The 57,671-nt window shown below is 34.6% G+C and carries 53 protein-coding genes and 5 tRNA genes (1 of these 58 running past the window's edge); 37 read left to right on the top strand and 21 right to left on the bottom strand.

From position 1 onward, the window contains the following. The 25 genes from rpsU to CHB80_RS20190 all read left to right on the top strand — a co-directional run. On the top strand, window positions 1-128 hold the 3' portion of the coding sequence (rpsU, locus tag CHB80_RS20310; RefSeq protein ID WP_089373348.1) for a 30S ribosomal protein S21. Its footprint begins 67 nt before the window's first position; the window shows 128 of its 195 coding nt (coding positions 68-195); the start codon falls outside the window, past its left edge; the stop codon is at window positions 126-128. 169 nt (window positions 129-297) lie between these two features. Continuing rightward, window positions 298-1,188: a tyrosine-type recombinase/integrase gene (locus tag CHB80_RS20305; protein ID WP_089373347.1), complete on the top strand. Its 891-nt coding sequence runs from the start codon at window positions 298-300 to the stop codon at window positions 1,186-1,188. 62 nt (window positions 1,189-1,250) lie between these two features. Beyond that, the gene (gene hpf, locus CHB80_RS20300) at window positions 1,251-1,556 is read left to right on the top strand and encodes a ribosome hibernation-promoting factor, HPF/YfiA family (RefSeq protein ID WP_089373346.1); all 306 of its coding nucleotides are present in this window, start codon (window positions 1,251-1,253) and stop codon (window positions 1,554-1,556) included. A gap of 108 nt (window positions 1,557-1,664) precedes the next feature. Beyond that, window positions 1,665-1,738: transfer RNA gene (locus CHB80_RS20295), tRNA-Thr, on the top strand. Window positions 1,739-1,826: 88 nt separating this feature from the next. Then, window positions 1,827-1,908, top strand: a tRNA-Tyr gene (locus CHB80_RS20290). Between the two features lie 135 nt (window positions 1,909-2,043). Further along, window positions 2,044-2,116 (top strand) — tRNA-Gly (locus tag CHB80_RS20285). 43 nt (window positions 2,117-2,159) lie between these two features. Further along, window positions 2,160-2,231, top strand: a tRNA-Thr gene (locus CHB80_RS20280). Between the two features lie 107 nt (window positions 2,232-2,338). Beyond that, complete coding sequence (gene tuf / locus CHB80_RS20275; protein WP_089373345.1) at window positions 2,339-3,526, top strand: elongation factor Tu; 1,188 nt, start codon at window positions 2,339-2,341, stop codon at window positions 3,524-3,526. Between the two features lie 112 nt (window positions 3,527-3,638). After that, a tRNA-Trp gene (locus tag CHB80_RS20270) sits at window positions 3,639-3,711 on the top strand. Window positions 3,712-3,768: 57 nt separating this feature from the next. Then, the gene (gene secE, locus CHB80_RS20265; protein ID WP_089373344.1) at window positions 3,769-3,969 is read left to right on the top strand and encodes a preprotein translocase subunit SecE; all 201 of its coding nucleotides are present in this window, start codon (window positions 3,769-3,771) and stop codon (window positions 3,967-3,969) included. 9 nt (window positions 3,970-3,978) lie between these two features. Next, the gene (gene nusG, locus CHB80_RS20260) at window positions 3,979-4,533 is read left to right on the top strand and encodes a transcription termination/antitermination protein NusG (protein WP_089373343.1); all 555 of its coding nucleotides are present in this window, start codon (window positions 3,979-3,981) and stop codon (window positions 4,531-4,533) included. 82 nt (window positions 4,534-4,615) lie between these two features. Beyond that, window positions 4,616-5,056, top strand: a complete 441-nt coding sequence (gene rplK / locus CHB80_RS20255; RefSeq protein WP_089373342.1) for a 50S ribosomal protein L11 — start codon at window positions 4,616-4,618, stop codon at window positions 5,054-5,056. 20 nt (window positions 5,057-5,076) lie between these two features. Next, window positions 5,077-5,772, top strand: a complete 696-nt coding sequence (gene rplA / locus CHB80_RS20250) for a 50S ribosomal protein L1 (RefSeq protein WP_089373341.1) — start codon at window positions 5,077-5,079, stop codon at window positions 5,770-5,772. A 10-nt stretch (window positions 5,773-5,782) separates the two neighbouring features. Continuing rightward, a complete protein-coding gene (gene rplJ, locus CHB80_RS20245; RefSeq protein ID WP_089373340.1) occupies window positions 5,783-6,304 on the top strand; it encodes a 50S ribosomal protein L10 in 522 nt (173 codons plus the stop codon). Between the two features lie 59 nt (window positions 6,305-6,363). Continuing rightward, window positions 6,364-6,738 (top strand): 50S ribosomal protein L7/L12, encoded by a 375-nt coding sequence (rplL, locus tag CHB80_RS20240; RefSeq protein WP_089373339.1) that lies wholly within the window; start codon window positions 6,364-6,366, stop codon window positions 6,736-6,738. Window positions 6,739-6,935: 197 nt separating this feature from the next. After that, complete coding sequence (gene rpoB, locus CHB80_RS20235) at window positions 6,936-10,754, top strand: DNA-directed RNA polymerase subunit beta (protein ID WP_179218229.1); 3,819 nt, start codon at window positions 6,936-6,938, stop codon at window positions 10,752-10,754. A gap of 100 nt (window positions 10,755-10,854) precedes the next feature. Further along, window positions 10,855-15,156 (top strand): DNA-directed RNA polymerase subunit beta', encoded by a 4,302-nt coding sequence (gene rpoC, locus CHB80_RS20230; RefSeq protein WP_089373338.1) that lies wholly within the window; start codon window positions 10,855-10,857, stop codon window positions 15,154-15,156. Between the two features lie 194 nt (window positions 15,157-15,350). Next, window positions 15,351-15,671: a DUF3467 domain-containing protein gene (locus CHB80_RS20225; protein WP_089373337.1), complete on the top strand. Its 321-nt coding sequence runs from the start codon at window positions 15,351-15,353 to the stop codon at window positions 15,669-15,671. Between the two features lie 174 nt (window positions 15,672-15,845). Beyond that, window positions 15,846-17,735, top strand: coding sequence for a molecular chaperone HtpG (gene htpG / locus CHB80_RS20220; protein ID WP_089373336.1), 1,890 nt, complete (start codon window positions 15,846-15,848; stop codon window positions 17,733-17,735). Window positions 17,736-18,030: 295 nt separating this feature from the next. Then, on the top strand, window positions 18,031-18,585 hold the full coding sequence (locus tag CHB80_RS20215) for a thioredoxin family protein (protein WP_089373335.1): 555 nt from the start codon (window positions 18,031-18,033) through the stop codon (window positions 18,583-18,585). Window positions 18,586-18,655: 70 nt separating this feature from the next. After that, a complete protein-coding gene (locus CHB80_RS20210) occupies window positions 18,656-19,633 on the top strand; it encodes a DUF1028 domain-containing protein (protein WP_089373334.1) in 978 nt (325 codons plus the stop codon). Between the two features lie 113 nt (window positions 19,634-19,746). Continuing rightward, window positions 19,747-20,523 carry a diadenylate cyclase gene (locus CHB80_RS20205; protein WP_089373333.1) on the top strand — a complete coding sequence of 259 codons (777 nt, stop codon included), beginning with the start codon at window positions 19,747-19,749 and terminating at the stop codon, window positions 20,521-20,523. A gap of 4 nt (window positions 20,524-20,527) precedes the next feature. After that, window positions 20,528-21,550, top strand: coding sequence for a DUF3667 domain-containing protein (locus tag CHB80_RS20200; RefSeq protein WP_089373332.1), 1,023 nt, complete (start codon window positions 20,528-20,530; stop codon window positions 21,548-21,550). A 15-nt stretch (window positions 21,551-21,565) separates the two neighbouring features. Continuing rightward, window positions 21,566-22,555 carry a DUF3667 domain-containing protein gene (locus CHB80_RS20195; RefSeq protein ID WP_143337198.1) on the top strand — a complete coding sequence of 330 codons (990 nt, stop codon included), beginning with the start codon at window positions 21,566-21,568 and terminating at the stop codon, window positions 22,553-22,555. Window positions 22,556-22,587: 32 nt separating this feature from the next. Next, window positions 22,588-23,685, top strand: coding sequence for an adenylate/guanylate cyclase domain-containing protein (locus tag CHB80_RS20190; protein ID WP_089373330.1), 1,098 nt, complete (start codon window positions 22,588-22,590; stop codon window positions 23,683-23,685). A gap of 10 nt (window positions 23,686-23,695) precedes the next feature. On the opposite strand, the gene CHB80_RS20185 is transcribed toward CHB80_RS20190, so the two are convergent. Then, window positions 23,696-25,462: an ABC transporter ATP-binding protein gene (locus CHB80_RS20185; protein WP_089373329.1), complete on the bottom strand. Its 1,767-nt coding sequence runs from the start codon at window positions 25,460-25,462 to the stop codon at window positions 23,696-23,698. Beyond that, window positions 25,459-26,241 (bottom strand): tRNA pseudouridine(38-40) synthase TruA, encoded by a 783-nt coding sequence (truA, locus tag CHB80_RS20180; RefSeq protein WP_089373328.1) that lies wholly within the window; start codon window positions 26,239-26,241, stop codon window positions 25,459-25,461. The genes CHB80_RS20185 and truA overlap by 4 nt, the downstream gene beginning before the upstream one ends. Window positions 26,242-26,371: 130 nt before the next feature. Here truA and CHB80_RS20175 point away from each other — a divergent pair, with 130 nt between their 5' ends. Next, entirely contained in the window at window positions 26,372-26,863 is a 492-nt protein-coding gene (locus CHB80_RS20175; protein WP_089373327.1) for a metallophosphoesterase family protein, read from the top strand. A 275-nt stretch (window positions 26,864-27,138) separates the two neighbouring features. Here the strand turns inward: CHB80_RS20175 and CHB80_RS20170 are convergent, their stop codons facing one another. From CHB80_RS20170 to CHB80_RS20125, 10 genes are all read right to left on the bottom strand, one after another. Then, window positions 27,139-27,747: an LURP-one-related/scramblase family protein gene (locus CHB80_RS20170; protein ID WP_089373326.1), complete on the bottom strand. Its 609-nt coding sequence runs from the start codon at window positions 27,745-27,747 to the stop codon at window positions 27,139-27,141. 490 nt (window positions 27,748-28,237) lie between these two features. Continuing rightward, entirely contained in the window at window positions 28,238-28,888 is a 651-nt protein-coding gene (locus tag CHB80_RS20165; RefSeq protein WP_089373325.1) for an alpha/beta hydrolase, read from the bottom strand. A gap of 69 nt (window positions 28,889-28,957) precedes the next feature. Beyond that, window positions 28,958-29,281: a hypothetical protein gene (locus tag CHB80_RS20160; protein WP_089373324.1), complete on the bottom strand. Its 324-nt coding sequence runs from the start codon at window positions 29,279-29,281 to the stop codon at window positions 28,958-28,960. 82 nt (window positions 29,282-29,363) lie between these two features. Next, window positions 29,364-29,690, bottom strand: coding sequence for a hypothetical protein (locus CHB80_RS20155; RefSeq protein ID WP_089373323.1), 327 nt, complete (start codon window positions 29,688-29,690; stop codon window positions 29,364-29,366). Window position 29,691: 1 nt separating this feature from the next. Continuing rightward, window positions 29,692-30,945, bottom strand: coding sequence for a dihydroorotase (locus CHB80_RS20150; protein WP_089373322.1), 1,254 nt, complete (start codon window positions 30,943-30,945; stop codon window positions 29,692-29,694). Further along, on the bottom strand, window positions 30,942-32,873 hold the full coding sequence (locus tag CHB80_RS20145) for a BatA domain-containing protein (RefSeq protein ID WP_089373321.1): 1,932 nt from the start codon (window positions 32,871-32,873) through the stop codon (window positions 30,942-30,944). Before CHB80_RS20145 ends, CHB80_RS20150 begins: the two co-directional genes overlap by 4 nt. Before the next feature lie 387 nt (window positions 32,874-33,260). Then, on the bottom strand, window positions 33,261-34,025 hold the full coding sequence (locus CHB80_RS20140) for a TIGR02757 family protein (RefSeq protein WP_089373320.1): 765 nt from the start codon (window positions 34,023-34,025) through the stop codon (window positions 33,261-33,263). Beyond that, window positions 34,018-35,724 (bottom strand): LIC_10190 family membrane protein, encoded by a 1,707-nt coding sequence (locus CHB80_RS20135; protein WP_089373319.1) that lies wholly within the window; start codon window positions 35,722-35,724, stop codon window positions 34,018-34,020. The genes CHB80_RS20140 and CHB80_RS20135 overlap by 8 nt, the downstream gene beginning before the upstream one ends. A 1-nt stretch (window position 35,725) precedes the next feature. Beyond that, window positions 35,726-36,391 (bottom strand): ABC transporter ATP-binding protein, encoded by a 666-nt coding sequence (locus tag CHB80_RS20130; RefSeq protein WP_089373318.1) that lies wholly within the window; start codon window positions 36,389-36,391, stop codon window positions 35,726-35,728. A gap of 59 nt (window positions 36,392-36,450) precedes the next feature. After that, a complete protein-coding gene (locus CHB80_RS20125) occupies window positions 36,451-38,889 on the bottom strand; it encodes a DUF5916 domain-containing protein (protein WP_089373317.1) in 2,439 nt (812 codons plus the stop codon). A 249-nt stretch (window positions 38,890-39,138) separates the two neighbouring features. On the opposite strand from CHB80_RS20125, the gene folE reads away from it, so the two are divergent. Further along, window positions 39,139-39,735 carry a GTP cyclohydrolase I FolE gene (gene folE / locus CHB80_RS20120; RefSeq protein WP_089373316.1) on the top strand — a complete coding sequence of 199 codons (597 nt, stop codon included), beginning with the start codon at window positions 39,139-39,141 and terminating at the stop codon, window positions 39,733-39,735. A 74-nt stretch (window positions 39,736-39,809) separates the two neighbouring features. Next, the gene (locus CHB80_RS20115) at window positions 39,810-40,121 is read left to right on the top strand and encodes a hypothetical protein (protein WP_089373315.1); all 312 of its coding nucleotides are present in this window, start codon (window positions 39,810-39,812) and stop codon (window positions 40,119-40,121) included. Here CHB80_RS20115 and CHB80_RS20110 read toward each other — a convergent pair. Next, on the bottom strand, window positions 40,114-40,437 hold the full coding sequence (locus CHB80_RS20110; protein WP_089373314.1) for a YbaB/EbfC family nucleoid-associated protein: 324 nt from the start codon (window positions 40,435-40,437) through the stop codon (window positions 40,114-40,116). The genes CHB80_RS20115 and CHB80_RS20110 overlap by 8 nt on opposite strands. A 67-nt stretch (window positions 40,438-40,504) precedes the next feature. On the opposite strand from CHB80_RS20110, the gene CHB80_RS20105 reads away from it, so the two are divergent. The 3 genes from CHB80_RS20105 (at window position 40,505) to CHB80_RS20095 (ending at window position 45,164) form a co-directional block, all read left to right on the top strand. Beyond that, window positions 40,505-42,640: a S9 family peptidase gene (locus tag CHB80_RS20105; protein ID WP_089373313.1), complete on the top strand. Its 2,136-nt coding sequence runs from the start codon at window positions 40,505-40,507 to the stop codon at window positions 42,638-42,640. Between the two features lie 79 nt (window positions 42,641-42,719). Next, on the top strand, window positions 42,720-43,760 hold the full coding sequence (locus CHB80_RS20100; protein ID WP_089373312.1) for a PLP-dependent cysteine synthase family protein: 1,041 nt from the start codon (window positions 42,720-42,722) through the stop codon (window positions 43,758-43,760). Between the two features lie 144 nt (window positions 43,761-43,904). Next, window positions 43,905-45,164: an aminotransferase class I/II-fold pyridoxal phosphate-dependent enzyme gene (locus tag CHB80_RS20095; RefSeq protein WP_089373311.1), complete on the top strand. Its 1,260-nt coding sequence runs from the start codon at window positions 43,905-43,907 to the stop codon at window positions 45,162-45,164. A 156-nt stretch (window positions 45,165-45,320) separates the two neighbouring features. Here the strand turns inward: CHB80_RS20095 and CHB80_RS20090 are convergent, their stop codons facing one another. After that, window positions 45,321-45,731, bottom strand: a complete 411-nt coding sequence (locus CHB80_RS20090; protein ID WP_089373310.1) for a DUF4293 domain-containing protein — start codon at window positions 45,729-45,731, stop codon at window positions 45,321-45,323. A 199-nt stretch (window positions 45,732-45,930) separates the two neighbouring features. Here CHB80_RS20090 and rho point away from each other — a divergent pair, with 199 nt between their 5' ends. After that, a complete protein-coding gene (rho, locus tag CHB80_RS20085; protein ID WP_089373309.1) occupies window positions 45,931-47,688 on the top strand; it encodes a transcription termination factor Rho in 1,758 nt (585 codons plus the stop codon). 128 nt (window positions 47,689-47,816) lie between these two features. Continuing rightward, complete coding sequence (locus CHB80_RS20080; RefSeq protein WP_089373308.1) at window positions 47,817-48,515, top strand: SIMPL domain-containing protein; 699 nt, start codon at window positions 47,817-47,819, stop codon at window positions 48,513-48,515. Here CHB80_RS20080 and trmD read toward each other — a convergent pair. From trmD to CHB80_RS20050, 6 genes are all read right to left on the bottom strand, one after another. Next, complete coding sequence (gene trmD / locus CHB80_RS20075) at window positions 48,512-49,192, bottom strand: tRNA (guanosine(37)-N1)-methyltransferase TrmD (protein ID WP_089373307.1); 681 nt, start codon at window positions 49,190-49,192, stop codon at window positions 48,512-48,514. The genes CHB80_RS20080 and trmD overlap by 4 nt on opposite strands. Window positions 49,193-49,250: 58 nt before the next feature. Further along, on the bottom strand, window positions 49,251-49,697 hold the full coding sequence (locus CHB80_RS20070) for a GNAT family N-acetyltransferase (RefSeq protein ID WP_089373306.1): 447 nt from the start codon (window positions 49,695-49,697) through the stop codon (window positions 49,251-49,253). A gap of 53 nt (window positions 49,698-49,750) precedes the next feature. Continuing rightward, window positions 49,751-50,368: a hypothetical protein gene (locus CHB80_RS20065; RefSeq protein ID WP_089373305.1), complete on the bottom strand. Its 618-nt coding sequence runs from the start codon at window positions 50,366-50,368 to the stop codon at window positions 49,751-49,753. 204 nt (window positions 50,369-50,572) lie between these two features. After that, window positions 50,573-52,018 carry a glyceraldehyde-3-phosphate dehydrogenase gene (locus CHB80_RS20060; protein ID WP_089373304.1) on the bottom strand — a complete coding sequence of 482 codons (1,446 nt, stop codon included), beginning with the start codon at window positions 52,016-52,018 and terminating at the stop codon, window positions 50,573-50,575. A 151-nt stretch (window positions 52,019-52,169) separates the two neighbouring features. Further along, complete coding sequence (locus tag CHB80_RS24775) at window positions 52,170-52,388, bottom strand: hypothetical protein (RefSeq protein ID WP_089373303.1); 219 nt, start codon at window positions 52,386-52,388, stop codon at window positions 52,170-52,172. 51 nt (window positions 52,389-52,439) lie between these two features. Further along, the gene (locus CHB80_RS20050) at window positions 52,440-53,855 is read right to left on the bottom strand and encodes a trypsin-like peptidase domain-containing protein (protein WP_089373479.1); all 1,416 of its coding nucleotides are present in this window, start codon (window positions 53,853-53,855) and stop codon (window positions 52,440-52,442) included. Window positions 53,856-53,987: 132 nt separating this feature from the next. Here CHB80_RS20050 and dapF point away from each other — a divergent pair, with 132 nt between their 5' ends. The 4 genes from dapF (at window position 53,988) to CHB80_RS20030 (ending at window position 57,388) form a co-directional block, all read left to right on the top strand. Further along, window positions 53,988-54,770 (top strand): diaminopimelate epimerase, encoded by a 783-nt coding sequence (gene dapF, locus CHB80_RS20045; protein WP_089373302.1) that lies wholly within the window; start codon window positions 53,988-53,990, stop codon window positions 54,768-54,770. Beyond that, entirely contained in the window at window positions 54,764-55,309 is a 546-nt protein-coding gene (locus CHB80_RS20040; RefSeq protein ID WP_089373301.1) for a GNAT family N-acetyltransferase, read from the top strand. Before dapF ends, CHB80_RS20040 begins: the two co-directional genes overlap by 7 nt. Then, on the top strand, window positions 55,309-56,352 hold the full coding sequence (gene mltG, locus CHB80_RS20035; protein WP_089373300.1) for an endolytic transglycosylase MltG: 1,044 nt from the start codon (window positions 55,309-55,311) through the stop codon (window positions 56,350-56,352). The genes CHB80_RS20040 and mltG overlap by 1 nt, the downstream gene beginning before the upstream one ends. 364 nt (window positions 56,353-56,716) lie before the next feature. Further along, window positions 56,717-57,388, top strand: a complete 672-nt coding sequence (locus CHB80_RS20030; protein ID WP_089373299.1) for a peptidoglycan-binding protein LysM — start codon at window positions 56,717-56,719, stop codon at window positions 57,386-57,388. 97 nt (window positions 57,389-57,485) lie between these two features. Here the strand turns inward: CHB80_RS20030 and CHB80_RS20025 are convergent. Further along, window positions 57,486-57,671: T9SS type B sorting domain-containing protein (locus CHB80_RS20025; RefSeq protein ID WP_143337069.1), on the bottom strand; the 186-nt coding region annotated here is incomplete at its 5' end.

Here is a 57,671-nt window from a genome sequence, read left to right as displayed (position 1 = left end):
TTGATCGTACAAAGACTATGCGTAACCTTAGAGAGCGTAAGCAGTTCACAAAACCTTCTGTAAGTAGAAGACGTGAAATCCAAAAGGCAGCATATATCCAAGGTCTTAGAGATAAAGAAAATATCTAAAAACAGTATCCGTCACTCATAACTTTTTATGAGATGTCTGGATTTTTAGAAAGGGAGTACCTCTTTCAAAATATATAACCGTTACTTTATAAAGTATATCTTTGTGAAGTAACGGTTATTTTATTTTCGCTTTAAGCGAAATTCCTTTAAAGAACGCTTATTGTAGAATATGTATCTCGATGCTTTTATAGATTATCTTACATTAGAAAAGAAGTATAGTAAACATACGATCTTAGCTTATCAAAAAGATATTGAGGTTTTTATTGCTTTCGCGAAAGCAAATTATGATCAAACAGAACTTCAAACAATACATTATAACCAAATACGAAGTTGGATAGTATCGCTTGTAGATGAAGGGGTTTCTAATAGGAGTGTTAATAGAAAGGTTTCGTCGTTAAAATCGTTCTATAAATTTCTTGTGAAAATAGAAGTACTTAAGGTGTCTCCTTTGGTAAAGCATAAAGCCTTAAAAACTTCAAAAAAACTTCAAATTCCTTTTTCTGAAAAAGAAGTGTCTGGAGTATTTGACCTATTAACTGTTTCTAATGATTTTGAATCAGTACGTGATCTCTTGCTGTTAGAGTTGTTGTATGGAACAGGAATGAGACGAGCAGAGCTCATTAGTCTCACAATAGGTAGTGTAGATGTTTCTCAAAAAACAATCCGAGTAGTGGGTAAACGCAACAAAGAGCGAATCATGCCTTTGTTGCCTAATGTTTGTAAGACAGTTTCTAAGTATTTAGAAAAGCGAAATGAGATTTCTCAAAATATGAATGATGCTCCATTACTTATCACAAAGAAGGGCGTTAAATTGTATGATACACTTGTTTATAGAATAATAAATCGCTATTTTAGTAAGACGTCAAACAAAATCAAGAAGAGTCCTCATATTATTAGACATTCTTTTGCTACCCACTTGCTTAACCAAGGCGCCGATTTAAATACTGTAAAAGATTTGTTGGGCCATGCAAGTTTAGCTTCTACGCAAGTTTATACACATAATAGTATTAAAACATTGCGCAACGTCTATAATAATGCGCATCCTCGAAATAAGAAGTGATTTTGTTTGCCAAAGTATGGTAGTAGTACTACCAAGTTCTAACCCTTAAAATATAGTGGCATATGAAAGTAACTGTTGAAGCACCACAATTTGACCCAGATGTAAAATTGATTGAATTTATCGAGAAGAAGTTAAATAAGTTAGAGCAATTTTATGATAAGATAATACACGCAGATGTATTTTTGAAGCTAGAACCTAATAATAAACCTGAAAATAAAATTGTAGAAGTATTGATAAGTGTCCCCGGTGACGAGTTTATTGTAAAAAAGAACACAAAATCTTTTGAAGAAGGGACGGATGTATGCGTGCAATCGCTTGAAAGAGTGCTTAAAAAAAGAAAAGAAAAATTAAGAGCTAGAATTGCGTAAAAAAAATAAATAAAATGTTTTGTTAGATATTAAAATTGTCTACATTTGCAGTCCGTTAGAAATAACGGACTTTTTTTATGTCTCATTAAAGATATTGAAAGTTAAAAAGCCGATGTAGCTCAGCTGGCTAGAGCAGCTGATTTGTAATCAGCAGGTCGTGGGTTCGAGTCCCTCCATCGGCTCAAAATAAAAGATTAAAAAAGTTCTTTAAAATTATTGTTTATTATCGATTTAAAATGCATACTTTTGCATCCGAAAAATTGATAAGAAGGGGAGATACTCAAGCGGCCAACGAGGACGGACTGTAACTCCGTTGTTTTTAACTTCGCAGGTTCGAATCCTGCTCTCCCCACACTACTATTTTCAAGTAAAAATGTACTGCATTTTTACTTGAAAATTTTTTGTATCACTGCGCTGTTTTGTTTGTGATCTATTTTGAAATATTGAAAATAACCTTTTAGTACTATTATATGTAGTATTAATAAATGCGGGAGTAGCTCAGTTGGTAGAGCGTCAGCCTTCCAAGCTGAATGTCGCCGGTTCGAACCCGGTCTCCCGCTCTAAATGCCTTTGGGTATTGAGCTTTCGCGAAAGCGTAAACTAGCCGACGTAGCTCAGGGGTAGAGCGTTTCCTTGGTAAGGAAGAGGCCACGGGTTCAAATCCCGTCGTTGGCTCAAAAAAAAATAAGAGTGCTGGTCATACTCTCTTTTGTGTTTAATCAAAAGATAAAAACGATCAAAAAGAATAAACACTAATAATAACTAAGATTAAATATTAAATCATGGCAAAGGAAACTTTTGACCGCTCGAAGCCGCACTTAAATATCGGTACAATTGGGCACGTAGATCACGGTAAAACTACACTTACTGCTGCGATCACTACAGTACTTGCAAACGCAGGTTTATCAGAACTGAGATCATTCGATTCTATCGATAATGCTCCTGAAGAAAAAGAAAGAGGTATTACTATTAATACTTCACACGTTGAGTACTCAACTGCAAACCGTCACTATGCGCACGTTGACTGTCCAGGTCACGCCGATTACGTAAAGAACATGGTAACTGGAGCTGCTCAAATGGATGGTGCTATTCTTGTGGTTGCTGCTACAGATGGTCCTATGCCACAAACACGTGAGCATATCCTTCTTGGACGTCAGGTAGGTATTCCTCGTATCGTTGTATTCATGAATAAAGTGGATATGGTTGATGATGATGAATTACTTGAGCTAGTAGAAATGGAAATTAGAGAACTTCTTTCTTTCTATGAGTATGATGGTGATAATGGTCCTGTAATTGCTGGTTCTGCTTTAGGTGCTTTAAACAATGAGCAAAAGTGGGTAGATACAGTTATGGAGCTTATGGCTGCAGTTGATGCTTGGATTGAAGAGCCGTTACGTGATACAGATAAAGATTTCTTAATGCCTATCGAGGATGTATTCTCTATTACTGGTCGTGGTACTGTTGCTACAGGTCGTATTGAAACTGGAGTTGCAAATACAGGAGATCCTGTAGAGATTATCGGTATGGGAGCTGAGAAATTAACTTCTACTATTACTGGTATTGAAATGTTCCGTAAAATATTAGATAGAGGAGAAGCTGGAGATAATGCAGGAATCTTATTAAGAGGTATTGAGAAAACTCAGATCTCTCGTGGTATGGTAATTACTAAGCCAGGATCTGTAACTCCTCATAAAAACTTCAAAGCTGAGGTTTATATCCTTAAAAAAGAAGAAGGTGGACGTCACACTCCATTCCATAATAATTACCGTCCTCAGTTCTACGTACGTACAACTGACGTAACTGGAAACATTGCGCTTCCAGAAGGAATTGAAATGGTAATGCCTGGAGATAACTTAACAATTACTGTTGAGCTTATTCAACCTATCGCATTAAATATAGGTTTACGTTTTGCAATCCGTGAGGGAGGTAGAACTGTAGGTGCAGGTCAGGTGACTGAAATCCTAGATTAAGACTCTTAAGTGAATTATAAAAAGGTAAAGGTGTTCCGATTATTCGGAACGCCTTGACTTTTGTTTAAAAGGTGTCTGTGTTTAAGTCTCCTTTTTGTGATTAATTAATTATACGGGTTTAGCTCAGTTGGTAGAGCACTGGTCTCCAAAACCAGGTGTCGGGAGTTCGAGTCTCTCAACCCGTGCTAGGAAAAAGTAATAGATGATTGTTTGTTGCTTTTAATGATAAGAACTAAAAAATTATGGCTGGATTTATAAATTACATACAGGAATCGTACAACGAGTTAAAGAATCATGTGACATGGACTCCTCTTGCGGAGGCTCAGCGTCTTATGGTAGTAGTTGCTGTTTTTTCGATTATATTCTCTTTAGCAATATGGGGTGTTGATTCTGTATTTAGTAATGTAATCAAGCTGTACTTTGAAAACGTGGTAGGCGCTTAATTTTTAACTATGGCTAAAACAAACAACACCAAACATTGGTATGTAGTAAGGGCCGTTAGTGGTCAAGAAAATAAGATTAAAGCTTATATAGAACAAGAGATAGGTAGGCTTAATCTTGAGGATTATATAGAAGAGGTTTTAGTTCCTACTGAAAAAGTAATCCAAATCCGTAATGGAAAGAAGATAAACAAAGAAAGAGTTTATTTTCCAGGTTATATTATGGTTAAAGCTCATTTAGGAGGAGAAATTCCTCATATTATTAAATCGATAAATGGGGTTATTGGATTTTTAGGAGAGGTTAAAGGAGGTGATCCTGTACCACTTCGAAAAGCAGAAGTAAATCGTATGCTTGGTAAAGTAGATGAGCTATCTGTAAAACAAGATAATGTAGCAATACCATATACGGTAGGTGAAACTATCAAGGTAATTGATGGGCCTTTTAATGGTTTTAATGGAACTGTTGAAAAGGTGAACGAAGAAAAACGTAAACTAGAGGTGATGGTGAAGATATTTGGAAGAAAGACGCCGCTAGAATTAAGCTACATGCAAGTAGAAAAAGTATAAATAATTAAGTGTTACGCTAATATTTTGGATTTTGTTCTATTGCTTCCAACTCTAAGAACAAGTCAAAGTTAAATTTTGAAAAATGGCAAAAGAAGTAAGTAAGGTTGTAAAGTTACAAGTACGAGGAGGCGCTGCAAACCCTTCTCCACCAGTAGGACCTGCTTTAGGTGCGGCCGGAGTAAATATAATGGAGTTCTGTAAGCAGTTTAATGCTAGAACACAAGATAAAGCCGGTAAAGTACTTCCTGTTGTTATTACTGTTTATGGAGATAAGTCTTTCGACTTTGTAATTAAAACTCCACCAGCAGCAGTTCAATTAATGGAAGCAGCTAAAGTAAAAGGTGGTTCAGGTGAACCTAACCGTAAAAAAGTTGCAAAAGTAACTTGGGATCAAGTTAGAGCAATTGCAGAAGATAAAATGCCTGATTTAAATGCATTTACAATTGATAGCGCTATGAAAATGGTTGCTGGTACTGCAAGATCAATGGGTATTACGGTTAAAGGTGGAGATGCTCCAGCTTAACATCCAAAAAGAAAATTAAAATGGCAAAATTAACAAAAAAGCAAAAAGAGAATCAAGGAAAGATTGAAGCTGGAAAAGCATACAGTCTGGATGATGCTTCTGCTTTAATAAAAGAAGTAAGCAACGTAAATTTCGATGCTTCCGTAGATATTGCTGTACGTCTTAATGTAGATCCTCGTAAAGCAAACCAGATGGTTCGTGGTGTAGTTACATTACCTCATGGAACTGGTAAGGATGTAAAAGTGCTTGCACTTGTTACTCCTGATAAAGAGGCAGATGCGAAAGCAGCTGGTGCAGATTATGTTGGTCTTGATGAGTACCTTGATAAAATCAAAGGTGGTTGGACAGACGTAGATGTTATTATTACAATGCCTAGTGTAATGGGTAAATTAGGACCATTAGGACGTGTTCTTGGACCACGTGGTTTAATGCCTAATCCAAAAACAGGTACGGTAACTATGGATATATCTAAAGCAGTTTCAGATGTAAAAGCAGGTAAGATTGACTTTAAAGTTGATAAAACAGGTATTGTACACGCATCTGTAGGTAAAGCATCATTTGATGCTGATAAAATTGCAGGTAATGCAAAAGAATTACTTACTACGTTAGTGAAATTAAAACCTACTACAGCAAAAGGGGTATACATTAAGAGTATCTTCATGTCTAGTACAATGAGTCCTGGGATTGAGGTAGATTCTAAAGGTTACGCTAGTTAAATTAGAAATTATGACAAGAGAAGAAAAATCAATAGTAATAGAAAATTTAACTACACAACTAGCAGATAGCACTAATATATACCTAGCTGATATCTCTGGTCTTGATGCAGGTACGACTTCAAATTTACGTCGTGCATGTTTTAAAGCAGGAGTGAAACTAGCTGTAGTTAAAAATACATTGCTTTCAAAAGCAATGGATGCATCAGATAAAGATTTTGCAGAACTTCCAGAAGTTTTAAAAGGAAATACTGCAATTATGTTATCTGAGACGGGTAATGCACCAGCTAAAGTAATTAAAGAATTTCGTAAGAAATCTGAAAAGCCTTTATTAAAGGGAGCATTTATAGAAGAAGCAATCTATGTTGGAGATGACCAACTGGATGCACTGGTAGATATCAAGTCGAGAGAAGAACTTATTGGAGAAATCGTTGGATTACTTCAATCTCCAGCTAAGAACGTTATTAGCGCTCTTAAATCAGGGGGAGGTACAATCGCTGGTATTATCAAAACCCTTTCAGAAAAGGAAGGTTAAGCAGTACGCACTATTAACAATTATATAATTAAGATTATTTTTTTTTAAAACGATAGAAAATGGCAGATTTAAAAGAATTCGCAGAACAATTAGTTAACCTTACAGTAAAAGAAGTAAACGAGTTAGCTACTATATTAAAAGACGAGTATGGTATCGAGCCTGCTGCTGCAGCTGTAGCTGTTGCTGCTGGTGGTGCTGGTGGAGGTGAAGCCGCTGAGGAAAAGTCAGAATTTGACGTAATCCTTAAAGCAGCTGGTGGATCTAAATTAGCAGTTGTAAAACTAGTTAAAGAATTAACTGGTGCTGGTCTTAAAGATGCAAAAGAGTTAGTTGATAACGCTCCATCTCCAATCAAAGAAGGTGTAGCTAAAGATGAAGCTGAAGCACTTAAAGCTCAATTAGAAGAGGCAGGAGCTGAAGTTGAGCTTAAGTAAGCTCTTACAATAAAGACATAAAGGTTTAGGTCTGTTGTGCTTGTATAAAAGCATAATTTGACCTAAACCATTTGTCGTATATATAGGTTACGATACTGTAACAAAGACGTTTTATGATTTTAATGTCTTAAGTTTTAAAATCAAAAATTGATTTACCCCAACAGTAAATCTAGTTTCTAATCAAATTCCGTTCGTTGATGATGCAAGATGCAAAACAAGCAGAAAGAATTAGTTTCTCATCGGTAAAGAATAGACCTGATTATCCAGATTTCTTGGATATTCAAGTAAAATCCTTTCAAGATTTCTTTCAATTGGAGACAAAACCAGATGAAAGAGGTGATGAAGGTCTTTACAATACTTTCCTTGAGAACTTTCCTATTACAGATACCCGTAATAACTTTGTACTAGAATTTTTAGACTATTTTGTAGACCCGCCAAGATATTCTATACAAGAGTGTATAGAAAGAGGTCTTACATATAGTGTGCCTTTAAAAGCACGTCTAAAATTATATTGTACAGATGAAGAGCATGAAGATTTTGAAACCATTGTACAAGATGTATATTTAGGTACAATTCCTTACATGACTCCTAGCGGTACGTTTGTTATTAATGGGGCAGAACGTGTTGTAGTTTCTCAATTACACCGTTCACCAGGCGTATTTTTTGGACAATCTTTCCATGCTAATGGAACAAAACTTTATTCTGCCAGAGTAATACCTTTTAAAGGTTCTTGGATAGAATTTGCTACAGATATCAATAGTGTAATGTATGCATATATTGATCGTAAGAAAAAATTACCTGTAACAACACTTTTCCGTGCTATTGGTTTTGAAAGAGATAAAGATATCCTTGAAATTTTTGATCTTGCAGAAGAGGTTAAAGTTTCTAAAACCGGACTTAAAAAATATTTAGGACGAAAACTTGCTGCTCGTGTATTGAATACATGGCATGAAGATTTTGTTGATGAAGATACAGGAGAAGTTGTATCTATAGAGCGTAATGAGATTGTTTTAGATCGTGATACGATACTAGAGAAAGAACACATTGAAGAAATTGTAGAGGCAGGAACCAAAACAATTCTTTTACATAAAGAAGACAATCAACAAGCAGATTATGCTATTATTCATAATACGCTTCAAAAAGATCCTACAAACTCTGAAAAAGAAGCTGTAGAACATATATATCGTCAATTACGTAATGCAGAACCGCCAGATGAGGAAACAGCACGTGGTATTATTGACAAATTATTCTTCTCTGATCAACGTTACAACTTAGGTGAAGTAGGTCGTTACAGAATGAATAAAAAATTAGGACTTGATATCGATATGGATAAGCAAGTTCTAACAAAAGAAGATATCATTACAATCATCAAATATCTTATTGAGTTAATTAACTCAAAAGCAGAGATTGATGATATTGATCACCTTTCTAATAGACGTGTTCGTACCGTAGGTGAACAATTATCTGCACAATTTGGTGTAGGTCTTGCTCGTATGGCTCGTACCATTAGAGAGCGTATGAACGTTCGTGATAACGAGGTCTTTACTCCAATAGATTTGATTAATGCAAAGACGTTGTCTTCTGTAATTAATTCTTTCTTTGGTACAAACCAGTTATCTCAATTTATGGATCAAACCAATCCACTAGCTGAGATTACTCATAAACGTCGTTTGTCTGCACTTGGACCAGGAGGTTTATCTCGTGAGCGTGCAGGATTTGAGGTACGTGATGTTCATTACACACATTACGGTCGTTTATGTCCTATTGAAACACCAGAAGGACCAAACATTGGTCTGATCTCTTCACTTTCTGTATATGCAAAAGTGAACAGTATGGGATTCATAGAGACGCCATATCGTAAAGTAGAAAATGGAAAAATAGACTTAACTACAGAACCTAGATACTTAAGTGCTGAAGAAGAAGAAGGAATGTTAATTGCGCAAGCAAATAATCCTATGAATGATGACGGTACTATTGAATTAGATAAGGTAATTGCTCGTCAAGAAGGTGATTTCCCTGTGGTTGAAAAATCTGAAGTACATTATGCCGATGTATCTCCAAATCAAATTGCATCTATATCAGCATCATTAATTCCTTTCTTGGAACATGATGATGCAAACCGTGCATTGATGGGGTCAAACATGATGCGTCAAGCAGTTCCATTATTAAGAGCTGATGCTCCTATTGTTGGAACAGGTCTTGAACGTCAAGTAGCTACAGATTCTCGAGTTTTAATTAATGCAGAAGGTAATGGAACTGTTGAGTATGTAGATGCTAATAGAATTGATATACGTTACGATCGTACAGAAGATGAAAAGCTTGTAAGTTTTGATGATGATATCAAATCGTACAATCTTATTAAATTCCGTAAGACAAACCAAAGTACAAGTATCAACCTTAAACCTATTGTAAGGAAAGGTGATCGTGTATATAGAGGACAAGTATTATCTCAAGGGTATGCTACAGAAAATGGAGAACTAGCTCTTGGACGAAATATGAAAGTAGCCTTTATGCCTTGGAAAGGGTATAACTTTGAGGATGCAATCGTGATTTCTGAAAAGGTAGTTCGTGATGATATTTTTACATCTATCCATATTGATGAGTATTCTTTAGATGTACGTGATACAAAATTAGGTAATGAAGAGTTAACTAATGATATTCCTAATGTTTCTGAAGAGGCTACAAAAGACCTTGATGAAAATGGAATGATTCGTATTGGTGCCGAAGTAAAACCTGGAGATATATTAATAGGTAAGATTACTCCAAAAGGAGAATCTGATCCTACACCAGAAGAAAAATTACTTCGCGCTATCTTTGGAGATAAAGCAGGAGATGTAAAAGATGCTTCATTAAAAGCATCACCATCACTTCACGGAGTTGTAATTAACAAAAAGTTATTTGCAAGAGCTATAAAAGATAAACGTAAGAGAGCTAAAGACAAAGAGGATATCGCTGTACTTGAATCTCAATACGATGTGAAATTTGATGAATTACAGGCTACATTAATTGATAAATTATTCAAGCTTGTAAATGGTAAAACTGCACAGGGAGTAATGAATGACCTAGGGGAAGAAGTACTTCCAAAAGGAAAGAAATATACTCTTAAGATGTTAAATTCTGTAGAAGATTACACACACCTTACACAAGGAGTTTGGACTACAGATGATGCAACTAATACACTTGTTGCAGATTTACTTCACAATTATAAGATTAAAGAAAATGATCTTCAAGGAAATCTTCGTCGTGAGAAATTTACGATCTCAGTTGGAGATGAGCTTCCTTCAGGAATTATCAAGCTTGCTAAAGTTTACATTGCTAAAAAGCGTAAACTAAAAGTAGGAGATAAAATGGCAGGACGTCACGGTAACAAAGGTATTGTTGCTCGTATTGTTCGTCAGGAGGATATGCCTTTCTTAGAAGACGGAACACCAGTAGATATTGTATTAAATCCATTAGGGGTACCTTCTCGTATGAATATCGGACAGATATATGAGACGGTTCTTGGATGGGCAGGTCAAAAATTAGGTAAGACTTATGCAACACCTATTTTTGATGGAGCTTCTCTTGATGAAATTAATGCATTAACTGATGAAGCTGGAATTCCTCGTTTTGGTCATACATACTTATATGATGGTGGTACTGGAGATCGTTTTGATCAACCAGCAACTGTAGGTGTGATCTATATGTTAAAACTAGGACATATGGTAGATGATAAGATGCACGCACGTTCTATCGGTCCATACTCGTTAATTACTCAGCAACCTCTTGGAGGTAAAGCACAATTTGGAGGTCAGCGTTTTGGAGAGATGGAAGTATGGGCTCTTGAGGCTTATGGAGCATCAAGTACCTTACGTGAGATCTTAACAGTGAAGTCTGATGATGTAATCGGTAGAGCAAAAACGTATGAAAGTATTGTAAAAGGAGAGCCTATGCCAGAGCCAGGTTTACCAGAATCTTTCAACGTATTGATGCACGAGCTTAAAGGACTTGGACTAGACATTCGTCTAGAAGAGTAGTTTGATATACCCTATAGCGAAAGCGTATGTTACTGAGTACGCTTTCGCGAAAGCGGACCATCAAACAACACAATTTTAATTAATTCGCATACATTGAATTATGGCAAGAAATAATGATAATGCAACTCAAAAGCGCTTTAACAAGATCTCTATAGGTCTTGCTTCTCCAGAGTCTATCTTGGGAGCTTCAAAAGGTGAAGTTTTAAAGCCAGAAACTATCAACTATCGTACGCATAAACCAGAGCGTGACGGGTTGTTCTGTGAGCGTATTTTTGGCCCTGTAAAGGACTATGAATGTGCTTGTGGTAAATATAAAAGAATACGTTACAAAGGAATCGTATGTGACCGTTGTGGGGTAGAGGTAACTGAGAAAAAAGTACGTCGTGATCGTGTAGGACACATTAGTCTTGTTGTTCCTGTAGCACATATCTGGTACTTCAGAAGTTTACCAAATAAAATTGGATATCTATTAGGACTTCCTTCTAAGAAGCTTGATATGATTATCTATTATGAGCGTTACGTGGTGATCCAACCAGGTATTGCAAATAATGAAGAAGGAGAGCCATTACAGAAAATGGACTTTTTAACAGAAGAAGAATACCTTAATATATTAGATACTTTACCTCAAGAAAATTTATATCTTGATGATACAGATCCTAACAAGTTTATTGCTAAGATGGGAGCTGAGTGTCTTATTGAATTATTAAGACGTATTGATCTTGATAGTCTTTCTTATGAATTACGTCATAAGGCAAATAATGAAACTTCTAAGCAACGTAAAACAGAAGCACTTAAACGTCTTCAAGTTGTTCAAGCGTTGCGTGATGCAAATAAAAACCGTGAGAACCTTCCAGAATGGATGATTATGAAAGTAGTTCCGGTGATTCCACCAGAATTACGTCCATTAGTACCATTAGATGGAGGGCGTTTTGCGACATCAGATTTAAATGATTTATATCGTCGTGTAATTATTCGTAATAACCGTCTGAAACGTTTGATGGAAATCAAAGCTCCAGAAGTAATTTTACGTAATGAAAAGCGTATGCTACAGGAATCTGTAGATTCACTTTTTGATAATACACGTAAATCATCTGCAGTAAAAACAGATAGTAATAGACCACTTAAATCACTTTCTGATTCTTTAAAAGGAAAGCAGGGGCGTTTCCGTCAAAACTTACTTGGTAAGCGTGTTGATTATTCTGCACGTTCAGTAATTGTTGTAGGACCAGAGCTTAAATTATTTGAGTGTGGACTTCCTAAAGGAATGGCAGCCGAGCTTTATAAGCCTTTTGTGATTCGTAAATTGATTGAAAGAGGAATTGTAAAGACTGTAAAATCTGCAAAGAAAATTATAGATAAAAAAGAGCCAGTAGTTTGGGATATACTAGAAAATGTTCTTAAAGGACATCCAGTACTTCTAAACCGTGCTCCTACGCTTCACCGTCTAGGTATACAGGCATTCCAGCCTAAACTTATTGAAGGTAAAGCAATACAGTTACACCCATTGGTATGTACAGCATTTAATGCCGATTTTGATGGAGATCAAATGGCGGTGCATTTACCATTAGGGCCAGAAGCGATTCTTGAAGCACAATTATTAATGCTTGCTTCTCATAATATCTTAAATCCTGCAAATGGAGCACCAGTAACGGTACCATCTCAGGATATGGTATTAGGTCTTTACTATATGACAAAGGCCAGAAAATCGACTCCTGAATTTCATGTAAAAGGAGAAGGAATTACCTTCTACTCTGCAGAAGAAGTAACGATAGCTTATAATGAAAAGCGTGTAGACATTAATGCAATGATCAAAGTGCGTGCTTTAGATTATAATGATGAAGGACAACTTGTATACAAAGTAATCGATACTACAGTAGGTCGTGTATTATTTAATGAAGCTGTACCAGAAGTAGCTGGATATATTAATGAAGTATTGACTAAAAAGTCATTACGTGATATTATTGGTAATATCTTAAAAGTTACAAGTGTACCGCAAACTGCTGAGTTTTTAGATCGTATCAAAACAATGGGATATGGTTATGCATTCCGTGGTGGATTATCATTCTCTCTTGGGGATATCATTATTCCTGAAGAAAAACACGGTATGATTGACGAAGCAAATTCTCAAGTAGATGTAATTACGGGATCTTATAATATGGGTCTTATTACGAATACTGAACGTTACAATCAGGTGATTGATGTTTGGACTTCTACAAATGCTACGCTTACAGAGTTATCTATGAAGCGTATTCGTGAGGATCAGCAAGGATTTAACTCAGTATATATGATGCTTGATTCTGGAGCTCGTGGATCTAAAGAACAGATTCGTCAGCTTACAGGTATGCGTGGTCTGATGGCAAAACCTAAGAAGTCTAATGATGGAGGTGGTGCTATTATTGAAAATCCAATTCTTTCTAACTTTAAAGAGGGACTTTCAATTCTTGAATACTTTATTTCTACTCACGGTGCTCGTAAAGGACTTGCAGATACCGCACTTAAAACGGCAGATGCAGGATACTTAACTCGTCGTCTGGTAGATGTATCACAAGATGTTATTATTAACAGTGAAGATTGTGGTACTTTAAGAGGTGTTGAAGTAACAGCACTTAAGAAGAATGAAGAAATTATAGAAAAACTTGCAGATCGTATTGTTGGTAGAACATCATTAAATGATGTTGTTAATCCATTAACAAATGATATTCTTGTACATTCAGGGGTAGAGATCACACAAGATATGGCAGATGCTATAGGTGCTGCACCTATAGAAAGTGTTGAAGTAAGATCAGCACTTACTTGTGAAGCTAAGAAAGGTATCTGTGTTAAATGTTATGGTCGTAACCTAGCTACTGGTAAGACAGTGCAAATGGGAGAGGCTGTAGGAGTTGTTGCTGCACAGTCTATTGGAGAGCCTGGTACACAGCTTACGCTTCGTACATTCCACGTAGGTGGGGTTGCAGGAGGTGTCTCTGAAGATAGTAACATTGCTGTTAAATTCCCTGGAAAACTAGAAATAGAAGATTTAAAGACTGTAAACGGTCAGGATAATGAAGGGAATGATGCATTGATTGTAATTTCTCGTACTTCTGAAGCTAGAATTACTGATCCTAAAACAGGAATTACATTAAGTACAAACGCTATTCCTTATGGTTCTCAACTCTTTATAGAGCCTGGAACTACTGTTAAAAAAGGAGATATTGTATGTAAATGGGATCCATTTAATGGAGTCGTAATTTCTGAATTCTCTGGAAAAATCAAATTCGAAAGTATTGAACAAGGTATTACATATCGAGTTGAAACTGATGAACAAACAGGATTCCAAGAAAAAGTAATTTCAGAATCTAGAGATAAGAAGAAAATCCCTACATTGATTATAGAAGATAGTGATGGTAATGCATTACGTTCATATAACCTTCCTGTAGGAGCTCACTTAATGATAGATGATGGCGATAAAGTACAAGAAGGGAAAATTCTTGTTAAGATACCACGTAAATCTGCGAAAGCAGGTGATATTACAGGGGGTCTTCCACGTGTAACAGAGCTATTTGAAGCACGTAACCCTTCTAACCCAGCAGTGGTTTCTGCTATTGATGGTGTTGTTTCTTTTGGTAAAGTTAAGCGTGGTAATCGTGAGATTATCGTAGAGTCTAAACTAGGAGAAATAAAGAAATACTTAGTGAAGTTATCTAATCAGATTCTTGTTCAAGAAAATGATTATGTACGCGCAGGTATGCCACTTTCTGATGGTTCTGTAACACCAAATGATATCTTAAACATAAAAGGGCCATCGGCAGTACAACAATACTTAGTAAATGAAGTACAAGAAGTATATCGTTTACAAGGAGTGAAGATCAATGATAAGCACTTTGAAGTAGTTGTTCGTCAGATGATGCGTAAAGTACGTATTGAAGATCCGGGAGATACTATTTTCCTTGAAAATCAATTAGTACATAAAGATGATTTTATTGAAGAAAATGATGCTATTTTCGGAATGAAAGTAGTTGAAGATGCTGGAGATTCAGAAAACCTTAAAGAAGGTCAGATTGTATCACCACGTGAACTTAGAGATGAAAACTCATTACTACGAAGAGAAGATAAAAACCTTGTTGCAGCTAGAGAAGTAACTCCAGCAACAGCATCGCCAATACTTCAAGGTATTACGAGAGCATCGCTTCAAACGAAATCATTTATTTCTGCAGCTTCTTTCCAAGAGACAACTAAAGTACTAAACGAAGCTGCTGTAAGCGGTAAAGTAGATACCTTAGAAGGTCTTAAAGAGAATGTAATTGTTGGACATAAAATCCCAGCAGGAACAGGAATGCGACGTTACGATAATATTATTGTAGGTAGCAAAGAAGATCTACAGAATATGATGGCTGAAAAGCAAGAAGTAAATTATAACTAGTCCGCTTTTAAAAAAGCAGACTATTTCATAATAACAATCCCATCTTGCATTTTGTAAGATGGGATTTTTTAATGAAAACCTTCCTGTAAGTTAGGAGTTTCATACATATAGTAATTACGATATGTACATCGTAAATTAAATAACAATCGCTCTAGGCTGGATAAGATTTCCACCCTTGCGGAAATACATATAAGATGGCTGACGATAAGAACACCCAAAAGAAAAAAGGACAAATTAATATAGAACTAGATGAGGCAATTGCTCAAGGCACATATTCTAACCTAGCAATTATTAATCATTCGGTATCAGAATTTGTAGTTGATTTTGTAAATATTATGCCTGGAACACCAAAAAGCAAAGTGAAATCTAGAATTATTCTTACGCCTCAACATGCAAAACGATTAACGAAGGCATTGGCAGAAAACATCAAACGTTTTGAAAATGCACATGGTGAAATCAAAGACTATGAAAAACAACCTATTCCTTTAAACTTTGGTCCAACCGGACAAGCGTAATTCTATTTGATAAGAATTAACTTTCTGACAATTAATGCAAAAGCCAAGAGTATGTTATTTTACTCTTGGCTTTTGTGTTTGCTATAATGTCATCTTGTCATATTCTGTTAATTGGTATTTTTTTTGTCTAGTTGATCACCAAAGTAGAACAACTAATTATCAAAAAATAAAGATATGTCAACAGGAAAAATTAATGTGTCGGTAGAAAATATCTTCCCGCTTATTAAAAAGTTCTTATATAGCGATCATGAAATATTTCTTAGAGAATTAATTTCAAATGCAACAGATGCTACACTTAAACTTAAGCATCTTACTAGTATAGGAGAATCTAAAGTAGAATATGGAAATCCTCTTATAGAAGTAAAAGTAGATAAAGAAGGTAAAAAACTACATATCATAGATCAAGGTCTTGGTATGACAGCAGATGAAGTAGAGAAGTATATCAATCAAGTAGCATTTTCTGGTGCAGAAGAATTTTTAAATAAATATGAAGACTCTGCAAAAGATGCTGGAATTATAGGGCATTTTGGATTAGGGTTTTATTCTGCTTTTATGGTAGCAGAAAAAGTAGAGATCATTACAAAATCTCATAAAGACGAACCAGCAGCTCATTGGAGTTGTGATGGTTCTCCAGAATTTACACTTGTAGAAGCTGATAAAGCAGAGAGAGGAACAGAAATTATCCTTCATATAGCAGAAGATAGTACAGAATTTTTAGAAGAAGGACGTATTACTGAGTTGTTAACGAAGTACAACAAGTTTATGCCAGTACCAATTAAATTTGGTATGAAAACAGAAACACTTCCAAAACCAGAAGACGCAAAAGAAGAAGATCCAGCTCCAACACAGGAAGTTGATAATATTATCAATAATCCTAATCCAGCTTGGACAAAGCAGCCTACAGATTTAGAAGATGCAGATTATAAAAGCTTTTATCGCGAGCTGTATCCAATGCAGTTTGAAGAGCCACTATTTAATATACACCTTAACGTAGATTATCCATTCAATCTTACAGGAATCTTATATTTCCCTAAGCTTGGACAAGATATGAATGCTCAAAAAGATCGTATTCAATTATATCAAAACCAAGTATTTGTTACCGATAATGTAGAGGGAATTGTACCAGATTTCTTAACCATGCTTCGCGGTGTGATTGATTCTCCAGATATTCCTTTAAATGTTTCCCGTAGTTACTTACAAGCAGATGGAGCCGTAAAGAAAATCTCTGGATACATCACACGTAAAGTAGCAGATAAGCTTAAATCATTATTTAATAATGATCGTGAAGATTTTGAAAAGAAATGGAATGATATCAAAGTAGTGATAGAGTATGGAATGCTATCGGAAGAAAAATTCTTTGAAAAAGCAGATAAATTTGCGCTATATCCTACTGTAGATGATACCTACCTTACTTGGGAGGAGTTAGAAACTAAAATTAAGGATACACAAACAGATAAAGACAATAAACTTGTTGTCTTATATGCTAGTAATAAAGATGAGCAACATGCTTATATTCAAAGTGCAAAAGACAAAGGTTATGAAGTGTTATTACTAGACTCTCCTATTGTAAGTCACTTAATTCAAAAGCTAGAAACTAGTAAAGAAAATGTTTCTTTTGTACGTGTAGATGGAGACCATGTAGATAACCTTATAAAGAAAGAAGAAGAACAAATCAGTAAGCTTTCTGATGAAGAAAAAGAATCTCTTAAAACAGTAATTACAGATGCTATTGGAGATACTTCATATACTGTGCAAATGGAAGCGATGGATAGTGAAGCAGCACCATTTATTATTACACAACCTGAGTTTATGCGTCGTATGAAGGAGATGCAACAAACTGGAGGTGGAGGCGGTATGTTTGGTATGGGTAACATGCCAGATATGTATAACCTAGTTGTCAATGCAAACCATGAATTGGTTTCTGAAATTATGAATACAAAAACTGCTAAAAAGAAAGATCGCTTAATTAAACAATCTTTTGATTTGGCTAAGCTATCTCAAAACCTTTTAAAAGGAGAAGAACTTACCGATTTTATCAAACGTTCGTATAGCATGATTAAATAAAATGTAAAAGCAAGATTTTCGTCATTCTGAATGTATTTCAGAATCTCACTGAGTCAGGTGTATTGGGATGAGAAACTGAAACAAGTCCAGTTTGACGTATTAAAACGTAAATACATATAAGAAGAACCACTTTCTGTATATTAGGGAGTGGTTTTTTTTATGCTTTCGCGAAAGCGTATAAAAGAATTAATACCTACTACGACTTATAATAAAACAAGCTAACACGTAACATTCTCATGTTTTTTGCGTCCAATTAGTACGTATCTTTAAAACGTATACTTAATATAAAAAGACTATGGCACTTACACCTTCAAATATGATTGAGCTAGGTACAAAAGCTCCCGATTTTAAACTCATTGATAGCATTACAAATCAACAATGTAGTTATGCAGATATAAAGGGAGAACGTGGTACTGTTGTGATGTTTATTTGTAATCACTGTCCCTTTGTTGTGCATGTGATAGATGAGATTGTAAGAATCGCTAATGATTACCGTGTACTAGGCTTTGGTTTTGTAGCGATAAGTAGTAATGATATAGTTGCTTATCCGCAAGATGACCCTGCATTGATGTGGGAAAATGCGCGTAAAAATAATTTCACATTTCCGTACCTGTTTGATGAAACTCAAGAAGTAGCAAAAGCGTATGATGCTGCATGTACTCCAGATTTCTATCTTTTTGGAGCCGATAATAGACTGGTATATCGAGGACAGTTAGATGCCTCTAGACCTGGAAATGGAATTCCAGTAAACGGGCGTGATTTACGAGAGGCTTTAGATAATGTGTTTAATAGTCGCCCGCAAACCATGATCCAAAAGCCAAGTATGGGTTGTGGTATCAAGTGGAAATAAATTAAAAAATATCCCTTTTAACAGTAGGGAAATTCTCTGATAGATTGTTTAATAGTTATAAACTACAACTATGAGAAAAATTACATTTATCCTACTATTTTTTCTATTTATTACTGTTTCATACGGGCAACATACATTTTCTATCGTTGCTGTAGATCCTGTTACAGGAGAAATAGGAAGTGCTGGAGCTACCTGTATAGCTGCAGAAGATGGCGCACAAGCTATAAGCGACATTGTATTAGGTGTTGGAGCAATCCATACACAATCCTTTTATAGCCCAACAAATCAAAATAATGCTCGAACTCGTATGATTGCTGGAGATACTCCAGAAGAAATTATGCAATGGCTTCAAGATAATGATGTATCTAATGACCCTTCTGCACGTCAATATACTGCAGTTACTTTAAATGATGGAGATCCATTGAGTGCGGCATTTACAGGTCCTAATTGTTTTGAAGAATTTATTCATGTGACGGGTCCTAATTATTCAATAGCAGGAAATATACTGATATCAGAAGATGTTGTTACTGATATGGAAACTGCTTTTTTAAATACCGATGGAACTCTTGCAGAAAAACTAATGGCCGCTTTACAAGGGGCTAAACGTCCAGGCGCAGATGTTAGATGCTTAGATGAAGGAATTAGTTCTGCTTCTGCATTTATTCGTGTAGCAGACCCTTCTGATACCGATAGTTCTTATGGAAACCTATCACTAGATCTGAATGTTTGGATTACAAGTGAAATTTTTGAACCAATTGATGAATTACAAATTTTATTTGATCAAGCACTTTCAACTGAAGATGCTTCTTTAGTTACTGGAGTAAGTGTGTATCCTAATCCGTCACAAGGAGAATTATTTATAAAGTCTGTAGCAAACCTAAAAGAAGCTATACTTTATAATGTAACTGGGCAAGAAGTGTCGCGTTTTCCAATTATAGATAATCTTACATCACTAGATGTTTCAAGGTTTGGAAATGGAGTTTACTTCTTATCATTACAGAATAGTTCAGGAACATTGACTACTCAGAAAATTATTATTAATAAATAGAAACATATAAATCTTTGTTATAAAGCCGTTTTCATAATTTGAGAACGGTTTTTTTATGCGTTCAGTTTTAGGATGTCATTTTTTCCTTTACTTTTACTACAAAGCATTTTTTTTTGGAAATATTTGAAAATTTTAGAATACTCGATATCATAGATATTGTTTTAGTTGCTACATTACTTTACTATGTATATAAATTAGTAAAGGGTACTGTAGCCATAAATATATTTATAGGTATTGTTGTGATTTATCTTATCTGGCAACTTACTGAGCTGTTAAAGATGGAAATGCTTAGTACTATCCTTGGACAGTTTATAGGTGTAGGGATGTTTGCCTTAATTGTTGTATTCCAGCAAGAAATACGTAAGTTCTTATTAATGATTGGGAGTACCAATTTAGCTAGAGGAAAAGGCGTCTTTAAAAATTTCCAATTTTCTAAGAATGATACAATTTTAGATTTAGATGTTAATGCTGTGTTAGATGCTTGTATCAATATGGGACAGATACGTACAGGTGCTCTTATTGTTATACGAAGAACAACTAGTTTAGAATTTGTAAAAGCATCTGGAGATGCTATGGAAATAGAAGTTAATAGACCAATTTTAGAAAGTGTTTTTTATAAAAACTCTACACTACACGATGGAGCTATGATTATAGAAGATAATAAGATTACAGCTACAAGGGTAATTTTACCAGTTACACAAGAACGTAATATTCCTCTACGATTTGGACTTCGTCATAGAGCCGCTTTGGGTATTACAGAAAAGACAGATGCACTAGCACTTGTGGTAAGTGAGGAGTCAGGAGAAATTAGTTATGTGAAGAATGGAGAGTTTGTACGTTACAAAACAATAGATGAATTACGCGAGTTAATTACATTAGACTTAAGCTAAGTGTATGGAAGAAGATCTACTCCCAGAAGAAAAAAAAACACCCGTACCATCTAAAAAGAAAAAAAAGAAACAACGAGAGCAGCTTCGTGTTATTTCTAATAGATGTAAAAACTGTGATACCTTATTAAACTTAGACCAAGCCTTTTGCTCAAATTGTGGAGCAAAGCGAATGTATAATAGATTAAACTGGCGTAATCTTACTGAGGATTTTGTAGATCGATTTTTAAATATTGAAAATAATTTTCTTAGAACCTTTTTAGCCCTCTTTAAAAGACCAGAAGATGTTATAGGGGGATATATAGATGGGATGCGTAAACGATATCTATCTGCCTTTAGCTATTTTGCAATTTCTCTTACCATTACAGGGTTGTATACCTTCGTTTTACGAAAATGGTTTCTAAATGAAGCTATGTTTGAAGCTGCTGCAAAGGAAAGTAATGGAGAAGTTGTAGTTAACACCATAGGTCCTACTATGGAAATTGTAAATTGGGTATTTGAATATCAATCTATTCTTACATTTATTAATATTCCTCTATATGCATTGATTTCAATATTGGTATTTTGGAATTATAAAAAATATAATTTTATAGAGCATGTGGTGATTTACTTATATGTATACTCGCACACACAAATTATTACTTCTGTCATATCAATCCTTTTTATGTGGTCGAGCTTTATACAAGTAATGATTAGTTCTTTAGTAACATTTTTATATATCATTTATACCGCTTATGTCTTGAAGCGTCTTTTTAATTTAACGATTGAAAAAATACTTTTAAAGACATTATTGTTTTTTGCTATTGGTTTGGTCATTAGTATAGCCTTTTTTGGTGTAGGTGGTTGGTTATTATATGAATTAGGTGTTTTTGATACATTTATAGAAAAAATAGATCAAATGAGGGAAGCTCAAAAAGCAGCAAAAGCAGCAAAAGAAACAAGTAAAGCTATTACAGATAGTCTTCAAATAGATAGTATTAAACAATTATCAAAAAGTATAAAGGATACGGTGTTACTTTTGGGAAGCTAGTAACATTATAGTAACTTGCCATCACTAACTGATCAAACTTATATCCCTATGGGTAAGGTATCCAAACGCAAAAAAGAACTTCTTGAAGTAAGTAATGTTTGTATCAATTGTGACTCTCCTCTCGCATTAGATCAACGTTTCTGTTCAAATTGTGGTGGAAAACGCATGTATAATAGAATTACATGGCGTAACCTCTTTGAAGACTTTGTAGATCGATTTTTAAATATCGAAAACGCATTTTTAAGAACGTTCTTAGCGCTTTTTAAAAGACCTGAGGAAGTTATAGGTGGTTATATGAAAGGAATGCGTAAAAAATACCTTCCTGCATTTAGCTATTTTGCTGTAGCACTTACAGTAGCTGGAGTATATGCATTTATTATCAAGCATTGGTTTTTGGATGACATGATACAAGCACAAACTAGTTTTTATGATGGTAGTGCTACGGCAGAGTTTCAGAAATCATTTGCTACTAAATGGCTGAGTATGGTCATGGAAAATCAATCTATTGTATATTTTGCTATTATTCCTGTATTAGCAGTGTTATCTAAAATCGTATTTTGGAATTATAAACAATATAATCTTGTAGAGCATTTTGTTATCTATCTGTATGGTTATTCACATATAGCCTTAATCACAACTGTACTTGGTTTGTTTGTTATATGGAATCAAACGTTATCCCAAATCTACGGAATGGTCACACCATTTGTCACGATTGCCTATATGGCGTATGTATTAAAACGATTATTTAAGTTAGATTCTGGTAGCTTGGTATTAAAAACGGGTCTTTTCTTTTTAATAGGAGGTGTCATTTTGGTTTTGTTTTTTATTATCACAGCTATAATAGGGGTTGTTATGGCCAAGACAGGTGCTTTAAATGATACAGAGTTTTTTAAATTAATTAAAAAACAAGCTGAAGCACAAAAAGCAGCCAAGGCTCTTAGGGATTCCATAAATGGCGATACCCTTAAAGAGACAGTCAAACTTATTAAAGATAGTATTCAGTAAGAATACGCTTTCGCGAAAGCAATAAAAAAAGTATGCATAAATTTTCAAAAGAAGAACTTTGGTATTACACAAAAAGGGCCTTTTGGGTTTTGTTTGCATGGGTACTTATTTCGAATTCCTTGTTTTTGTATGAGTATTTGACATTAGTAGAAAATAATGCACTAACCTCAGAGTATGATTTTACGATTTCTTTCCGGACCAATCTTCTGGTTTCAGTGATAGCAGGACTCATAGGAGGGACGCTTACACTAAACTTTATGGAGAGAAGCCTCAGGAAGTATGCTTTTGGAAAGGCACTTGTTGTAATCGCAATTACCTACCTGTTTGTAGCGCTCCTCGTTAGCCTTATTGGCAGTGCTTATTTTTATAGTGATTCTTTTGGAAAACCGTTTCATAGTCAAGAAGTGATAGATGCCCTTAAACTATTTTTTGAAAGTTGGCTTTTTATAAAAAATATTATTATCTGGTTATTTATAGTATTGGGAACCGTTATCATATTTATGGTTAATGATAAATATGGTCCGGGTGTTTTTCCAGATTATTTGAAAGGGAAATACTTTAGCCCTAAAAGAGAACGCCGTATTTTTATGTTTGCAGATATACGTAATGCTACGGGAATTGCAGAAGCATTAGGGGAAGAAAAATATTTCCATTTTTTAAAAGATTTCTTTGAAGATATAGCCTCTCCAATCCAACAATCTCAAGGAGAAGTATATCAATATGTAGGCGATGAGGTGGTGGTGACATGGAAGATGAAAAATGGATTGAAACGTGGAAATGCGTTACGTTGCTTTTATAAGATGAGAGATGCTATTAAAAAACGAGAAACGTATTATACAAAGACTTATGGGTATCTTCCTATTTTTAAAGTAGGCCTTCATTATGGAGCTGTGATGGTAGGTGAATTAGGAAAGATTAAACGTGATATTGCGTTTTCTGGAGATGTACTTAATACGACCGCTCGTATTCAGGCAAAATGCAATGAAAACCAAGTAAATATTTTAGTTTCTAATGATTTTGCAAATATAGTATATCAACTTCCAGAGGGTCTCGAAAAGGAAACTATCGGTAGTGTGCAATTACGAGGTAAAGCAGAAGAGATTACATTAGTAACGTATCGTGAGATATAATTGTGGTGGTTTATACAGTTTCGGCTTCTGTAAATTGAGCTTCATAAAGTGCTAAGTAATGCCCACCTTCATTTTTTAGAAGCTCTTTATGGGTTCCTTTTTCTACTATTTTCCCTTTTTCCATCACCATGATTAGGTCAGCTTTCTTAATAGTAGCAAGACGATGCGCAATCACAATAGAGGTACGTCCTTTGGTAATTTTACCAATAGCTTTTTGAATAAGTTGCTCGCTATAAGAATCTACAGAAGAGGTTGCCTCATCTAATATGAGTATAGAAGGATTACTTACATATGCTCGTAAAAATGCGATAAGCTGTCGTTGTCCACTAGAGAGCATAGCTCCTCGTTCTTTTACATTATAATGATATCCGTCAGGAAGACTAGAAATAAACTTATGTACACCTATTTCTTTTGCAGATGCAATAACAGTTTCTTCAGAAATACTTGGATCATTAAGCGTAATATTATTAAGTATAGAGTCAGCAAATAAGAAAACATCTTGAAGTACTACTGCAATTTCTTTACGTAATTGATGTAGTTTGACATCAGCAATAGAGGTGCCGTCTATGGAGATTACACCGCTATCTATCTCATAAAAACGACTTAATAAATTAATGATAGTTGATTTTCCAGCACCTGTAGACCCCACAATGGCAATAGTCTGTCCGGGTTGCGCTGTAAAAGAAACTCCTTTTAATATTTCTTCATCAGGGATGTAACTAAAATGTACATTTTCAAATGTAATTTCTCCTTTTATCTTGGTCAGTTCTTTGGTGCCAATATCTTTTATTTGCGACTCCGTATCTAAAATACCAAAGACACGATTTGCAGCAACCATTCCCATCTGGAGTGTATTAAACTTATCTGCTATTTGACGTAAAGGCGTAAACAGCATTTGAATATAGCTTATAAAAGCAGTAATGACTCCTAGTGTAATAGCTTCAGATTCTGCTACGTGAAGACCACCATACCATACAATAAGACCGATAGTAATAGAAGTACACATTTCTGCAATTGGAAAAAATATAGAGTTATACCATACCGTTTTATTCCAAGCATCCATGTGTTTTTTATTAATATCTCCAAATTTTTTGTGTTCAATAGCTTCACGGTTAAAAATTTGGACAATTTTCATGCCTGTCACACGCTCTTGAACGAAAGTATTTAGATTGGCAACTTGGGTACGCACTTCTTCAAAGGCGACTTTCATAGCACGCTGAAAAACTCTAGTTGCATAAAGTATAATAGGAAAAACAGCTAGTACAATAAGTGTAAGTTGCCAGCTTTTCCAAAACATAAATCCTAATACGACTCCCATGGTAAGGAGATCTGCAATAATCATAAATAGGCCTTGGCTAAAAATACTAGCAATTGTTTCTATATCACCTACAGCTCTCGTAACAAGTCTTCCTACAGCAGATGTGTCATAGTATTGCATTTTAAATTTGAGCATATGCTCAAATAGTTTTACACGTATATCTCGTATCACTTGCTGCCCTATCCAGTTGGAATAATAGATAAATAATAGCCTAAATGTTACTTGTCCTAAAAGTACAAGTCCCATAAGCGTTATATAATATAGAAGGCTTTCTGGGTCTTTATCTTCTATACCTATATCTATTGCCTTTTCCATATAATTTGGACGTAAGGCTGCAAATACAGAAAGTAAAATGGCACCAATTCCGGCAATGATCAATTGCCATTTATAAGGTTTTGCAAATTGCAATAGCCTCTTAAATAGTTTTGTATCAAATGCTTTTCCTTTGGTTGTTGTCATTCGTCTATAAATATATGTTTTGGATATCCAATATCAGTTAGATATAATCCATGGGCTGGGGCAGAAGCACCAGCAAGACTTCTATTTTTTCCTTTAATCACTTCGTGCATCCATGAGACAGGTTTTTTACCTTGCCCTATTTCTATTAATGTGCCTACAACAGCACGTACCATATTACGTAAAAAACGATCTGCTGTAATTTTAAAATGATATTCATTTGCTACAAGAGACCACGAAGCTTCTTTTATATCACAAAGATAGGTGTTGACATCTGTATTTGACCTGCTAAAACATTCAAAATCTGAATATGTTAATAAGATATGTGAAGCTTCTTGCATACGTTCAAGATTCAGAGGAATTTTATAGTAAAAAGCACGTTCCTGTGTAAACGGATTTTTCATTGGGCTTATTCTATAAATATAAGATCTATGTGTCGCATCAAAACGAGCGTGCGCTTCAGGTGTTACAGAAGTAATCTGAGTAATAGCGATACTTGGCGGTAAAAAACTATTCAGTTTATAAGTGAGTTTTGTGAGATCTGCTTTAGAAAAAGCAACATCAATGCCTTCTTCATTTTTATGTTCAAGGTCAACATGAGCATACATCATTTGCGCATGAACCCCCGTATCAGTTCTGCCAGCTCCCATAATTGTAGTAGGTGTACGTACTAATGTAGAGAGTGCTTCTTCAATAGTTTGTTGCACTGTGATAGCATTCGGTTGTCGTTGCCAGCCGTGATATGGAGTTCCGTTATAAGATAGTTGTATAAAATACCGCAAAGTGTATTATTTTTGAGCAAATATACGCTTTCGCGAAAGCGTATAAAAAAACAATTTATAGGGTAGCTGCTTATCATATAATGAATCCCATTATTTTATAAGTGACATGCCGAAAAAAATAACATAGCTTTTGAAAAAAATACTGCTTCTTAGTGACACGCATAGTTATATAGATGATCATATACTGAAACATGCTCAAGAGGCAGATGAGGTATGGCATGCAGGTGATATCGGGGATTTGCGAGTGACAGATGCGCTTAAAAATTTAAAGCCTTTGCGTGCTGTTTTTGGGAATATAGATGATACCGAAGCACGTCAAGAGTTTCCACTGAATAATCGTTTTGTATGTGAAGGTGTTGATGTTTGGATAACACATATAGGCGGATACCCTGGTCGTTATTCACCAGCAATTAGAGAAGAAATACGAGCAAATCCGCCACAATTATTTATTTGCGGACATAGTCATATTTTAAAAGTGATGCCAGACAAAAAATTAAACCTCCTCCACATGAACCCAGGTGCGATAGGAAAACACGGGTTTCATAAAGTGCGTACGATGTTACGTTTTACGGTGGATGCTGGTAAGATTGACAACTTAGAAGTGATTCAGGTAGATCGTTGATTTGTTATCAAAGAGAGTTACTGAAAATACGAAATCAAGCACCTGGAAGTGGGTGGTTGTTTTCAAAAATTTGTAAACTGCGAAGCACAAATTTTAGAAAACTTTGCGTTTCTCTTTTTACAGGATTTCATAAAGTGCGTACGATGTTACGTTTTACAGTGGATGCTGGTAAGATCGACAACTTAGAGGTGATTCAGGTAGATAGATAAGCCCATTACTATTTTTGAAATATTAAAAATAGTAATGGTCTATTTTATTTTATAAAGCGATAAAATTTATCCTCTTCTACGTTCTAATAAGATCATCATCATTAAACTAAGCATCACTCTATCATCATCATCTGCATCCATATCGCCTAATTTTGATAACTCAAATTTTCTCCCAAAGAAAGAAGCGAGTTTCTTTAATCTAATAATTTGATTACCATTCATATCTACAACGATATACGAAGGGTTAAATAGGTATCCGGTAAAGAAGTTAAGTATCGGAATTTCACCCAATAGTGAGTCACCTACTTTTACCCAAGCATTTTCTTCACTAATGGTATATTGTTGTTTTTCATTTTGATCAATGATTTGATATTGCGCTTTCCAGATAGATCTCCATCCTTTACGTACTACTTTTCCAAAACTTTTGGTTTTGTTTTCTGCGCTTTCATCATAAAAAGAATATGCTGTAGAAAAATCCAACCATTTGTCAGCTTTTATTCTATAATTCACCTTTGTTTTAGAGTCATTATTAAAAATCTGAATATCCTCTTTAAGCTTAAACATTTTCTGTCTTACATAGGCTATGGTTTGTCCACTAGCATCTGTTGCTTTAAAATCATTGGCAAGGGTTGAAATATTGAATTCGAAATTAACTGGAAATTGAATGTTTTGCATGGTTTTCTGGTTAGTATTAGTGAAGCGTAGTCGTTCTACACATTTTATAATGAGCAATGTAATAAACTAAATACGAATATGTATTCTTATTGCTAAAGAATTTGGAGATAGTAAACTGATTTTCAAATTCAATAATGACTCCAAAACCTCATTACTACAAGAAGTCCTAATCTCTTCTTGTGCATATGCATCTTTTATAAATTATTCATCGTTTAGGTGTATACATAAGAACCATTTATGGCGTAATACTTTATCGTTATTTACTGAATAGCGGCTAGTTTACGCTACATTTAGTCTAGAAAAATAACAATACATATGTAAAACGCTATGTTATGAAAAATGAAAAACAGGTAGGTAACCTAAAGTGTAGTTAAGTAGGATTATTATACGTATCTGTTAGAAATAGAGTGTGATTCTCCTATGAGATGATCGCTCTATTTCAATTTTTGGTGGGTTGTATACGCTTTCGCGAAAGCGTATAGATGAAGATTTATAATTTTAATAACCACTCTTTGAATTCATAAAAGTTAGTTGGGTGAACACCGTGACCTACGGGAAATTCGCTTAAAGTGCTTTCAATTCCTAAGCTGCTCAGGTATCCAGGTGTTTTACGAGCGGCATCAATAGGAATCACTTGGTCTACCGTACCATGAGAGTTATAGATGTTAAGATGCGCATAAGATGCTGAAGACTGAAGATTAATAATCTCTTCATTAATATAGCCGCTTAGTCCAATCACGTTTTTTACTTTTTCAGGATAGCTTAATGCTACAGCATAACTTAGTATAGTACCTTGACTAAAACCTAATAATGTTACATTAAAAGGATCCAAATCATATTCCTTTACAGCTTCTGTGATAAACGTTGCAATTAAATCTCTAGATTCTTTTGCAGCTTCATTATCTGATGTCTTTACACCATCATAATCTATAGTGATGGCATACCATGCATTGCCATAGGGTTGCATAGGAATAGGCGCTCTTGCTGAAATTATAAAATAATGCTCTGGTAATTCTGAAGCAAAACTGAACAAGTCATTTTCATCACTCCCATATCCGTGTAATAGTAATAATAATGGTGTTTTTCCTTCTGTTGTTTTTGTAGGCTTCTGAATAATATGTTCTAAAGACAGTGTGCTCATGGTATGATTATAGATACTAAAAAATACGTCAAAATAAATGACAATTCACGGTCGTAAAAATAGAAAGAATTAGATGCTTTTAAACGAATCTTGAAAAAACTTTCCAACGACTGGAATTTCTAGTCTTTCTCCTTTTAAAGCACCTATAAAACCGATAGTCCACAAAATAACAAGAACTAATTGTAATCCTTTTATCAGCATACTAGGAATTCCTACCCAGTGTAGAATACCTAATGCGACCATACCAAGACAAAGTCCTATCATATTACGGATATGATACGATACAAATTCACTTTTTTTTGAATGATTCATAATGAGACCTATAATAAGTCCGAAAACTGTAAAGTAGGTGATAATGGAAGTTGTTTTTTCGTCAGATGTTGGAGTAGCCATGATGTATAAGATTAAGTTGTTGTACTTGATCTGACGCAGACTTTTTAAGAATGTTACATCGTTACATTCTGATAATATATAATTACTTTTTGGTAAACACTTTTTGGAATAATTCGCCTACTAATGGGATAGGCTGTGTGTGTCCTTGAAAAGCAGAAATAATACCATAGAGCCATAATACAAAAAATGTAATAAGAAAGGGGCCGCTTACAAGCCATGTATCAAAAAAGCCTAATGGTAGGGTCAATAATATAAACAAAAGCGTTAAGCCTAATGATTGTCTAATATGAAAAGCTGCAAAAGGGTTTTTAGGTTCGCTATTCATAGAGAATGCAATAAGAAGTCCTAGGAACGAAAAGTAACTCCATACCGCTGCTGTTTTTCCTTCAAAGATGGTATTTTGATCCATATTAGTTAAGTACTAATTTTTGATTTGCAATGATTCCATAAACACTTCCTTTTAGTTTAGCACCTAAGAAACATGCATTTTTAGATTTTGATAAGATATTTTCTTCACTAAATACAGTACTCCCTTTTGTAGTAAACAAAGTAAGATTAGCTTCAGTTCCTTCTTCAATACTACTGTTTTCTTGTGTAAAGCGTTCACGCCCGTTAGTTAAGAGTTGTATTGCTTTTTTCTCACTTACTAAGGTGAGTAAGGCTCCAAAGGTAGCCTCTTGTGCAATCGTTCCAAAAGCAGCATTATCAAACTCTACATGTTTGCGCTCTATGTCTAATGGATTGTGATCACTTGTCACCATATCTATTGTTCCGTCTTTTATACCTGCAATTAAGGCATCTACATCTTCCTGTGTACGTAATGGTGGGAGCACTTTAAAGTTAGTATTGAACTCTTCAAGCGCACTGTCTGTATAAAATAAGTTGTGTATCGCAACACTACAACTTATATCTAATCCTTTGTTTTTTGCTTCTTTAATAAGTGCTACAGAAGCTGCTGTAGAGATTGTAGGAATATGTAATCTTCCTCCAGTATATGCTAAAATATGAAGATCTCTTGCTATTTGTAAACTTTCGGCTATTGCTGGAATTCCTTTTAATCCTATACGTGTACTTACAATTCCTTCATTCATTTTTCCAGGACCAGCAATCTTATTTTCTTGAGGAAAAGACAATACAAGTCCGTTAAAACCTTGGGTATATTGTAAAGCAATCTTTAAGAGATTGGGATTGGTAATTGCACGTTGGTAATCTCCAAAAGCGACAGCACCCGATTGTTGCATGTCATACAACTCTGCGAGATCCACACTTTCACTTTTTCGCGTAAGCGCACCTATAGGAAAGATACTTGCTGCATATCCTTCGCTCATTTTTGAAACAAATGTAATGTCGGCACTGGTATCTAGAATAGGGTAGGTGTTTGGGTTTACAGCAATTCCTGTAAAACCACTTTTTGCAGCCACTCTGAGACCATTTTCAATAGTTTCTCGTTCTTCATACCCAGGCTGTCCTATACTCACACTACTATCAAACCAACCTTGAGATACGAATAGATGTTCTTTTTCTATGAGCTGTTCTCCTTTTTCAAGAGATAAATTCTGACCAATTAACCGAATTTTTCCATACTTAATACGAATGTCAACGGTAGAACCGTGATACGAACTTTTACTATCAATAATTGTGGCCGCTTTTATAAGTGCGTTCATTTAAAGAATTTTAAGATAAGCATTTCTAATAGGAGGAATACTAACGCAAAAATAACAAACCATTTCCAAAGCGACTGAATACTATTTGCTTCTTTGAGCGTATCAAATAATGTCACAACAGATGTATTATAACTTACTCCTTCTGTGGCTTGTATGTTTTGATATCGTAAGACACTTTCATCCCTATTGTAATTATAGCTTATTTGCTGTAGGATACTATCTTTATGTAGTACGTTATAAATTCCTGCATTTTCTGGCTGTTCTTGCGTGGTAATGCTTACTTTATTACCAAAAGTACGTTGTAATGGAATTTGTGTTTTATCAGGAGTTTCAATATTGGCAAGTGATAAAATACCATCTTCTTGAACTACTGCTGGAATATCGTAGGTATTAGAAACTCCATTTGTAAAATATAAGGTAGGTAATGATAAACTTTGCTTTGCCATATTATACAACGTAGGTACAATCAATGGTGAATTCTGAAAGTTTGAGTTATTGATATTTAAACCACCTGTAATAACATATACTTTTTCTTTTCCTGTGATAAAAGCACTTCCATCTTCAAAGTTTAGTATAGATTCTCCATTATTTACAACAAATCGATTACTCACTGATGGATATTGGAAGTTTTGAATACGATTATCAAAGACATTACGATACAAAGGGTGATCATAGTTAATAGTTGTTACTAGTCGCCCGTCACTTCCTAGTTCGCCTATTTGTAATCCTCCTAGTCGAGAAAGTAGGGTAGTATAATTAGAAGCTTCTCCAGTTTCATTTAGAATACACAACACACTACCTCCGTTTGAAACAAAAGTAGCAAGTGCATTTACCAAAGCCTGTGATGGTACTTTCACCTCATTGAGGATAATAAAATTATAATCTGGTATTTTACTATAATCTAAGGTTGCGTGGTTTGCAGCTGTATATGCAAATTCTGGTGTTGTATAGATACGTGATAAAAAGTCTTGTTCTCCTTCATTTATAGACAACACCTTAATAGCTTGTACTGTATTATTATTAAAATATAGTGTATTGTCAAAAGGCAATAATGGGTCTTCTATCGTAAGACGACCATTAAAATCTGTTTGCGTATCAATGTCAAATTCAACTTCGGTTTCGGTTGCTTCATTAAAAGAAGCAGTAGCCTTAGCAATGAGTTGCTCGCCATTATAGAGAGAGATCGGCACATTGGTTTCTCTGCGCTCTTGTGTAGAAAGTGTTGCTACAAGGGAGAGCTTATTAGTTTCAGACTGTGTTGGATACACAGAATCTATCGCAATATTATTTTCTATTACTGGACGTAACTGTACATAATGCAAAGACACATCTTCTATGCTAAGGTTTTGTTGTTGTCCTTTATCTTGAAAATCAGAAATAACAATGAGTTGTTTTTCTGTTGCCGGATTGGAAGAAAATTCTTTTTGTGCTTTTAAAGCAATAGCACTAGGGGTTAATTGCTCGGCGGCATACCCTAATTTCAATAAGTTATTTCTCGTATTTTTTATAGAAATATCTTTATAGGTCTCCGTATTGGTAAGTAGTGTAAACGTTTCTTCTTCTGGGACATTGACAATAAGATCTTGTAATGCCTGTCGGAAAAGCTGACCCGAAGGTCCTTTTGCTTGCATACTAAACGAGTTGTCTAGATAAATGACCGTTTCTTTTTCTTTAGTAGCCGTATCGCTTTGAGTAAAAAAAGGTTGTGCAAAAGCCAATACCATCATCGCTATAATCCCCAAACGTGTGAATAATACCAACCATTTTTTGATGGTATTGCTCTTTCTAGTTTGAATGCTTATTTGTTTTAGAAACGCAACATTAGTAAATGCCTCTTTCTGAAACTTACGAAGCTGAAATAAGTGAACGAGAATAGGAATGATCAGTAAAAATAAGGCGTAAAGTAATTCTGGATGTTTAAACTGCATTCCTCTAAAAAGGGTTTTGTCAAAAGTAGGAAAAAAAGAAATGCGTACAGAAGGAAACCTGTAGTTTTAAGTCTATCTTAAGAGTTATGATTTTTTATACGCTTTCGCGAAAGCGTATACTACTCATGAAGTACGATATTAAAGTCATCTCGACAATAGGAGAGATTACACAAGTAGCTTAGTTTTCGATTTTGATTTAGAATGATTACTGTTATGCGATTTCTCGTCACTCATACTTCGTTCTGTCGAAATGACTTTTAGTCTTGATTCCTGATTCCTGTAGCGCAGCGACCCTGAGTCTTTTTGCATTTCAACTATGCTCAGTGACACTCAGGATAAATCCCATCGAAAACCCACTAAAGACTAACAGCTAACGGCTACCAACTATTAAAATCCCTCAAAAGCACCTAACCCAAATAGCGCAAAGTCATACTTAACGGGGTCATTTGGATCTAATTTTCGTAAAGATGCATCAAGCTCTGCAAGGGATTTGGCATCATTTTGCTTTCGCGAAAGCAATTTTAGCTTTCTTCCCACATTCCCTGTATGTACATCTAAAGGGCAGGAAAGAAGGGAAGGAGAAATGTTTTTCCAAATCCCAAAATCAACACCTGCTTTAGCATCCCGAACCATCCATCGTAAAAACATATTGATCCGTTTTGCCGCCGAATTTCGCAACGGATCACTAACATGTTTCTGTGTACGTTGCTGATGCGGTACTTCAAAGAATACACCCTTAAAATGCGAAATAGCAGGCTGTAATCCTCCTGTGGTAATACCCGAAGCAAAAAGAGCTTCGAGTCCGTTGTGATGATGATAAATATTTTGAAGCGCTCTGATAAAGGTTTCTAGATCGGTAGCATTGAACGTGCGATGCACAAAACCTTCAAAACGTTCTGCTTGATCTGGATGATAATTGAGAATAAAATCATGGGGTTCATTGCCCATTATATCCATGAGTTTTGTAGCATTGGTGATGATGCTTTTTCGATTTCCCCATGCGATGGTAGCTGTTAAAAAAGCAGCAATTTCAATATCCTCTTTCTTCTCAAACCGATGTGGAATTTGAATCGGATCATGTGGAATGAAATCAGGACGTTCATATTGTACTGCTTTTTCGTCTAGAAAAATCTTGAGTTCTTTTTTATTCATTTTTTTTATCAAACGTATATGAATAGAAGCCGTCTTTTAAATGCTCGGTGCGTAGTTGAGGTACCGATCTAAAATAGGCTTTAAAATCATTGAGATGTTGTAATTGAATACAGGGAAGCTCACAATCACCTGTTGCCCAAAAGAAGTCAATATTTGTGGGTGTTTGTATGCGCATATTTCCTTCTTGGTGAGTTGTATAGGTTGCTTGTGTGTATTTTGTTTGAGGATGCGGTTGTATGAGATATTCTGGAGAAAACACACTTAATTGCAATTGAAATTCATTTTTAGTGAGTGCATTTAGATTAAATGGTATAAATAAAGGAACCGCAATGGCTATGGTTGCTACTGCAAGGCCTATTTTAATAATGCGTTCATTTTTAATACGTGTAGCTATGATGGTAAGTGATAGTAACATAAAAAAACCTAAAAAGAATCGATATTGAGGAGAAGTAAGCCATAAGAAGAGCAGTTGTAAAATGCTTACACTATATAAGATGTATAGGGGTTTTTTAAAACGAACTTTTCTTATCCATAATGGGAAAATAACTAGCGCTACACACATACCTACATTAAATAATCCGTGAAGTTTTGGTAGTCGAAGCCAATGAATAATTCGTTGTATTAAGGTGCTATTTTCATACTCTTTTGGCGTTAAAAAGAACGCATAATGCTTTGTGGTTTCTACTAGGTATTCTTGAAGCGCTAGCGGTAGTGTCCAATCTACATGGGTAAGTCTAAAACTTGCAATAGGATATAAAGGATATCCAGAGATGATACTATTTTTAATCACAAAAAGAATAAAAGCAATTCCAGATAGTAGGCTTAATTTTGAGAGATCTTGTTGTAGTGTTTTTTTGTTTTTTATATATAAAATAACAGGAAATATAAGTAAGAAAACAGCAGTTACTTTTATAAAAACAGCAAAGACTCCCAATATAAATAGCGTACTGTAACTAGCCCCTTTATGGGGTGTGTAGTGAGATAAAAACTCTCCGAAAATTACAAATGAAAGTAAATAGATAGGTAAGTCTGGAGACGGTGAACTTATAAATTGAAATAGAAAAACATTAAAAATGGGAAATAACCCAATGATCAATAGATGCGTTTCTTTTTGCTTCAAATAATGGGCTAGTTTATCTAAGGCATATATATTACCTATCACTAGATAAAACCCATTAATATCATTAAAAAATGAGGCAATGACATCAAGATTAAGCGCGCTTTGTAAAATATGCCAACCAGAATTCTGAGCTAAGAAAAAATGAAAATTAGCGAGCCCTTTTACAAATCCATACGTATCAAGCCAAGTAATAGTTTGAATGTAATAAGATTCGTTATCAATAATATAAGGAGCACTTGCGCATTGCGCTATAGCAAAAACAGTAATGATTCCCAACAGTAGTTTAAGATAGGAGGGGAGTGCGTTTATTTTCGCTTTAAGCGAACCTAAAAAAAAGAAGTATGTTTTCTGTTTCCAGATGATTAATACTATTGATATGAGTAATAGAAAGACTTCAAAATAAAAGCCTAGGCCATAAAATATAGCCCACAAGCTTCCCATAAGTGAAATAGCAAAACCACCTAAGAAAAATGGGATTACGGGATGTGATTTTTTAAGTTTTACAACTTTTTGAAATGATACACCTACGATACTTGTGATTAAAAATAGATAACACCAGTATGTAAGAACAGCGATCATATTATTGGGTTACAAAAGAGCCATCTACCATGGTTAATTTACGATCTGCCATATCTGCAAGCTCTTCATTATGGGTTACAATGATGAGTGTTTGTCCAAATTCGTCTCGGAGTTTGAAAAATAGCTCATGGAGATTTTCAGCACTTTCTGTGTCGAGGTTTCCAGAAGGTTCATCGGCAAGAATAAGGGATGGTTTATTCATGAGTGCTCTAGCCACAGCAACACGTTGTTGCTCACCTCCCGAGAGTTCGTTAGGTTTATGGTTATATCGATGTGATAAGCCTAAGAAATCTAATAGTTCTTTAGCTCTTTTTTCTGCTTCTTCTTTTGAGGTTTTTGCTATATAGGCAGGAATACATACATTTTCTAAGGCAGTAAATTCAGGTAGCAATTGATGAAATTGAAATATAAAACCAATGTGTTTATTTCTAAACTGACTGAGTTCTTTTGGCGAAAGCGTATGTAATGATTGATTATTTATTCCTAGAAATGTATTTTGAGATGTGTCTGGTCTATCTAAGGTTCCTAATATTTGAAGTAATGTAGTCTTACCAGCACCGCTAGGCCCCACAATAGAAACGACTTCTCCTTTTTTTATGTTTAGTGATACATCTTTTAGTACTTGAAGATCACCGTATGATTTTGAAATATGTTTTGCTGTTACCATCCCATCTATTTACGAAGTGAAAGTACTACAATATATGACATCAAGCAATGAGAAAAAGACTAAGATGTCTTTTTAAAGATGGTTTTAATATTGTTGTAATCTATAAAGTAAGTTACGCGTAGTGATACTGTGTGTTGTACGGGTTGATCAAAAAGATTGCCAAGACTTTCTGTATAGCTTAATTGAGATTGCTCATCGCTATTGAAAATTTGATTTCTGTATAGCAAAGTGGCTTCACTTCCAGGGGCAAATCTCCATCTGAAGCTCAAATCCATATTCCAAATGTTGAAATTGGTATTTGGATCTCTTCGTACTGTTGTGTCGTAATCGTCTATTTCTGTTCTTGTACCATCTTCATTAAGAATATAATATACATTACTACTATGATCTGCAACACTCCAAAAATTACGTAATCGTAAATCAATGGCTTTAAATGGGTCAAAGTTATAACTAGCTGTAATGGTGTTTTCAAATGAAGTTACATCTCTAAGACCTAAAAACACCTCAGTATCTGTATTATCTACCCAACCAAAATTCTTTTTACGGGTACTATAATCTGTAGAAAGAATTAAAAGGAATTTATCTGAAAAACGATACCTTGGAGAAAAGTTGATATTGTAATTTACTTGATCTTGGTTGCCAAACCATACACGTGTATTAGCACGTAAATCAAAAGCAAACTTCTTTCTAAAATCGGTTGAGATAAAACCACCTCCGCCTAAATTGGGTTCAAAAATGACAAACCTTCCTTCAACTCTTGGTTCAAAATAATCATTATTACGTGTATTGTAATCTGTATTTGCTCCAAACGCAAAACGCTTTTGTGTGAAGAAGAATGAATTTAATCTAAAGTTATTTCTGGTTTCAACACTTGGATCATATAATCGTTGATGCCTTGCAGTGAAGTTGATGCGATATCCATTAAATTTTCCTTTAGGTTGAATTAATTCATATGAACCACCAACAACAAAGTTGTTAAAGTTATTTCTGAAATTAAGCCCTAAATCATTAATATCTAGTGTGGTGTTTGCAAAATCATGACCAAAACGATAACGCCATTTTCCTTTAATTTTAAAGAAATCAAACTCTGATTGAAAACCAGTACTTAACCCCTCTGGTGTACGTACATTACTAAAAATAGCACGACCAGATGCTCTAAAATTATTGCCTTTGTCGGCTACATCAAATACAGCACCTGTTACATTTGCATCTCTAAAACGGCTTCCGCTTCTAATCACACTTGTGTTGATAAGAGATACAGATGAGTTTTGATTGAATTGTTGATCTAGTACAAATACATTATAGTTTGTGAGAGGTTCTATTCGTTCTTCTCTAGATATGCCAGTAACAGTATCACGTATAGTAGCAAACGTATTTTCTCCTATAGAATTTAAAAAACCTACCCCAAGTCCTTTTCTAGTACGACCAGATATCTTTACAGAATTGATAAGTTTTACATTATTGGGTTGATCTATGATTTCTTCATTTTCTGCAAGATCTCCCACGCTACCAGTAGGGCTACCACCTATACGTCTTGAGAAGAAAATCCGTCCTTTTTGGAAAAGATCAATTCCTTCAGTAAAGAATGGCCTATTCTCACTAAAGGTTTGCTCAAAAGGTCCTAAGTTTAATCGTACTGCATCAAAAGCCACTTGGCCAAAATCTGGAATTAATTGTGCATCTAGTGTAAAACTATCACTCAATCCATATTTAATATCTAATCCTCCTGCAAAATCTGTTTCACTCTCACCGTCAAATGTTACCGTTTGCGCTTGCGCGAAAGGGAAAAAAGTCAGCCGAACTGGAGGATCAATATTTTCTACGCCATTAACAATACCGTTATATTGTGTATCTCTACCTACGCCTCGTTCAATACGACTCCATGTGTGAGTTTCATTTCTACGTAAAAGTCTGCGGTAAAAGTTAACACTCCATTTTTGGACATCCACTTCTGGAAAGCGTAAAGCGTTATATGGAATTCGATACTCTGCATACCACCCTTTATCATCACGAGATACTCTACATTGAAAAACAACATTAAAACCAAAATCACGATCATTTTGAGTAACACGTTGATCACCTATTGTACCTGCGCTGGTCACATAAAAACGTGTTTCATTAATACCATCATCATAAGTATTAAGTGCTACTACAAAATTATCTGCTTGTGCAAAAACTTCATCTCTTTGTGAAAATTGACTAGGAATTGAATCTGGCGCCGAATCATACATATATGCAGCTATATAAACAGCTTTATCATCATAGGCCATTTTAACCTCAGTTCGGAAAGCATCTTCTATCTCTCCTTCATTACCAGGTTCAAACATATTAAAATCACCATATGTTGTAAGTTCATTCCATACAGCATCGTCTAATATTCCATCTATTTTTGGTGGGGTATTTATTCTAGTAGCCGTTAACTCTTTCTTTTGAGCGAGTATAGACTGAGATACTAAAATTGTAAAAACAAATAAAAAAACAGATACCCCTTTAAACATATGCACTTTTGTTGAAGTTGCAAATCTAAAGGTGTCTATAGGTTCATAATACTAATTAAAAGTTAAAAAGAGAAGGAGCTTAGTTAACAAAAAAAGTATATTTGTAAAATACTGTTTTTGTGAAATTTTTATCTATTTTAGTTAAACAAAAAAACAGTTTTGTTTATCTTTTCTTACTTAATGCATCGTTTTTATGTAGGTAGACTTAAACAAAAAAGAATAAAAAATAATTGCTGAATAAAGAAAGTTATGCCTTACAAGAAATTTGAAGAATATAATATAGAAGTTACAGAGAGCATTAAGAAAAATTTTGAATCTATTATAGATGATTTAGGAGAGGATACGGCTAGAGAAGGAATTGTAAAAACGCCAGAAAGAGCCGCAAAAGCTATGCAATTCCTTACATCAGGATATGAAATGGATGCTGCCGAAATTTTAAAAGGAGCGATGTTTAAAGAAGATTATGATGATATGGTCATTGTAAAGGATATAGAATTATATTCTCTCTGTGAGCATCATATATTACCGTTTTTTGGAAAAGCACATATCGCTTATATACCCAATGGTCATATTGTAGGTTTGAGTAAACTCCCTCGTATTGTAGATGTGTTTTCAAGACGATTACAAGTTCAAGAGCGATTAACTCATGATATTTTAGAATGTATTAATGATACATTGAAGCCTAAAGGTGTTGCGGTGGTTATAGAAGCATCACATATGTGTATGATGATGCGTGGTGTTCAAAAACAAAATTCAACAACAACAACATCGGGTTTTAGAGGGCAGTTTGAAAAAATTGAAACCCGTACCGAATTCCTTAAATTAATAAGCTCTGATTTGTCATAAGTATAGTCAGAACTACTTATAATTGTACTTGGCATGCCAATTGCTTATACAAAATTGTTATATTTAGTACAATTATGAGTAAATACAAATTATTAATTATCGGTCTTATTATAGATGGGTTAGGAATTTTAACATCTAGTTGGATCTTGCCACTTGTTGGAGATTTTGCAGATATTGTTTGGGCACCACTTAGTGCTTGGATCATGACCAAAATGTATAAAGGCAATAGTGGTAAAATAGCAGGTGCTGTTACCTTTATCGAAGAATTACTCCCGGGAATAGATATTATTCCTTCTTTTACACTAATGTGGATATATACTTATGTTATTGCAAAGAAGGAAGTAAATACTACAGAAAAGGATAGTGATATTATAGATATTACTTAAATAAATCCATACCTGGTATATTTGGCATTCCTTCTTTAGCGACAGCTGCCATTTCTGTATCATGCACATTTTGTGCTTTTTCTAGTGCTTTATTGAGTGTTAAAATAAGATAATCTTCTAGTTGTTCTTTATCTTGTAAAAGATTTTCAGAAACTTCTATTTCTTTAATACGACCATTTGCAGTAGCCGTAACTTTAAGGAGACCATCATTAGATTGTTCATCTATAAGTACTGTTTTTAAACGTTCTTTGGTCGTTTCAGCTTTTGCTTTTGCTTCTTGTAATTTGCCCATAAGACCCATCATATCTCCAAACATATTTTTTTATTTTAAAATGATTGCTGCAAATTTATTAAATTGACAGTTCTGAATCTATGAATAAAGTATGAAAAAAATAGTACCCCTATTAATACTTACCCTTATTTTTGTAAGTAGTTGTAATAAAAAAAATACGAGGAATTTGGCAAAAAATAGCACTCCCCCAAAAGCAGAGAAAAAACCAGTAAATCTTGAAAAACATGGCGATATAAGAGTAGACGACTACTTCTGGATGAATGAACGAGATCATCCTGAAGTGATTGATTACTTAGAAAGAGAAAACGATTATTATAATAAACTTACTGAACACACAAGGGAATTTCAAACAGAATTGTTTGAAGAAATGAAAGGTCGTATTAAAGAAGATGATGCTTCTGTTCCTTTTAAAAGAAATGGATATTGGTACTATACTCGTTATGAAACGGGGAAGGGGTATCCGCTATATTGCAGAAAAAAAGATTCATTAGATAACAGCGAAATTATCCTTTTTGATAATAATGAAATGGCCGAAGGTCAGGCTTATTTTAATCAAGCTGGTTATTCAATTTCTGAAGATAATAAGATAGCAGCTTTTGGAGTAGACCTGGTAAGTAGACGTAAATATACCATTCAATTCAAAAACCTTGAGACAGGAGAGTTACTTAAGGAAAAGATAGAAAATACCACAGGTAGAGCTGTTTGGGCAAACGATAATAAAACAGTATACTATACACGAAAAGACGAAGAAACACTCCGTTCCAATCAAATATTTAAGCACATATTAGGTACTTCCCCTGAAGAAGATACACTGGTTTTTCAGGAGAACGATGAGACCTTCAATACGTTTGTTTATAAAACAAAATCAAGAAAATTTATTGTTATAGGTTCAAGTAGTACCCTTACTTCCGAATATCAATTTACGACAGCAGAAAATGGCGATAGTGATTTTACGATGCTGCAAAAGAGAGAACGCGGCTTAGAATATAGTGTGGCGCATTATGGAGAGGATTTTTATGTCCTTACCAATAAAGATAATGCCACTAATTTTAAGCTGATGAAAACCTCAGAAACAGCTACTGGAAAAGAAAATTGGACAGAAGTAATACCGCATAGAGATGATGTATTACTTGAAGATGTAGATATATTTAAAGATTTCTTAGTGGTAAGTGAGCGTACCAACGGACTTAACAAAATACGAATTACACGTTGGGATGGAACAGTAGATTATTACCTCCCTTTTGATAATGAAACTTATACAGCATATACAGGTACAAATGTAGATTTTGATACAGAAATACTTAGATATGGATATAATGCGCTAAATACACCTAGCTCTGTGATTGATTTTAACATGGTCACAAAAGAGAAAGAAGTAAAAAAGGAACAAGAAGTTTTAGGCGGAAAATTTAAGAAAGAAAATTACATCATGGAGCGTATCTGGGCAACTGCTAGAGATGGTGTTAAAGTTCCCGTATCGATCATATACCATAAAGACACAAAGAAAAATGGAAAAGCGCCCCTTCTGCAGTATGCATATGGTAGTTATGGTAGTACTATAGACCCTTCATTTTCAAGTATACGATTAAGCTTGCTTGATAGAGGGTTTATATATGCTATTGCACACGTAAGAGGAGGAGAGTACCTAGGAAGGCAGTGGTATGAAGATGGTAAATTGCTTAAAAAGAAAAACACATTTACAGATTTTATTGATGTATCTAAACATTTGATAGAAAATGAATATACTTCTGAAAAGCACTTATATGCATCAGGAGGATCTGCTGGAGGGCTATTAATGGGAAGTGTGATTAATATGGCACCAGAATTGTATAATGGAGTGATAGCAGCTGTACCCTTTGTAGATGTGGTTACGACAATGCTAGATGATTCTATTCCATTAACGACGGGTGAATATGACGAATGGGGAAATCCTAATGTAAAAGAGTATTATGAGTATATGAAGAGTTATAGCCCTTATGATAACGCTTTCGCGAAAGCGTACCCAAACATATTTGTAACTACAGGATATCATGATAGTCAAGTACAATATTGGGAACCAGCAAAGTGGGTTGCAAAACTAAGAGAACATAATACCAGTAAAAATAAAATTCTATTTTATTGTGATATGGATGCTGGTCACGGGGGTGCTTCAGGAAGATTTGAAGCCTTAAAAGAGATTGCAAAAGATTATGCTTTCTTACTAGATTTAGAAAATATCGATAAATAATTAAAAAAATATAGTACTTTTGTGCCGATTTGAGTATTGATTTTAACCAGAAATAAACTCAACATCTAACCTAATTTTTATGGCTGATCAACTTCACGTATATGATAATGTATTACAACTTATAGGTAATACACCACTTATCAAGCTGAATAGAATTACTAAAGATTTTGATGGAGACTTTTACGCAAAAGTAGAAGCCTTTAATCCAGGTCACTCTTCAAAAGATCGTATTGCACTTCATATTTTAGAAGAAGCAGAACGTAAAGGAGTATTAAAACCAGGAGATACTATTATAGAAACTACATCTGGTAATACAGGATTTAGTATTGCTATGGTAAGTATCATTAAAGGATATGAATGTATTTTGGCGGTAAGCTCAAAATCATCTCCAGATAAAATAGATGCTCTTAAAGCAATGGGTGCCAAGGTATATGTATGCCCAGCAAATGTAAGTGCTGATGATCCACGTTCTTATTATAGTGTAGCAAAAAGATTACACGAAGAAACAAAGGGATCTGTATATATAAACCAGTATTTTAATGAATCTAATATAGATGCTCATTTTAATACAACGGGTCCAGAAATCTGGAACCAAACCAATGGAGAAATCACACATTTGATTGCTTGTAGTGGAACGGGAGGAACTATTTCTGGAACAGCTCGTTTTTTAAAATCAAAAAATCCTAATATTAAAATTATTGGAGTAGACGCTTATGGGTCTGTGATTCAAAAATATCATGCAACACGTGAGTTTGATGCTAGCGAGATTTACCCATACCGAATAGAAGGATTAGGTAAAAACTTAATACCCACTGCTACAGATTTTGATGTAATAGACTCTTTTGTAAAAGTATCTGATGAGACTGCAGCACATTCTGCAAGAGAAATTGCACAAACAGAAGGTTTATTTGTAGGGTATACAAGTGGAGCTGCTATTCAAGGTTTGAAACAACTTGAAGCAGAAGGAATCTTTGATAGCAATAGTAAAGTAGTAGTCATATTTCCAGATCATGGAAGTAGATATATGAGTAAAGTATTCAGTGATAAATGGATGCGTGCTCAAGGCTTCTTTGACAGTGAGCACAATGAAGAAGTACAAACTATAGAATATATAAAGTAATACTAGTAATACTTATTACATAATTAAAACTCCTACTTAATAAACGTAGGAGTTTTTTATATTTAGAGACTAGTTGATTATGATTTTCAATTAGGTCAACATATATTATTTATGTAGTTTTGCATTTCGTTTGAAAATTTGAATATGAAGGACTTATTTGATAAGATTTATAAGGATAAAGGGCCATTAGGAAAGTGGGCATCAGTAGCAGAAGGTTACTTTGTTTTTCCTAAACTAGAAGGACCTATTTCTAACCGTATGGGATTTCAAGGAAAAGAGGTGATTACTTGGAGTGTTAATGATTATTTAGGATTAGCTAACCGTCCAGAAGTACGTGAAGTTGATGCACAAGCGGCAGCAGATTATGGAAGTGCTTACCCAATGGGAGCACGTATGATGAGTGGTCACACACACCTACACGAACAATTACAAGATGAACTAGCAGCTTTTGTAAGTAAAGATGCAGCGTATTTATTAAATTTTGGATACCAAGGGATTCTTTCTACAATTGATGCATTAGTAGGGAAGGATGATATTATTGTATATGATGTAGATACACATGCGTGTATTATAGATGGTGTTCGTTTGCATATGGGTAAAAGATTTACCTATAAGCATAACGATATGGATAGTATCGAAAAGAATCTTGAGCGAGCTACCAAAATGGCTGAACAAACTGGAGGAGGGATTTTAGTAATCTCTGAAGGTGTGTTTGGAATGCGTGGGGAGCAAGGGAGACTTAAAGAAATTGTAGCACTTAAGAAAAAATATAACTTCCGCTTATTAGTAGATGATGCTCATGGGTTTGGAACACTAGGCGCTACAGGTGCTGGTGCAGGAGAAGAACAAGGAGTACAAGATGAAATTGATGTGTACTTTGCTACGTTTGCTAAGTCAATGGCAAGTACAGGTGCTTTTATTGCAGGAGATCAAGAAATTATAGATTACTTAAAATATAATTTAAGATCTCAAATGTTTGCAAAATCATTACAGATGCAATTAGTAGTAGGAGCTCTTAAGCGTTTAGATATGTTGCGTACGATGCCAGAGCTTCGCGAAAAGCTATGGGAAAACGTAAATGCATTACAAGGAGGATTAAAAGAGAGAGGATTTGATATAGGTACAACACAAAGTTGTGTTACTCCTGTATATCTTAAAGGGAGTATACCAGAAGCAATGGCTCTTGTAAAAGACTTACGTGAAAATCACGGGGTTTTCTGTTCTATTGTTGTATATCCTGTAATCCCGAAAGGATTGATTCTTTTACGTATGATTCCAACTGCTTCACATACACTTACTGATGTAGAAGAGACATTAGTAGCATTTGAAGCGATTAGAACCCGTTTAGAAAATGGAACATATAAGAGACTATCTGCTGGAGTAGAAGCAGCATTAGGAGCTTAAAAACGTATAATATATAGTGAAAAGCCGATTCTAGATTATAGAATCGGCTTTTTTATGCAATAGAAGCATATGATGATCACTTTTTAATTCTTAAAATAGAAAAACCCTTCATTATACATGAAGGGTTTTACGCACTAATAACTAAGATTTATAGGTCTATCGCAATCGATCTACAGATTTTACGAGATCTTCATCACGCTTAATGGCCTTATTGGCTAAGGCTAGTAAAACGATAGAAATAAGCGGGATGATCATCCCAATACCCTTCTCAAGAACCGCCGTTCCTCCGGATATGATTTGTGATCGGTATACCAATACACCTAATAAAACAAAGTTTAATATGATCGTTAGTCGTCCTAAAACGAACTGATTTTGTCTTTTTTTGTATAAAAATATAATAATAAATGACAGTACAGCTATCAATGTAAACAAACCTATAATGACAGGATCATCTTTTGCCCATACAGCATTTCCTTCAGAATCAGCATAAAGGCTAAAAACAAATGGTAAGGCTATTGAAACAATGCCAGCTAAAGCTAAATATATAGATTGTATACGTTGTATCACTGCTTAAAAATAAATTTCAGATGCAAAAATAAGTTTCTTTTATGAGTTATTTGGAAAAGTTTAAAAATAAAATTGTATCATTGTAATGTAATAACGTAATAAGCTCTCCGCTTGTTATTTTCTTGCTAGTTTATTTATCGATTTCTTCTTTCGATATATTTTCAAAATCACACAATTATTAATTCACTCTAGTTACTAGATGTTTGACATTTCAGAATTAAAAGCAAAAAAACTTCCTGAGTTACAGGAAATCGCAAAAGGTATTAAGGTTCCTAAGTTTAGGACGTTAAAAAAATTAGATTTAGTCTATAAAATTTTAGACGTGCAAGCTGCAGAACCAGAAAAGGTGGCTAATACAGCAGTTGTAAAACCATCTCAACCTGAGCCTTCAAAGAAGGCAGCTGCAGAAAACAAAGGCCCAAATACTAAAAAGCCTCAAGCGCAACAAAAGCAAACGCCAGCGGCTACTCAATCACAGGATAAGCCTAAACGCGAAAAGCCCCAAAGACCTAGAAGTCAAAATCCAAAAAACAATAAGTCGGAAGAGGCAAAGCCCGTAGCTCATGATTCAAAAGCTCCTAAAAAGGAGGAACCTAAAGCGAAGGCACCAACTCAGAATAACGATAAAAGCAAAGAGAAGAATTCAGATACTGGTTCTAATGATCAGAAATCTAGAGATCATCAGCGCGATAATCGTCATAATAACAATAATAAGCGTCAACATCGTGATAATAATCGCGATAACAATAATCGCAATAATAACCGTAACCAAAATAATAACCGAAACAACGGAAATGGGAATAAGGATAGCAGAAATCGCTACCGTGAACCAGATTTTGAATTTGAGGGTATTATAGAAAGTGAAGGTGTTCTGGATATTATGCAAGATGGTTATGGATTCTTACGATCATCAGATTATAACTACTTGGCATCTCCAGATGATATTTACGTATCACAATCTCAAATTCGTTTATTTGGATTAAAAACAGGAGATACGGTACTTGGTGTTATACGTCCTCCTAAAGAAGGAGAGAAGTATTTTCCATTGATTAAAGTATCGAGAATTAATGGATTAAGTCCAAATATTGTTAGAGATCGCGTTTCTTTCGAACACTTAACACCATTATTCCCTACTGAAAAATTCAATTTGGCAGCAAGACAGTCTAGCATTTCTACGAGAGTGATGGATATGTTTGCTCCTATTGGAAAAGGACAGCGTGGTATGATTGTATCACAACCTAAGACTGGTAAAACAATGTTGCTTAAGGATGTGGCAAATGCTATTGCAGCAAATCATCCTGAAGTGTATCAAATGATCCTTCTTATAGATGAACGTCCTGAAGAAGTTACAGACATGCAACGTAATGTAAAAGGAGAAGTAGTAGCTTCTACTTTTGATAAAGAAGCACATGAGCACGTAAAAGTGGCAAATATTGTTCTAGAAAAAGCAAAACGCCTTGTAGAATGTGGCCATGATGTTGTGATTCTATTAGATTCTATCACACGTTTAGCACGTGCATACAATACCGTGCAGCCTGCTTCTGGAAAGATACTTTCTGGAGGGGTAGATGCCAATGCATTGCATAAACCTAAGCGTTTCTTTGGAGCTGCTCGTAATATAGAAAATGGAGGCTCTCTAAGTATTATTGCAACAGCACTTACAGAAACTGGTTCTAAAATGGATGAGGTGATCTTTGAAGAATTCAAAGGAACGGGTAACATGGAATTACAATTAGATAGAAATATTTCTAACAGACGTATATTCCCAGCTATTGATCTTACATCATCTAGTACACGCCGTGATGACTTATTACATTCTAAAGATACAAGTCAGCGTTTATGGGTGCTTCGTAAGTATCTAGCCGATATGAACCCAGTAGAAGCAATGGAGTTTATGAGTGATCGTATCAAGAGTACTCGTAATAATGAAGAGTTTTTGATCTCTATGAATCAATAATTCAATACACATATAAAATATAAATCCTCTCAGCAATGAGAGGATTTTTTATGTTTACGCTTTCGCGAAAGCGTATATAAACTTAAAATTTGTAGATTTAAGGAATAACAATCATACAAAGTATTATTATGAAATACGCAGCTATTTTTTTTCTGATTTTTATCACTCATAACATCTATGGGCAACAATTTGAATTTAGTGATATGAGACATATTGATGTTCGTGGTACTGCTACGATGGAAGTTGTACCTAATATCATAAAAATAAATGTCACTTTAGAGGAAAGGTATGTAGGCAAGCAAAAATTAGATATTGCGATTTTAGATACCAAATTTAAAGCAATCACTCAGGATTTAAATATTAACCCTGTAAACATTACTCTAGATGAATTTTCAAGTGATTATAGTACTTATAAGAAACGAAAAACGGATGTTTTTGCTACGAAGAACTACATAGTTAAGTTAGATGATATTGTGGTCGCGACTGCTTTGCTAAAGCAACTTAATGAAGCAGATATGGAGTCTTATTTGCTAAGCAAGTCACATACAGATATTATTAATTATAGAAAACAAGTAAAAGCTAGTGCAGTTAAAGCTACAAAAGAAAAAGCCAATTATCTTTTGGAAGCAATAGATGCAAAGCTAGGTAAGTTATTGCGCTTAAAAGAACTCATTAATGAAGATGCAGAATATAAGAGGTATAGAAATGCGATGAGAAGCTCTAATTCATATAAACCTTCGGCATCAACGATGAGTCAGATTTTGGGTGGTTTTGACCCTATTATAGTCTCTTATTCTATGGATGCAACCTTTGAGATTATAGATTAATCTTCATCTAGCAAATCTGGTCTACGCTCTTTGGTGCGTTGATAGGCTTGTTCTTCTCGCCATGCTTCTATTTTTGGAAAATTACCGCTAGTTAACAATTCAGGGACTTTCCAACCTTTGTAATCGGCTGGGCGGGTATAGATAGGAGGTGCTAATAAACCATCTTGAAAGCTATCGGTAAGTGCGGAGGTTTCGTTTCCTAAAACGCCTGGAATTAGTCGGATTACTGCGTCACAAAAAATTAAAGCACCTAACTCTCCACCACTTAATACATAATCACCAATAGAAATTTCTTTGGTAACAAAATGGTCACGTACTCGTTGATCTACTCCTTTATAATGCCCACATAAGATGATGATGTTTTTCTTTAGTGACATAGTATTTGCCATTCCTTGATTAAGTGTCTCTCCATCTGGTGTCATATAAATGACTTCATCATACTCACGTTCTGATTTTAATTTTGAAATACATTTATCTATAGGTTCTATCATCATGACCATACCTGCACCACCACCAAATTGATAGTCATCTATTTGCTTATAATTATCAGTTACATAATCTCTAAGGTTATGAAAATGTACTTCTACCAGACCTTTGGCAATAGAACGTTGCATAATAGAGGCCTCAAATGGGCTTTTTAATAAATCAGGTACAACGGTGATGATATCTATACGCATGCGTACTATAAATTATGATTTTGAAGTCTAAGACTATTGGAGTCTTTTGTATGACTTATTAATTTGTGGGCCAAAAGTAATGTAAATCTGGGTCTTTTGTAAATCCTAAACGCTCATAAAGGTGTTGTGCTGGATTTGTAGTTTCTGTTTGTATTACAATTCCTTTTTGATGTTCTTTACGGCATAGGTTTTTTACTTCATTTATAAGTGCTTGTCCTATCCCTAAGTTTCTGTAGTCGGAATGTATATATAAATCATTGAGTATATACATACGTTCCATACTTACAGAAGAAAAGATGGGGTAGAGTTGAGTAAAACCTACAGCTATTTCTGAATCTGCTTTCGCGAAAGCGATATAAATAACACTGTCTTTATTTATGAGTCGTTCTTTAAGGAATGAGTGTGCCTTGTCATAGTCAGAAGATTGTCTATAAAAAACGCGGTACCCATCAAATAAAGGGACTAAAACTTCTAAATCTTGTAGAGTTGCTAATCGTATATACATAAAAAAAATCTGTACTCGAAAGTACAGATTTTATAGCTATTATTTTGATTTGTTTAGCTTTTTGATTGCTTTAGGAGTTTATTACGTTCATCTTGTAATTGTCTACCTAGTTTCTGTTCTTTTTCTAGAGCTTTTCTTTTGTAATCATCAAAATCAAGTTCTAATTCATCTAATTTTCTTTTGGCTTGGCGCGTTAATGTATTGCTATTCTTAAATCGAAAGATAAATAGAAGGAGTCCTAAAAATAAGATTCCAATGATGCTCCACATCATTGTTTGGTAGCTTCCTTTACTCATTTGCGAACCGAGAAAGCTCATGCTATCTTTTTCTAGATTTGTATCTTCTAGTGTTTTTTGAGTGCTAGAAAGGTTTGTGTTTAATCCAGTAATTTCAGAAGCTTGATCTTCTATGCGCTTATTGAGGTTTGTTATTTTAGTTTTTAACGTAGTAACACTATCGCTAAGTTGTTTTCTGTAACGTTCTAATTTTGGACGTTCGATTACTTTGTATCGTTTAGGGCCATTATTATAATTACCGCTAGATTTAATTACTTGATCGTATTGTTCTATAACGGTTTTTGGAGCTACATCTTCAGTTTGTGGTTCTTGAGCGTTTGCATATAAGAGCACACCAAAACATAAGATAAGTAGGGAGAGTGTTCTTTTTGTCATGGGTTTTAGGGTGTTTAGTCGGTTATATTATTTTGATGGACTAGTTCATAGGTCTGTTCGGTGACAAAAATACTAGAAATAATCAACTTAAATACGTTTGAAAATAAGACTTGGTTCTTTTGATGTAAAATAAAAGCTCACTTTTTACAAAAGTGAGCTTTTAAATTTAGAATTTTCATATTCTTTTGAATACGTAATAAACTACTAATAATATGTAAATCGTCTTACTTTAGAGATGTATTTTGCGAGTCTGATTACTTGATGGCTATATCCATACTCATTATCATACCAAACATAAAGGATAACGTTTTTTCCACCTTCTCTTACGATAGTTGCATTACTATCATAAATACTTGGCGCTGATGATCCAACAATGTCACTAGATACGAGTTCGTTATCTATTGAGTATTTTATTTGCTCTACTAGGTCTCCTTCAAGAGCATACTTTCTTAAAGTAGTATTAAGATCTTCTATGCTAGTTTCTTTGTCAAGCTCTAAGTTTAATATAGCTAATGATCCGTTGGGCACAGGTACACGTATAGCATTTGAGGTTAATTTTCCTTCAAATGTTGGTAATGCTTTACTAACTGCTTTTCCTGCTCCAGTTTCTGTAATAACCATATTAAGTGCTGCAGCTCTTCCTCTACGGTATTTACTATGCATATTATCTACCAAGTTTTGATCGTTGGTATATGCATGTATCGTTTCTAAATGTCCATATTTTACTCCAAAAGAATCATCCATTGCTTTAAGAACAGGTGTGATTGCATTTGTAGTACAAGAAGCTGCAGAGAAAATAGATGTTTCATCTGGATTGTGTTCTAGGTGATTTACACCATGTACTATATTAGGAACTCCTTTTCCAGGAGCTGTAAGCAATACTTTTGCAACTCCTTTTCCAGCTAGGTGTCTACTTAATGCTTCATGATCTCTAAAAGCTCCTGTATTATCTATAACAAGTGCATCATTGATTCCGTACGTAGTATAGTCTATATCTTCAGGTGCATTGGCACTAATGATATGTACCGTAGTTCCATTAATGATTAATGCTTTTTTATCGATATCTACTGCAATTGTACCTGCAAAATCTCCATGTACAGAATCACTCTTAAGTAATGAAGCTCTTTTCTCTAAAACAGTAGCATCTATTTTACCTCGAGTTACAATAGCTCTTAATCGCATTTGGGCTCCTTTACCAGTGCGTGTCATAAGCTCTCTCGCTAATAAGCGCCCGATACGACCAAAACCATAAAGTACAACATCTTTTGGAGTGATGTTATTACTCGTTTTAGCTGGTTTTAATTTTTTAGCAACAAATGAAGTTGCGCTAATATGATCTTCCTCAAGGTGATATTCATAGGTAAGTTTTCCTATATCTAATTTTGCTGGAGGAAGTTCTAGTGTTTTAATGGCTTCAGCTATCTCAACACTGTCAAAAATAGAGATAGGTTTTTCTACAAAAGCACCTGCGTACTCGTGTAAATCTAAAATCTCACTGACATTTCTGTCAATGAGTTGATTTCTAAAAAGTACTAGCTCTATAGATTTATCATACCATAGGTCGCTTGCAATTTTAATAAAGGCAACCGCCGCTTTACGACGATCTGCTTGAAAAGAAAGTTCTGTTTCGTAAGTATCTAGATGACTCATGCTACTATTTTTGTTTTTGAGTGTTGTTTTTATTTAGGACACCCTTCTTAAATTTTCGGCAAAAGTATAGATTTCAAACGTTTTCGTAGCAAAAAAAAAGAAAAAAAACATCTTCTTTTTGAGAAGATGTTTTTTAGGTAAGTTTATTTTATTAAGTAGTCTGGTGAAAAGGAGAGCCAGATGTGTAACAAGTTGTACTCCAACCTAATGATTGCCAAGCTGATTGCCATGATGCGGTTAAGTCTTCATCCATTTCTACTGGTACACTTGCACTCCCCGGTTTTGATCTAACACAAGTCATGCTTCCTGCATTAATTAGTTTTAATGTTTCTTTACTAATTTCAAATTTTCTCATTTTTTTTAAAATCATAATTTTAATCTTTATGGTTTATAATTATAAAAGTATATGGGAGTGTTTAGTTTAATTTTCAAAAATATATCGATTTCTTTCTCCATCTCTATCTACAAATACAATACTTATAGTTTCATTATTCCTTTTTCTACTTATTATGCTTTTTGCATCTTCTATATTTGAAACTTTTTCGTCGTCAATTTCAGAGATAATAAGTCCAACAATATTTCCATAACGTCTCATTTCTGGTGACGCATCAGAAATTATAACTCCATGCTTGACTTTATATTTTTTCAAATCTTTAGGTGAAGCATTTTTGACTTGTATTCCTAACCTTTCGATATCATAGGTTATAGATTTTACTAATGTCACAGGAACAGTTATTTCTTTATTTTCCCTTAATAGGTACACTTGAACAACATCATCAGGGCGTTTTGAACTGATATACCCCGATAAATCTGAAAATTTATTAATCTTTATATCGTCTATACGTTTAATAATGTCTCCGCTTTGAATACCTGCTTTTTCAGCACCACTTTCAAACTCAACACCTCCTACATAAAATCCTTCTGTAGTTGCTATTTCTAAATCTTCTATATCTTGTGGGCGCAATGATTTTACAGAAGTACCTCGTACTCCTAAAATTCCTTTTTGTACAGATCCAAACTGCATGATATCTTCTACAATTTTACGAGCATTGTTTGATGGTACTGCAAATGCATACCCTACATAAGACCCAGTTTGTGATGTGATGGCCGTATTGATGCCTATAAGTTCTCCATACGTATTTACAAGTGCACCACCACTATTTCCAGGATTTATAGCAGCGTCAGTTTGTATAAATGATTGATAATTTGAATCCCTTTCGTCTAAGTCTCTAGCTTTTGCAGAGATAATACCTGCTGTAACAGTAGAAGTAAGATTAAAAGGATTTCCTACTGCGAGTACCCATTCACCTATTTTTGCTGCATCACTATCTCCAAATGGAATATATGGTAATTCATCTCCTTCGGCATCTATTTTAATAAGGGCAATATCTGCTTTTTCATCTGCTCCTATAAGTCTTGCTGTGTATTTACGATTATCATTTAATGCTACTTCTATTTCACTAGCTCCGGCGATAACATGATTATTTGTGATAATAAAGCCGTCTCCGGAAATAATAACCCCACTTCCAGCTCCTACAATGCCTTCTCGTTGTCCACCGCCACGAAGAAATTCCATCATATTTCGGGGTTGTCTATATTCTTGTTTGTTACTTACGTGCACAACACCATTTACAGTACGCTCTGCAGCATCTGTAAAATCAATTCCAGAATTAGCAGCTGCTGTATAAGTAGTTGGGGTATATACAGGAATGCTAGAAGGTTGATTTTGAGTGAATTTAGGTTGTGAGATTGGTTCTTCAATAAATAATTTGTAAGCGCCTAGGGTTATAACACCTGCTAGGACAGCAACAGAAAGTAAACTTGCTATTTTTTTCATGGTCATTTTCATTAGGTGATTATATAATGTTAAATTTAAAATTTTAGTATACACGGAATTCATATTTAACTGCCTTTTAACAGCGCAGGCAATATGCTAATTCCGTATTTTTGTCGTTCATCTAAGTAAAGCATGACGATACCATTTAAAAAATATCAAGGAACCGGCAATGATTTTGTTATTATAGACAATAGACATTTATTTTTCCCCAAAGATGATACCAAACTTATTTCTAAGCTTTGTGATCGAAAATTTGGCATAGGTGCAGATGGTTTGATACTATTAGAAAATCATGATCTTGTAGATTTTACAATGGTATATTATAATGCAGATGGTAAACAAAGCAGTATGTGTGGTAATGGGGGGCGTTGTATTGTCGCTTTCGCGAAAGCGTTAGAAATTATACAATCTTCTACAACATTTATGGCTATAGATGGTTTGCATGAAGCGTCTATTGCTAATGATGGTATTGTACATTTAAAAATGCAAGATGTAACGGGTATAAAAGCTACACCATCTTATAGTTTTTTAGATACAGGGTCTCCACATCATATTCAGTTTGCTGAAAATTTGTCAGAACTTGATGTAAAGAAAGAAGGAGCCTGTATACGATACAGTGATACGTATGGAAGTGCCGGAAGTAATATTAATTTTGTATCCCAAAAAGAGCCAAATGTGTTTGCTGTACGCACATATGAACGTGGAGTAGAGGATGAAACCCTAAGTTGTGGAACAGGAGTTACAGCAGTAGCACTAGCCATGCATCATCAAGGCAAAACAAACGAAAAACGTGTGCGTCTTGATGTAGAAGGAGGTGAGCTTGAGGTGAGTTTTGAAAAGGATGGAGATGGGTATGCAAATATTTTCCTGATAGGTCCGGCAACGTATGTTTTTGAAGGTGAAATTACATGGTAACACTTAAAGGAAATACTATTTTTTTAAGAGCTTTAGAGCCAGAAGATCTGCAGTCAATACATCGTATAGAGAATGATGAACGACTCTGGTCTGTAAGTGAGACAGTAGTTCCTTTTTCTGTGTATAGTATTAAAGAATATATAGCTAATGCTCATAAAGATATTTATGAAGTAAAACAGTTGCGCCTGGCAATCTGTAATACAGTTTCAAAAGAGCTTATAGGTCTTATTGATCTTTTTGATTATGATCCTCACAATGCAAGAGCTGGTGTAGGGATCTTAATTGAAGCTAAAGAAAATAGGGGTAAAGGGTATGGAAAAGAGGCGTTGGATTTAATCCTTAATTATGTGAGATCGCATTTGAAATTACACCAATTATATGCCAATATTCTTGAAGATAATATAGCGAGTATTCAGTTGTTCACAAACGCTGGTTTTGTGAAAATAGGCGTCAAAAAAGATTGGAGGCGAGTGAATGGGGAAGGAGTACGCTTTCGCGAAAGCTATAAAAATGAAGTTTTATTTCAACATCTATTATAATGTATATTAAACGAATTTTATTCATTGTCGCACTTATTGGAATTCTGGTATGCGGTATTTTTGCTTACAATGTTTATGGAGCCTTTTTTTCTTCAAATACAGCTTTTGAAAATGAAGAAGCCTATCTTTTTGTAGCTTCTGACGCTACTTTTGAGCAAGTAGCAGAAGATATTGCTCCTTTATTGAAGGATGTAGAATCATTTGTTAAAGTAGCAGAACGTAAAAAATATACAACGAATATTAAATCAGGACATTTTGCTATTAAAAAAGGGATGAGTAATAACGATATAATTAATACCATCCGCAGTCAAAATAAGCCTGTTAAGATAGCATTTAATAATCAAGAGCGTATAGAGAATCTTGCTGGGCGAATCGCTACACAGATAGATGCGGATAGTCTTTCTTTACTTATGGCTATGAAGGAACCTAATTTTTTAAAAGCAAATGGGTTTACAGAAGAGACAGCCTTGACTATGTATATTCCTAATAGTTATGAGTTGTATTGGAATATTTCGGCAAAGGGATTTAGAGATCGTATGCTTAAAGAACATAAGCGTTTTTGGAATGAATCTCGTAAAGCAAAGGCAAAGCTACTAAAATTGACACCTGAGCAAGTATATGCATTAGCTTCTATAGTTCATAAAGAGACTGCAAAAGTAGATGAAAGACCGCGTGTTGCAGGAGTCTATCTTAATAGAATAAAGAGAGGAATAAAACTTGATGCAGATCCAACAATTATATATGCTTTAAAGAAAAAAGCAAATGATTGGGATGTAGTTATAAAAAGAGTGCTCTATAAAGACTTGGAAATAGATTCTCCATATAATACCTATAGAAATGTAGGAGTTCCTCCTGGCCCTATTTTTATGCCAGATATTTCAGCTATAGATGCTGTTCTTAATGCAGAAAAACATAGCTACTATTATTTTGTTGCAGACATTGAACGATTCGGATATCATAAGTTTGCAAAAACACTTTCACAACACAATGCCAACAGCGCAGCCTATAAACGCTGGATAAACAATCAGGGGATAAGAAGATAAAAGCATCTAAAAACTGTTAATAACCCTGTTCTTAACTTTTAAGGTGATTACGTTTCTTGAGAGTACTTAAATAGTAATTTTGAGTATCAATATGATTGCAATTTAGTGTTGCACTTGACGTTTTTAAATGGGGGCAAAGATGTCATTTATGATTTTTTGAGTAATTTTCTTAAAAGAATCTTAACGCTAAATCGACGAAAAGCATTGAAAATAAAGGGTTTTGTTAAATAAACAGTTATTTCATCTCCTTTGTCGATTTTTGTTTGGTAGATTCATTTATTGTTGTATTTTTGCCGGCCGAAATAGACAGCACTATATAAGGTTTTAAAAGTTAAAAAAATCTTAGCAGTCGAAAAGCGATTATATGGTAAGAAGCCTGGTAAAAATTACTGTCCTTCCATTTATGATAGGACTTTTATCACTAGGAAATATTTCAGAAAAGGAACGGGAACTCACTAAAACGGAAGACTTTTCTCAATATTCAACAAAAGGTTTAGACCTTTATTATACAGTGCCTTTACCTGAAGAGACACTTCAGGATGTTAACCCTTCCTATTTTCCACTTGCATTTACTGGTGGAATGTACATAGGGTTTAAAGAAGCCTTAGCTTTTAAAGAGTCTCAAGGAAATTACTTTAGCATTAATACTTTTGGGTATATGGGGAAGTATCAATTCGGGGCATCTACTTTAGATTTAATTGGTATTAAAAATACTCAGAACTTTATAAAAAATCCTGTTCTACAAGAACAAGCTTTCTTGTTAAACACCTCTCGTAATAAATGGGTGTTGAGACGTGATATTAAACGTTATTCAGGAAAATGGGTAGGAGGTGTTAAAATTACAGAATCTGGCATTTTAGCAGCAGCACATCTTGCTGGACCAGGAAGCGTGAAGCGTTTTTTACGCTCAGGGGGAGAGATAGGATTTAGTGATGGTTTTGGAACTTCTATACAAAGTTATTTGAAAAAATTCTCAGGTTTTGATGTGTCTTTTGTTCAGGCAATTAAAAGACCAAGACTGGAAGATTTATTGTAATACAGATTTTGATTAGTTAATTATTGAAAAAAACTCCTAGTGTATAACTAGGAGTTTTTTATGTTTATTATAATATGTTTAGTTGTAGATTTTCCTTTTACCTTTTCAGTGTAAAGTGTCCTACAAACTCTCTTTGAGTTCCAAGTCCATCTGGTTCTGTATAGTTCACTCTAAACCAGTAATCATCTGAAATCATTGGTTGACCATTAAAAGTACCATCCCATCCTTCACTGGTTGGACTGATCTGTTTTAATAACTTCCCAAATCTATCAAAGATGTAAAT

This window comes from Dokdonia pacifica, from assembly GCF_900188275.1.
Lineage (GTDB): Bacteria > Bacteroidota > Bacteroidia > Flavobacteriales > Flavobacteriaceae > Dokdonia > Dokdonia pacifica.
The sequence above is the reverse complement of the archived record's forward strand: the minus strand, read 5'-3'. Positions and strand labels throughout refer to the sequence as shown.

Excerpts from the sequence above, each read along its gene's own strand:
- CHB80_RS20305 (WP_089373347.1), top strand. The coding sequence starts at position 298 with ATGTATCTCGATGCTTTTATAGATTATCTTACATTAGAAAAGAAGTAT.
- hpf (WP_089373346.1), top strand. The coding sequence starts at position 1,251 with ATGAAAGTAACTGTTGAAGCACCACAATTTGACCCAGATGTAAAATTG.
- tuf (WP_089373345.1), top strand. The coding sequence starts at position 2,339 with ATGGCAAAGGAAACTTTTGACCGCTCGAAGCCGCACTTAAATATCGGT.
- secE (WP_089373344.1), top strand. The coding sequence starts at position 3,769 with ATGGCTGGATTTATAAATTACATACAGGAATCGTACAACGAGTTAAAG.
- nusG (WP_089373343.1), top strand. The coding sequence starts at position 3,979 with ATGGCTAAAACAAACAACACCAAACATTGGTATGTAGTAAGGGCCGTT.
- rplK (WP_089373342.1), top strand. The coding sequence starts at position 4,616 with ATGGCAAAAGAAGTAAGTAAGGTTGTAAAGTTACAAGTACGAGGAGGC.
- rplA (WP_089373341.1), top strand. The coding sequence starts at position 5,077 with ATGGCAAAATTAACAAAAAAGCAAAAAGAGAATCAAGGAAAGATTGAA.
- rplJ (WP_089373340.1), top strand. The coding sequence starts at position 5,783 with ATGACAAGAGAAGAAAAATCAATAGTAATAGAAAATTTAACTACACAA.
- rplL (WP_089373339.1), top strand. The coding sequence starts at position 6,364 with ATGGCAGATTTAAAAGAATTCGCAGAACAATTAGTTAACCTTACAGTA.
- rpoB (WP_179218229.1), top strand. The coding sequence starts at position 6,936 with ATGATGCAAGATGCAAAACAAGCAGAAAGAATTAGTTTCTCATCGGTA.
- rpoC (WP_089373338.1), top strand. The coding sequence starts at position 10,855 with ATGGCAAGAAATAATGATAATGCAACTCAAAAGCGCTTTAACAAGATC.
- CHB80_RS20225 (WP_089373337.1), top strand. The coding sequence starts at position 15,351 with ATGGCTGACGATAAGAACACCCAAAAGAAAAAAGGACAAATTAATATA.
- htpG (WP_089373336.1), top strand. The coding sequence starts at position 15,846 with ATGTCAACAGGAAAAATTAATGTGTCGGTAGAAAATATCTTCCCGCTT.
- CHB80_RS20215 (WP_089373335.1), top strand. The coding sequence starts at position 18,031 with ATGGCACTTACACCTTCAAATATGATTGAGCTAGGTACAAAAGCTCCC.
- CHB80_RS20210 (WP_089373334.1), top strand. The coding sequence starts at position 18,656 with ATGAGAAAAATTACATTTATCCTACTATTTTTTCTATTTATTACTGTT.
- CHB80_RS20200 (WP_089373332.1), top strand. The coding sequence starts at position 20,528 with ATGGAAGAAGATCTACTCCCAGAAGAAAAAAAAACACCCGTACCATCT.
- CHB80_RS20190 (WP_089373330.1), top strand. The coding sequence starts at position 22,588 with ATGCATAAATTTTCAAAAGAAGAACTTTGGTATTACACAAAAAGGGCC.
- CHB80_RS20185 (WP_089373329.1), bottom strand. The coding sequence starts at position 25,462 with ATGACAACAACCAAAGGAAAAGCATTTGATACAAAACTATTTAAGAGG.
- CHB80_RS20170 (WP_089373326.1), bottom strand. The coding sequence starts at position 27,747 with ATGCAAAACATTCAATTTCCAGTTAATTTCGAATTCAATATTTCAACC.
- CHB80_RS20165 (WP_089373325.1), bottom strand. The coding sequence starts at position 28,888 with ATGAGCACACTGTCTTTAGAACATATTATTCAGAAGCCTACAAAAACA.
- CHB80_RS20160 (WP_089373324.1), bottom strand. The coding sequence starts at position 29,281 with ATGGCTACTCCAACATCTGACGAAAAAACAACTTCCATTATCACCTAC.
- CHB80_RS20155 (WP_089373323.1), bottom strand. The coding sequence starts at position 29,690 with ATGGATCAAAATACCATCTTTGAAGGAAAAACAGCAGCGGTATGGAGT.
- CHB80_RS20150 (WP_089373322.1), bottom strand. The coding sequence starts at position 30,945 with ATGAACGCACTTATAAAAGCGGCCACAATTATTGATAGTAAAAGTTCG.
- CHB80_RS20145 (WP_089373321.1), bottom strand. The coding sequence starts at position 32,873 with ATGCAGTTTAAACATCCAGAATTACTTTACGCCTTATTTTTACTGATC.
- CHB80_RS20140 (WP_089373320.1), bottom strand. The coding sequence starts at position 34,025 with ATGAATAAAAAAGAACTCAAGATTTTTCTAGACGAAAAAGCAGTACAA.
- CHB80_RS20135 (WP_089373319.1), bottom strand. The coding sequence starts at position 35,724 with ATGATCGCTGTTCTTACATACTGGTGTTATCTATTTTTAATCACAAGT.
- CHB80_RS20130 (WP_089373318.1), bottom strand. The coding sequence starts at position 36,391 with ATGGTAACAGCAAAACATATTTCAAAATCATACGGTGATCTTCAAGTA.
- CHB80_RS20125 (WP_089373317.1), bottom strand. The coding sequence starts at position 38,889 with ATGTTTAAAGGGGTATCTGTTTTTTTATTTGTTTTTACAATTTTAGTA.
- folE (WP_089373316.1), top strand. The coding sequence starts at position 39,139 with ATGCCTTACAAGAAATTTGAAGAATATAATATAGAAGTTACAGAGAGC.
- CHB80_RS20115 (WP_089373315.1), top strand. The coding sequence starts at position 39,810 with ATGAGTAAATACAAATTATTAATTATCGGTCTTATTATAGATGGGTTA.
- CHB80_RS20110 (WP_089373314.1), bottom strand. The coding sequence starts at position 40,437 with ATGTTTGGAGATATGATGGGTCTTATGGGCAAATTACAAGAAGCAAAA.
- CHB80_RS20105 (WP_089373313.1), top strand. The coding sequence starts at position 40,505 with ATGAAAAAAATAGTACCCCTATTAATACTTACCCTTATTTTTGTAAGT.
- CHB80_RS20100 (WP_089373312.1), top strand. The coding sequence starts at position 42,720 with ATGGCTGATCAACTTCACGTATATGATAATGTATTACAACTTATAGGT.
- CHB80_RS20095 (WP_089373311.1), top strand. The coding sequence starts at position 43,905 with ATGAAGGACTTATTTGATAAGATTTATAAGGATAAAGGGCCATTAGGA.
- rho (WP_089373309.1), top strand. The coding sequence starts at position 45,931 with ATGTTTGACATTTCAGAATTAAAAGCAAAAAAACTTCCTGAGTTACAG.
- CHB80_RS20080 (WP_089373308.1), top strand. The coding sequence starts at position 47,817 with ATGAAATACGCAGCTATTTTTTTTCTGATTTTTATCACTCATAACATC.
- trmD (WP_089373307.1), bottom strand. The coding sequence starts at position 49,192 with ATGCGTATAGATATCATCACCGTTGTACCTGATTTATTAAAAAGCCCA.
- CHB80_RS20070 (WP_089373306.1), bottom strand. The coding sequence starts at position 49,697 with ATGTATATACGATTAGCAACTCTACAAGATTTAGAAGTTTTAGTCCCT.
- CHB80_RS20065 (WP_089373305.1), bottom strand. The coding sequence starts at position 50,368 with ATGACAAAAAGAACACTCTCCCTACTTATCTTATGTTTTGGTGTGCTC.
- CHB80_RS20060 (WP_089373304.1), bottom strand. The coding sequence starts at position 52,018 with ATGAGTCATCTAGATACTTACGAAACAGAACTTTCTTTTCAAGCAGAT.
- CHB80_RS24775 (WP_089373303.1), bottom strand. The coding sequence starts at position 52,388 with ATGATTTTAAAAAAAATGAGAAAATTTGAAATTAGTAAAGAAACATTA.
- CHB80_RS20050 (WP_089373479.1), bottom strand. The coding sequence starts at position 53,855 with ATGAAAAAAATAGCAAGTTTACTTTCTGTTGCTGTCCTAGCAGGTGTT.
- dapF (WP_089373302.1), top strand. The coding sequence starts at position 53,988 with ATGACGATACCATTTAAAAAATATCAAGGAACCGGCAATGATTTTGTT.
- CHB80_RS20040 (WP_089373301.1), top strand. The coding sequence starts at position 54,764 with ATGGTAACACTTAAAGGAAATACTATTTTTTTAAGAGCTTTAGAGCCA.
- mltG (WP_089373300.1), top strand. The coding sequence starts at position 55,309 with ATGTATATTAAACGAATTTTATTCATTGTCGCACTTATTGGAATTCTG.
- CHB80_RS20030 (WP_089373299.1), top strand. The coding sequence starts at position 56,717 with ATGGTAAGAAGCCTGGTAAAAATTACTGTCCTTCCATTTATGATAGGA.